Source organism: Stenotrophomonas sp. YJH_SMC_20 (assembly GCF_059367845.1).
Genome location: NZ_JCAFRG010000006.1, coordinates 55,330 through 113,000 on the forward strand (window position 1 = coordinate 55,330; position 57,671 = coordinate 113,000).

43 protein-coding genes (1 of these 43 running past the window's edge) are annotated in these 57,671 nt (G+C 65.8%); 9 read left to right on the forward strand and 34 right to left on the reverse strand.

The window, feature by feature from the left end; all coding sequences use genetic code 11:
- Together AC5P6A_RS12125 and AC5P6A_RS12130 are read left to right on the forward strand one after the other, a co-directional pair.
- On the forward strand, positions 1-1,306 hold the 3' portion of the coding sequence (locus tag AC5P6A_RS12125) for a transglycosylase SLT domain-containing protein (RefSeq protein ID WP_227844067.1). Its footprint begins 680 nt before the window's first position; only the last 1,306 of its 1,986 coding nucleotides appear in the window; its start codon lies beyond the left edge, outside the window; its stop codon occupies positions 1,304-1,306.
- Positions 1,307-1,425: 119 nt separating this feature from the next.
- Positions 1,426-2,646, forward strand: coding sequence for a multifunctional CCA addition/repair protein (locus tag AC5P6A_RS12130; RefSeq protein WP_227844066.1), 1,221 nt, complete (start codon positions 1,426-1,428; stop codon positions 2,644-2,646).
- Between the two features lie 846 nt (positions 2,647-3,492).
- Here AC5P6A_RS12130 and AC5P6A_RS12135 read toward each other — a convergent pair.
- The 12 genes from AC5P6A_RS12135 to AC5P6A_RS12190 form a co-directional block, all read right to left on the reverse strand.
- Positions 3,493-3,954, reverse strand: a complete 462-nt coding sequence (locus tag AC5P6A_RS12135; protein WP_155030124.1) for a DUF4265 domain-containing protein — start codon at positions 3,952-3,954, stop codon at positions 3,493-3,495.
- Complete coding sequence (locus tag AC5P6A_RS12140; protein ID WP_155030125.1) at positions 3,951-4,853, reverse strand: RHS repeat-associated core domain-containing protein; 903 nt, start codon at positions 4,851-4,853, stop codon at positions 3,951-3,953. The genes AC5P6A_RS12135 and AC5P6A_RS12140 overlap by 4 nt, the downstream gene beginning before the upstream one ends.
- Before the next feature lie 6 nt (positions 4,854-4,859).
- The gene (locus AC5P6A_RS12145; RefSeq protein ID WP_495222318.1) at positions 4,860-10,112 is read right to left on the reverse strand and encodes an RHS repeat protein; all 5,253 of its coding nucleotides are present in this window, start codon (positions 10,110-10,112) and stop codon (positions 4,860-4,862) included.
- A 280-nt stretch (positions 10,113-10,392) separates the two neighbouring features.
- Positions 10,393-10,827, reverse strand: coding sequence for an SseB family protein (locus tag AC5P6A_RS12150; RefSeq protein WP_005411035.1), 435 nt, complete (start codon positions 10,825-10,827; stop codon positions 10,393-10,395).
- Between the two features lie 49 nt (positions 10,828-10,876).
- A complete protein-coding gene (locus AC5P6A_RS12155) occupies positions 10,877-11,212 on the reverse strand; it encodes a hypothetical protein (RefSeq protein WP_021204662.1) in 336 nt (111 codons plus the stop codon).
- Between the two features lie 3 nt (positions 11,213-11,215).
- Complete coding sequence (locus AC5P6A_RS12160; protein WP_171952627.1) at positions 11,216-12,220, reverse strand: S41 family peptidase; 1,005 nt, start codon at positions 12,218-12,220, stop codon at positions 11,216-11,218.
- A 293-nt stretch (positions 12,221-12,513) separates the two neighbouring features.
- Positions 12,514-15,540 carry an autotransporter family protein gene (locus AC5P6A_RS12165; protein WP_227844064.1) on the reverse strand — a complete coding sequence of 1,009 codons (3,027 nt, stop codon included), beginning with the start codon at positions 15,538-15,540 and terminating at the stop codon, positions 12,514-12,516.
- A gap of 226 nt (positions 15,541-15,766) precedes the next feature.
- Positions 15,767-16,834, reverse strand: coding sequence for an acyltransferase family protein (locus AC5P6A_RS12170; RefSeq protein ID WP_346715103.1), 1,068 nt, complete (start codon positions 16,832-16,834; stop codon positions 15,767-15,769).
- Entirely contained in the window at positions 16,834-17,982 is a 1,149-nt protein-coding gene (gene nagA, locus AC5P6A_RS12175) for an N-acetylglucosamine-6-phosphate deacetylase (RefSeq protein WP_227844063.1), read from the reverse strand. The genes AC5P6A_RS12170 and nagA overlap by 1 nt, the downstream gene beginning before the upstream one ends.
- Positions 17,982-19,010, reverse strand: coding sequence for an SIS domain-containing protein (locus AC5P6A_RS12180; protein WP_227844062.1), 1,029 nt, complete (start codon positions 19,008-19,010; stop codon positions 17,982-17,984). Before AC5P6A_RS12180 ends, nagA begins: the two co-directional genes overlap by 1 nt.
- Before the next feature lie 7 nt (positions 19,011-19,017).
- Complete coding sequence (locus tag AC5P6A_RS12185; protein WP_005411045.1) at positions 19,018-20,085, reverse strand: LacI family DNA-binding transcriptional regulator; 1,068 nt, start codon at positions 20,083-20,085, stop codon at positions 19,018-19,020.
- A 39-nt stretch (positions 20,086-20,124) separates the two neighbouring features.
- Positions 20,125-21,417 (reverse strand): sugar MFS transporter, encoded by a 1,293-nt coding sequence (locus AC5P6A_RS12190; protein WP_134735333.1) that lies wholly within the window; start codon positions 21,415-21,417, stop codon positions 20,125-20,127.
- A 375-nt stretch (positions 21,418-21,792) separates the two neighbouring features.
- Here AC5P6A_RS12190 and AC5P6A_RS12195 point away from each other — a divergent pair, with 375 nt between their 5' ends.
- The 3 genes from AC5P6A_RS12195 to AC5P6A_RS12205 all read left to right on the forward strand — a co-directional run bounded on the left by AC5P6A_RS12195 (position 21,793) and on the right by AC5P6A_RS12205 (position 28,115).
- Positions 21,793-22,809 carry a glucokinase family protein gene (locus tag AC5P6A_RS12195; protein WP_111098690.1) on the forward strand — a complete coding sequence of 339 codons (1,017 nt, stop codon included), beginning with the start codon at positions 21,793-21,795 and terminating at the stop codon, positions 22,807-22,809.
- A gap of 143 nt (positions 22,810-22,952) precedes the next feature.
- Positions 22,953-25,652, forward strand: a complete 2,700-nt coding sequence (locus tag AC5P6A_RS12200; protein ID WP_021204672.1) for a TonB-dependent receptor — start codon at positions 22,953-22,955, stop codon at positions 25,650-25,652.
- A 111-nt stretch (positions 25,653-25,763) separates the two neighbouring features.
- Positions 25,764-28,115 carry a family 20 glycosylhydrolase gene (locus AC5P6A_RS12205; RefSeq protein ID WP_227844061.1) on the forward strand — a complete coding sequence of 784 codons (2,352 nt, stop codon included), beginning with the start codon at positions 25,764-25,766 and terminating at the stop codon, positions 28,113-28,115.
- A gap of 125 nt (positions 28,116-28,240) precedes the next feature.
- Here the strand turns inward: AC5P6A_RS12205 and AC5P6A_RS12210 are convergent, their stop codons facing one another.
- Both AC5P6A_RS12210 and AC5P6A_RS12215 read right to left on the reverse strand, forming a co-directional pair.
- Entirely contained in the window at positions 28,241-28,633 is a 393-nt protein-coding gene (locus tag AC5P6A_RS12210) for a VanZ family protein (RefSeq protein WP_134731628.1), read from the reverse strand.
- Positions 28,630-29,814, reverse strand: coding sequence for a class I SAM-dependent methyltransferase (locus tag AC5P6A_RS12215; RefSeq protein WP_058981625.1), 1,185 nt, complete (start codon positions 29,812-29,814; stop codon positions 28,630-28,632). The genes AC5P6A_RS12210 and AC5P6A_RS12215 overlap by 4 nt, the downstream gene beginning before the upstream one ends.
- A 58-nt stretch (positions 29,815-29,872) precedes the next feature.
- Here AC5P6A_RS12215 and AC5P6A_RS12220 point away from each other — a divergent pair, with 58 nt between their 5' ends.
- Positions 29,873-30,610 (forward strand): pteridine reductase, encoded by a 738-nt coding sequence (locus AC5P6A_RS12220; RefSeq protein ID WP_171952621.1) that lies wholly within the window; start codon positions 29,873-29,875, stop codon positions 30,608-30,610.
- A gap of 76 nt (positions 30,611-30,686) precedes the next feature.
- Here AC5P6A_RS12220 and folK read toward each other — a convergent pair whose 3' ends face one another.
- The gene (gene folK, locus AC5P6A_RS12225; RefSeq protein WP_012481279.1) at positions 30,687-31,172 is read right to left on the reverse strand and encodes a 2-amino-4-hydroxy-6-hydroxymethyldihydropteridine diphosphokinase; all 486 of its coding nucleotides are present in this window, start codon (positions 31,170-31,172) and stop codon (positions 30,687-30,689) included.
- 89 nt (positions 31,173-31,261) lie between these two features.
- Here folK and AC5P6A_RS12230 point away from each other — a divergent pair, with 89 nt between their 5' ends.
- Positions 31,262-32,005, forward strand: coding sequence for a proteasome-type protease (locus AC5P6A_RS12230; protein WP_019660665.1), 744 nt, complete (start codon positions 31,262-31,264; stop codon positions 32,003-32,005).
- A gap of 75 nt (positions 32,006-32,080) precedes the next feature.
- Here AC5P6A_RS12230 and AC5P6A_RS12235 read toward each other — a convergent pair whose 3' ends face one another.
- From AC5P6A_RS12235 to AC5P6A_RS12250, 4 genes are all read right to left on the reverse strand, one after another.
- Positions 32,081-33,592, reverse strand: coding sequence for an ATP-binding protein (locus AC5P6A_RS12235; RefSeq protein ID WP_019660666.1), 1,512 nt, complete (start codon positions 33,590-33,592; stop codon positions 32,081-32,083).
- 4 nt (positions 33,593-33,596) lie between these two features.
- Positions 33,597-34,037, reverse strand: a complete 441-nt coding sequence (locus AC5P6A_RS12240) for a response regulator (protein WP_005411057.1) — start codon at positions 34,035-34,037, stop codon at positions 33,597-33,599.
- Positions 34,034-35,851, reverse strand: a complete 1,818-nt coding sequence (locus AC5P6A_RS12245; protein ID WP_019660667.1) for a sensor histidine kinase — start codon at positions 35,849-35,851, stop codon at positions 34,034-34,036. The genes AC5P6A_RS12240 and AC5P6A_RS12245 overlap by 4 nt, the downstream gene beginning before the upstream one ends.
- A 236-nt stretch (positions 35,852-36,087) precedes the next feature.
- Positions 36,088-36,471, reverse strand: a complete 384-nt coding sequence (locus AC5P6A_RS12250) for a BON domain-containing protein (protein WP_019660668.1) — start codon at positions 36,469-36,471, stop codon at positions 36,088-36,090.
- Positions 36,472-36,640: 169 nt separating this feature from the next.
- On the opposite strand from AC5P6A_RS12250, the gene AC5P6A_RS12255 reads away from it, so the two are divergent.
- Complete coding sequence (locus AC5P6A_RS12255; RefSeq protein ID WP_134731624.1) at positions 36,641-37,684, forward strand: oxidoreductase; 1,044 nt, start codon at positions 36,641-36,643, stop codon at positions 37,682-37,684.
- A 350-nt stretch (positions 37,685-38,034) separates the two neighbouring features.
- On the opposite strand, the gene gnd is transcribed toward AC5P6A_RS12255, so the two are convergent.
- From gnd to AC5P6A_RS12290, 7 genes are all read right to left on the reverse strand, one after another.
- On the reverse strand, positions 38,035-38,940 hold the full coding sequence (gene gnd / locus AC5P6A_RS12260; RefSeq protein ID WP_134729960.1) for a phosphogluconate dehydrogenase (NAD(+)-dependent, decarboxylating): 906 nt from the start codon (positions 38,938-38,940) through the stop codon (positions 38,035-38,037).
- A 10-nt stretch (positions 38,941-38,950) separates the two neighbouring features.
- Positions 38,951-40,189, reverse strand: a complete 1,239-nt coding sequence (locus AC5P6A_RS12265; RefSeq protein WP_134730126.1) for a hypothetical protein — start codon at positions 40,187-40,189, stop codon at positions 38,951-38,953.
- A 17-nt stretch (positions 40,190-40,206) separates the two neighbouring features.
- Entirely contained in the window at positions 40,207-40,800 is a 594-nt protein-coding gene (locus tag AC5P6A_RS12270) for a DUF2242 domain-containing protein (protein ID WP_019660672.1), read from the reverse strand.
- 161 nt (positions 40,801-40,961) lie between these two features.
- Positions 40,962-43,139 (reverse strand): carboxy terminal-processing peptidase, encoded by a 2,178-nt coding sequence (locus AC5P6A_RS12275; protein ID WP_019660673.1) that lies wholly within the window; start codon positions 43,137-43,139, stop codon positions 40,962-40,964.
- Positions 43,140-43,417: 278 nt separating this feature from the next.
- Positions 43,418-44,428, reverse strand: a complete 1,011-nt coding sequence (gene lipA / locus AC5P6A_RS12280) for a lipoyl synthase (RefSeq protein WP_019660674.1) — start codon at positions 44,426-44,428, stop codon at positions 43,418-43,420.
- Between the two features lie 17 nt (positions 44,429-44,445).
- On the reverse strand, positions 44,446-45,156 hold the full coding sequence (lipB, locus tag AC5P6A_RS12285; RefSeq protein WP_019660675.1) for a lipoyl(octanoyl) transferase LipB: 711 nt from the start codon (positions 45,154-45,156) through the stop codon (positions 44,446-44,448).
- Positions 45,144-45,422, reverse strand: a complete 279-nt coding sequence (locus AC5P6A_RS12290; RefSeq protein WP_005411067.1) for a YbeD family protein — start codon at positions 45,420-45,422, stop codon at positions 45,144-45,146. Before AC5P6A_RS12290 ends, lipB begins: the two co-directional genes overlap by 13 nt.
- A gap of 263 nt (positions 45,423-45,685) precedes the next feature.
- On the opposite strand from AC5P6A_RS12290, the gene AC5P6A_RS12295 reads away from it, so the two are divergent.
- Complete coding sequence (locus AC5P6A_RS12295) at positions 45,686-46,759, forward strand: lipid A deacylase LpxR family protein (RefSeq protein WP_021203734.1); 1,074 nt, start codon at positions 45,686-45,688, stop codon at positions 46,757-46,759.
- A gap of 238 nt (positions 46,760-46,997) precedes the next feature.
- Here AC5P6A_RS12295 and AC5P6A_RS12300 read toward each other — a convergent pair whose 3' ends face one another.
- The 8 genes from AC5P6A_RS12300 to mreC form a co-directional block, all read right to left on the reverse strand.
- Positions 46,998-48,218: a D-alanyl-D-alanine carboxypeptidase family protein gene (locus AC5P6A_RS12300; protein ID WP_155030135.1), complete on the reverse strand. Its 1,221-nt coding sequence runs from the start codon at positions 48,216-48,218 to the stop codon at positions 46,998-47,000.
- 100 nt (positions 48,219-48,318) lie between these two features.
- Entirely contained in the window at positions 48,319-49,590 is a 1,272-nt protein-coding gene (locus AC5P6A_RS12305; protein ID WP_329848883.1) for a septal ring lytic transglycosylase RlpA family protein, read from the reverse strand.
- Positions 49,587-50,732: a lytic murein transglycosylase B gene (gene mltB, locus AC5P6A_RS12310; protein ID WP_171952618.1), complete on the reverse strand. Its 1,146-nt coding sequence runs from the start codon at positions 50,730-50,732 to the stop codon at positions 49,587-49,589. The genes AC5P6A_RS12305 and mltB overlap by 4 nt, the downstream gene beginning before the upstream one ends.
- Before the next feature lie 985 nt (positions 50,733-51,717).
- Entirely contained in the window at positions 51,718-52,812 is a 1,095-nt protein-coding gene (gene rodA, locus AC5P6A_RS12315) for a rod shape-determining protein RodA (protein WP_026347091.1), read from the reverse strand.
- A gap of 148 nt (positions 52,813-52,960) precedes the next feature.
- On the reverse strand, positions 52,961-54,073 hold the full coding sequence (gene rodA / locus AC5P6A_RS12320) for a rod shape-determining protein RodA (RefSeq protein WP_019660682.1): 1,113 nt from the start codon (positions 54,071-54,073) through the stop codon (positions 52,961-52,963).
- A complete protein-coding gene (mrdA, locus tag AC5P6A_RS12325; protein ID WP_155030138.1) occupies positions 54,070-56,142 on the reverse strand; it encodes a penicillin-binding protein 2 in 2,073 nt (690 codons plus the stop codon). The genes rodA (AC5P6A_RS12320) and mrdA overlap by 4 nt, the downstream gene beginning before the upstream one ends.
- A 3-nt stretch (positions 56,143-56,145) precedes the next feature.
- Complete coding sequence (mreD, locus tag AC5P6A_RS12330; RefSeq protein ID WP_019660684.1) at positions 56,146-56,631, reverse strand: rod shape-determining protein MreD; 486 nt, start codon at positions 56,629-56,631, stop codon at positions 56,146-56,148.
- The gene (mreC, locus tag AC5P6A_RS12335; protein ID WP_312542127.1) at positions 56,628-57,641 is read right to left on the reverse strand and encodes a rod shape-determining protein MreC; all 1,014 of its coding nucleotides are present in this window, start codon (positions 57,639-57,641) and stop codon (positions 56,628-56,630) included. Before mreC ends, mreD begins: the two co-directional genes overlap by 4 nt.
- Positions 57,642-57,671 lie beyond the last annotated feature (30 nt).

Sequence of the window (57,671 nt, forward strand, 5' to 3'; positions counted from 1 at the left end):
TGCCAGCGCGTTGAACTGGCCGCGCAACGAACGCAGCCGGCGCATCGCCACCGATGGCCTGGCCAAGCTGGCCAAGGCCGACCCGGCCGCCACCGAACAGCAGCTGCCGCAGTACGCCCAGGCGCTGGGCCTGAGTGCCGCGCAGCAGGGCCAGGTGCTATACCAGATCGCACTGTGGACGGTGGCGTCCTACCTGCCCGATTCGGCGCGCCGCCTCAACGCGGTGCCGGAATCGGCGTATGACGAACGCCTGCACGAATGGCGCGTGCGCGAAGCGATGTCGCGCGGCGACTGGCCGGCGGCGCTGACCGCCATCCGCAAGATGGGCAGCAAGCAGCGCAGCGACCCGCGCTGGCGCTACTTCGAAGGCCGGATGCTGGAGAAGACCGGCCAGGCCCAGCAGGCGCAGCCGCTGTTCCGCGAAGCCGCACGCGCACCGACCTTCCACGGTTTCCTGGCCGCCGACAAGCTGCAGCAGGGCTACACGCTGTGCCCGTGGAAGCCGAATGACAGCGCGCAGGCACAGGCAGCGGTCGCGCGCGACCCGGCCATCCAGCGCGCGATGGCGCTGTACCAGATCGACCGCGCCAGCTGGGCCGTGGCCGAATGGAACAGCGCGCTGTCGCGCTTCGATGACACCCAGCGCCGCCTGGCGGTACGTGTCGCGCAGGACAACGGCTGGTTCGACCGCGCCGTGTTCGCGCTCGGCAAGCAGCCGCAGGAACAGCGCCTGTACGACCTGCGTTTCCCGCTGCACCACGACGCCACCATCCGCCGCGAGTCGGCACGCAATGCCATCGACCCGGCCTGGGTGGCTGCGGAGATCCGCGCTGAGAGCACGTTCACCCCGCGTGCGCGCTCGCCTGCGAATGCCATGGGCCTGATGCAGGTGCTGCCGGCCACCGGTGCCAGCGTGGCCAAGTCCATCGGCCTGACCGGCTACGGCGGCGCCGACAGCCTGTACGACCCGGACACCAACATCGCGATCGGCACCGCCTATCTGCGCCAGCTGATGAACAAGTACGATGGCCTGCCGTACGTGACCATCGCCGCCTACAACGCGGGGCCGACGCCGACAGCACGCTGGCAGGGCCAACGCCCGGGCTTCGATCCGGATCTGTGGATCGAGACCATCAGCTACAAGGAAACCCGCGAGTACGTGGCCCGCGTGCTGGCCTTCAGCGTGATCTACGACTGGCGCCTCAATGGTGATGCGCTGCCGCTGAGCGACCGCCTGATGGGCCGCCTGGTGGACAAGCGCAAGCGCTTCAGCTGCGCGGCCGACGCCGAGAAGGGCGGCGATTGATCACCCGCCTTCTGTAGAGCCGAGCCCACGCTCGGCTGCTGTTCTGTCCGGTAGCGCTACCGCCTGAGCAGCCGAGCATGGGCTCGGCTCTACAAGTCGGGCATGCGATGATCCCGACCATGAAGATCTATCTTGTCGGCGGCGCCGTGCGCGACCGCCTGCTGCAGCGCCCTGCCGGCGACCGCGACTGGGTGGTGGTCGGCGCCACGCCCGCGCAGATGGAAGCGCAGGGCTACACCGCCGTAGGCCGCGATTTCCCAGTGTTCCTGCACCCGGAGACCGGCGAGGAATACGCGCTGGCGCGCACCGAGCGCAAATCCGGCCGTGGCTATCGCGGCTTCGTGGTCGATGCCGATCCGGCGGTGACGCTGGAAGAGGACCTGCAGCGCCGCGACTTCACCATCAACGCGATTGCCTGTGACGAAGATACCGGCACGCTGGTGGATCCCTATGGCGGTGTGCGTGACCTGGAACAGCGCGTGCTGCGCCATGTCGGGCCGGCCTTCGTCGAGGATCCGCTGCGCGTGCTGCGCGCGGCCCGCTTCATGGCCCGTTTTGCACCACTGGGCTTCAGCGTCGCCGAAGAGACCATGGCACTGATGCGCGAGGTCGCCGCCAGCGGTGAACTGGACGCGCTGGTGCCGGAACGCGTCTGGCAGGAACTGCGCAAGGCACTGGTCAGTGAACGGCCCTCCGCCTTCCTGCGCACGCTGCACGATGCGCAGGCACTGGGCCCAATCCTGCCCGAACTGGAAGCACTGTACGGCGTACCGCAGCGTGCCGAATTCCACCCGGAAGTCGACACCGGCATCCACCAGGAAATGGTCAGCGACATGGCCGCGAAGCTCGCCCCCGGTGATGACCTGGTCGGCTTCGCGGCCCTCACCCACGATCTCGGCAAGGGCCTGACCCCGCCGGAGGAATGGCCGCGCCACATCATGCACGAGCAGCGCGGCACCAAGCCGTTGAAGGCCTTGTGCGCACGATTGAAGATTCCCGCCGAGCACCAGCAGCTGGCCGAAGCAGTCTGCCGCGAGCACTTGAACGTGCACCGCATCGACGAACTGCGCGATGCCACTGTGCTGGAACTGCTGGGCCGCTGTGATGCGCTGCGCCGGCCGGAACGGGTGGCCCGCATCGCACTGTGCTGCGAGGCCGACAAGCGCGGCCGGCTCGGCTTCGAGGACGCCGACTACCCGCAGGGCGAAACACTCAAGCGCCTGCACCAGGCGGCGCTGTCAGTGCAGGCGCGGGATCTGGATACCACGCATCTGAAGGGCCCGGCCATCGGCGAAGCGCTGGCCAAGGCGCGGGTGAAAGCCATCGCCGCCGCCCGCTGAAGCACCTGGTGATGCCGGCTGCTGGCCGGCACCGATCGCCCGTCTATCGACGACGCTTACGCGAGAAGTGGTCGACAGCATGAGCACCCAACAAGATGGGTTGCATCAAGAGGAACAGCCATCCACCCAGCCGGAGTGTCTCCACCGGATTGAACCGGGTGATGAACGCAGCTGCCAGTGCCAAACCCGCAACAAGGCCGATCTCATAGACCCACAGCGATCGGTTAGAACGCCTGCCCACGATGCTCCTCTCCATTGAACAGTACGTACTTGCCTGCCGCCTTAGCTTCCTCGATCAGTGCGCCTTCCCACGGTTGATCGCCGCAGCCCGTTGCTTCAATTGGGTCACAGTGCCGGGAATCACTTCCCTGCCCCATCCATGACTACAACCATCTAATTCGTATCCACGCCTTCGAACGCGATCGGAGGTGGCAATCCGAACAGAATTCGATTGGGCGAATACGAGTTGCAGGCCTCGCTGCGCCGGAGAAGCGCCCGCTTTGCCGATGGACTTCTTGGAGGATTGCTTCTGCCCGTTCGCATCGTGACGCATACCAGCCCCGCGTACGCCTTAAACCGCACGGTGAATGGGCGGCCATGCCTGAGAGTAGTCGAATGCCTGATGGGAGCCCTTGGGCTACCGTCAATGGGCTAAACAATGGGGACGTTTCGCCGCGCCTGAGGACCGGAACAGAACATTTCACCGGAGACATGAGAGCCTTGATGCGCTTAAGGATCCGAATAGGAAATTCTGCGAGTTGATGACACTACGCTCATCGACTTCCTTCCCACTGAACTTTCGCCGCCGCAACCCCAATGCAAAGGAAAAACATGGTAAGACCACGATTAGTGAAGTTCCGAAGAAATGAAATCAGGAGAACAGTAGAATCCCTCCTCAAACTCCCAATCACCCTCGCTCTCACCTTGCTCCAAGAGCCTATACACTTCGGCCACTGCAGCGTGAGGCGGCACATCCACGGCATAGAGTAGTCTTTCACCAACGTTAGAGCCTTCGTAGGTACAGCCAAGAACTTCCAGTTCTGACCAACGCATCAGGAAGCGCTCATCTCCTGCGAATGCTGGCAACCTGACTCGATATGTGGAATGCCCCCCCCGAGCGAGAACTCCCACGAACATTAAGCCATCTTCGTCACGCTCCGTCGCGATAGTATCTCCACAACTAACCCCGTATGCATAAAATGGAATATTGTCCAGCACAAGCGAACCATCCGGCAAAAGTCGGACATGCATAATCTCCACCCCGCCGTCATCCAAGGCAAATCTTACCTTCGTCGCGCTGTCATTCATCTTCCACTCCACTCATCGGGGTTCCTTGCCGCCTTGTCTCGATTGCACGTCCTACAGGCGTCTCTCTCGTTCTCAGGACTATTATTTCCACCTCTCGACTTTGGATCAATGTGGTCCCTCTCTCGGGAATTTGGCAATCCTTGCGTATTGGTTGTAGGAACTCCGCAGTAGACGCATGGGACACCCTCCTTGCTCGCCTTAGCTTCGGGAGACTCCTTCGGGAACCGCTTCCCCGCACCAGGCCCTCCAGTTGAGCCACGCTTTCCATCACTTCCAGGCTCTCGATCCGAGACTATCGAACCATCACTCTTCAATGCAGGCTCATGTGGTGCCGGTTTTGACTCCTGCACCAGCTCCCTGATTCCCGCTTCCAGCCTATTGCCAAGTTCCACACGTTGTTCAGGAGTGGTACTTGTGTAGTAGATGGTCGCACCAGCAATCGGAATGAAGACGAAAGGAACGAGCAGTTGCAGCGCGGCCCTCCCATCAGGATCCGTGAACTTGTAGGGATTTCCGTCCGCATATCGGTATCGATTGAATTGGCTAGCTGGCTGTTGATGTGCCGTCACCGGATCCACCGACAGGAATATACCCAACTGCGGATCCATATACCGCTGCTGCATGTAGCTCAGCCCAGTGGCCGAATCGCTCACATGCCCGGTATATCCAGGACCATCATCAACCTGACCACCAACTACTGTCCCGTAGGGTTCATAGATGTGGCGCTTGGTCACTGCGCCATTGGCATCCGATTCGGCCACCACCGATCCAAGCGCATCGGTGTGGATATAGGTGATCGTCTGCGCCCTGGCAGCAGAGCCCCACGCAACCAGAGTCAAGATCAGCAACGTTCTGAAAATGATCGATAGCATCACTGTCGCCTCCCAGACGGCCTTCATGGCAATTCATCGCTCAAAGCCATCCTGCACTACCAACTCGTTGGACGGCCGGGAACAGCCGCTCGCATTACAGGCTACAACCCGGAAGGCAGTGATTTTGGGCATGCCACGCACAACAACTGAGCAGAAAGGAAGCGTGGCCACACAACCCGCCGTTCCGCTGAATTCATAACGCGTGGCGCCCGCAACTTCCGTCCACCCGCCTTGGTAGGTCGTATGTCCCTCGGAATAGTAGTACCAGGCTTCAAACAGGACCGGTGCTTCTGGAATTGGTGGAGGAATGTTCACCGCCGTGACTGCAGCTGGCGAGAAGACACTGCAGCCCGCTTCGTTACATGCGGCAACTCGATATCCATAAGTAGCGTTACTCCTGCCACTGACAGCTCGCTGCTGCGACCCGTCGTTTTGAAGGTTGCCAAAGCCTCCGCCGTTGATCTGCTCCTGCAGCAGATAGCTCGTTGCGCGGTCCACAGACGACCAGTTCACGGTGTAGCTACCCGTGTTGCTCGACGCTGGCGAACTGATCGACGGCGCTGCTGCCGGAGCAATCACCACCTGGACTGCGGATACGCCCGAATATGGTCCGCACCCTACCGAAGCACAGCCTCGAACGCGGTATTCGTACACCCCATGAGCGCGGCCGGAAGCGGCGTAGCTGACGGCCGCCGCACTGGAAATGGTAGCCCAGCCTCCACCATTGAAGCGCTCATCCAGTTGATACGAAGTGGCGTTGCTCACCGCGTTCCAATTGATCGAATATGCAGACCCCAGCACTTTGGCTGGAGCGTTCAATGCCGGGGCCGAAGTCGGCAGATGAACGGACTTCACTGTCACAGCTTGGGAATAGACACCACAGCCACTCGTGTTGCAGCCACGTGCACGATACCCGTAAGTTCCGCCTGGCTTCGCACTGAAAGATCGGCTGCGCTCTGCAGAATTCTGCACTTCCCCCCACGCACCGGCATCCTTCTGCTCTTCCAACCTGTATGAGGTAGCGCCTGCAACCGCTGTCCAGCCCACAATGTAGTTGCCGCCCGTTGCGCTGGCTGGAGCCGTGATCGTGGGCGCAGCCGTCGGTGCCAACTCAACCACCACTGTCACTTCGGCGCTCCAACCGCCGCACAGTACGGCACGGCAAGCGCGAATCCTGAGCCCATGACTCCCGGCAGGCTTGCCAGTGGTCGACCATGCCAGCGCCGATCCAGAATAGGCAGAGAGCCAGCCCCCCTGTCCGGTTCTCTGCTGCAGCTCATAAGTCGATACACCCACTACGCTCGACCAGCCAACCGTGAAACTCCCAGTACTGCTGAATGAGGGCGCAGTAATCACCGGCACCCCCGGCGCCATGGCGGTCACAGACTTGGCAAGCAGACTGCCATTCAAGTGAATGTACTCCGTGCCTTCACCCGTCCGCTGGTTTTCTTGTCTGCGCAGCACGCCTGCGCTGTCGTAGAGCGACAGGATATCCCCGCCTGGCGCCTGGCTCAGCACGCGACGCCCATGTGCGTCATAAGCATACTTTTCGGCACCTTCAACCTCGCGCAGGCGATTTCCGAAATCGAACCTGAAGGCCTGTCCATTGCGCGTGGCGAGATTGCCCTGCACGTCATATCCCAGCCCCATGGTGGTTGCACCATCGGAAGACTGCACATTGGTAAGACGATTGTTGCTGTCATACCAGTAGATGTGGTCTTTCACTCCGGCTAATCGAGCTGATCGCAGGTTGTCCAGTGCGTCGTAGCTATAGGTCATTACTCCGTCGCCACCGAATCTTGCTGAGCTCGCCCGGGTGAGCCTGTCCAGATCGTCATACTGCATCGTCCGATTGCGACCCGCGTCGAGAACGTCCTCGATCCTCGTCACGTTTCCGCCGCCGTCGTAGCTGTAGACATCGTCCAGCACACCTGCGGAATCTGTTACGCGCCCAGGCAACTGGCGCGCGTTCTGGGTCATGCCATGGACGATGCCATTTCCATAAGTGAATGCGCGCATACCCCCGTTGGGATGATAGGAAACACCCAATGCAAATCCCCCAACACGCGTGATCTGCCCCAGACCGTTGGGCGCCAGATCAACCGACAGGCCACTGGGATACTGGATGCTGGCCATCACGCCGCGCGCATCATAGCCATAGCCAAGCGCCCAGTTGAACGCACCGGCAATCGTGGCACTCTCGCCCACCAGCAATCGCCGCCGGTTGTACACGTATGTGTTGACGACCGGACTGGTATTGATGGCGTTCCTCGTCGTAACCTGCTGCGGTAGCCCATCTGGGGTGTAGACCCATTGCTGGTCGCCGTTGCCATCCGGGAACGTCAAGGTCCTCAACCGGTTGCGGGCGTCGTAGCCACGGTCTACGCGACGTCCAGAGGAATAGGCACTGGATGCATCGCAGGAGTCGACTGCGGGAAGATTCATTCCCGTGGCTGACCAGAGGATGTTGTCGGACGCGTCGTAGCCAAGCGTAGTGGCACCAGTCTCAGGCTCGATGCTCTTGCAAAGACGTTGATGCATGTCGTAGACATATCGACGTGTCAGCGAGACCGATCCATCGCTGCTACGCTGCGTAACGCTCACCGGATTACCGAATACATTTCGCGGTATATCCAGCACGACGCCTGTAGGCTTCACGATAGCGATCGGGGCCGTGTAGGCCGGCTTATCGAAAGCCTGGAAACTGGTCTGGGTCTGCTTTCCGCGCGCGTCGGTCACCCGGATTCGCGCGCCTGGCAGATACTCGGTCACTGTTACCAGCGTACCCAGCTCACTGTCTTGGATAGCAGCAGTCCTGCGACCGAGCGTGTCGTACTCACTCCAGTTTCCCGTGGTCAGATTCGCTCCCCTGCCCGGGTAAGACGCAAACAACAGCCGACCTTCATGGTCATAGCTGAAGCGCTGCAACCGCTGCGTTTCCGCGATGTTGGCAGCATCGTACTCGCGCGTAAAAACGGGTCGCCAGAGGGCATCATAGATCGTCTCCAAGCGCCCATTTCCAGTTGCGATGTCCTGTCGCCAATGCCCCGCAGGAATGCCGTACTCCTCCGCACCCACCTGTTGAAAGACGCGGGTCATCGGAGTCCAGTTCACCGCATCCCCTGCGGGATAGACGACGCTGGCAACTCGCCCCATTGCATCATAGCCGTAGCTGGTGGCAAATCCACTTTCATCAGTTGCGCTTGCTATCCAACCATTCTCGTCAACCACAACTCTTGACGTCGTCGCGTCTGCAAACTGCACCAGCCCAGGAATCCCGCGCCTCCACTCGGAGAGTTTAGTGGTGTTGCCGTTTCCATCACGGACCGATGCGACGGTACCGTCTGCATGATAAGTCCTTGTCTGGGTCCGTTTTCCAAATGCGAACGTCTCGACTGGCATGGCATTGGCATCGAAGGCCGCTTCGGCAACTATGGTTGCACTGGCAAGATCGGTCACTCGTGACAGCTGTCCCAACACCCAGTGAACTGTATTGTCGTGATAATCGAGCCGCTCACGAACGGATCCGCTAGGTCCAGTGCGAACTCGCTCCACTGGGCGTGCAAAGCGGTCGTAGGCTGCCGCTTGCCAAGTGTAGGTAGTATCGTCCTGTTGCAACTGTGTCCGCGTAACAGGACGCACGCGAACTGTTGCTGGATCGTTCAAGCTTCCGAGAATCGCACCATACTCCCCAATGAAGGGTTGACCGGCAGCCGAAGCATCGGCCAAGTAGTCACTGGATCGTGTCTGTACCACACGCCCTTGGGCATCGAGAACCTCCTCGCGCAGTTCCCGCCCATCGTTGAGCATGTAGAGATTGCCAAAGGTCAACTTCTGAGTAGTAGCATCCGGGCGACGAACCTGTACGACCTTCGTCTGGATGCACGTCGCACAAGGGTAGACGGCGGGCTCATTCTGGCTTCCCCACAGGTCAGAAGGAGAATTGCCATAGTCATAGGTCCACTGCATGGTCGACAGGCCGGGACCGGTGATGGCCTTGCCGACGATGCTGAGTACATCGAAGAAATGAGGAACACCCATTACGTACTCTGGATCCTCACGGGGATCGCCCTTCTGCATGCATTCGGTGAGATGCACGCCGTGTCGCCAATGCCGTTGATTGACGAACGAAAAGGTACCCGTAGCGCCCGCCGGATGTGTTGCAGTCACAACATAGTCAGCTGACAGCGGAAGGGAGGAGTCCCTACACCACGGCAAGCCTGGCAGCGTATCGATGGGTAGCGGGGCCGACGGCAGAAGTGTTCCTGAGTAGGCATAGCGCCATGAGCTAACGTCTGGACGAGTGACCTTTGTCAACAGGTTTTCCGCCAGGGTCGTCTGGTACTGGAAGCCCCAGGAGCGCCCATTGGCAGTGGCACTGGTCATTCGTCCCTGACTGTAGACAAACCCGATTTCGCGCCCGTCGTTGCTCCAGATCCGCGTGGGCAGGCCCTCGCCGTTGTATGAGAACTGGACCCAGTTTCCGAACCGATCCTCCAACCTGGTTGCCAAAAGGTAATAGCGCGTTCGCTCCAGGATGACTGACACCGGATCGTTGCCACGCGTAGTGGGTACGAGCTTCTGCAACGGTGCCTCACGGCGCGTGGTCAATTGATTGAAGTAGTAGCGCTCACCCGAGGTCGTTGTAAGCCGGAACCCGTCGCGACTACCATTGTCCATAGTGATGCAGTCAATAGCATCGCGCTCTTTGGTTGTAAGTCGGGTGCTCGTTCCTGCAGTAGGCAAGGGGGTGCCTGCGATAATGCCAAGCATGGCAGTGTCGCCTCGACCTGGCAGGTGTACGTTGAGCCCGCTCCAGAACTCCCTGACATTGAAGATGCCGCTGCCCGGCACACTCCCCACAGTGCATACCCTTGCAGGAAGACCGGTGGAATTCGCGTAGGTTACCGCCACATGAGGCACTTCAACATCCCAATTTCCCAGGCCCAACAGGCGAGCATCGTGGTCGCGGATGCTACCTTGCGGCTGCAACTGCATATTCAATCGGCGTGCAAACTGCACGGGCAGATTACTGTTGCCTGGCAGGTCGATTTCGACCACGCGGAACTGCGTGCTTCCGTCGTATAGACTTACGCCCTCGCCGAACAGCCCCGTATCCAAAGTGGACAGCGATTCAGCGTTCTGGATTCGCTTCCGGTATTCCAAATAGGGATGGATACCGTCCGCAACCGACTGAGCCGCGACTGGTCCCGAGATAATAAGACCGATCAAGAAAACTGGCAGCACAGTCGAACGCAACGCAACACGACGCAATGCATCGATCACTAGGCATTCCTTCAGATTTGGATTCCATTTCCCAAAGGCCGGCCTTGCACCGTCCTTTTCCCGAAGGCGACTGCACAATCCTTACGCCGCCCGAAGCGACGCTATCACATTTGTCAGCTGTGTGAGAGTCAGAAAAGACTGACCGTCAATAGGAGAAGACACACTGTCTCTCCCACCAAGGCGCGGGTAAAAGCCTTCGCGGCGGCCCGCTGATCCGCGACAGCCGCGTGCACCGCTATTGGTAGTGCCGGCCGCTGGCCGGCAACCCCAATTCCCTGGATCAGTGCGCCATCCCACGGGTGATCGCCGCCGCACGCTGCTTCAGCTGGGCCACTGCATCGGGAATCATCTCCATGCCCACGTCCAGGCCCGGGTTCAGCACCAGGCCGACGCCGTCGCCGATACCGGCCAGCAGCGCGTGCACCGCGATCGGCATGGCATGCGCAAACTGCGGCAGCTGCTCGTGCCACAGGCCCGCGCGCTCGGGGGCGGTGAACACCGCGAACATCGGCTCGCCGCTCTCGCTGGTCAGCACCAGCGGCGAGATGCTCTCGTCCCAGGCGCCATCTTCACCGATGGCCTTGTCCAGCAGCACGAACGCCGTCGAGGTCAGCAGGCCGTCGAGGAACTGCGACGCGGTCAGCGTGCCGTCCTGTGCCTGCAACAGGCGCACCTCGAGGTCGTTGAGGGGTTCGAACGGGGTGTCGTGGTCCATGGTCGGTTCCGGTACGTGATTGCAGGGCAGACTTTAGCAGGCCCGCTCCTCAACCGAGGAATCCATGCCGCCACAGCCAGCCCAACGCCGCCAGACCGGCCACCACCACCAGCATCAGCGGCAGGCCGAAGCGATGCCGCCACGGGATCGGCACCCCACCCAGCTGCTGGTCCATGGTGTCGGTGTCCAGCACCCAGCCGTGCCCGCACCGGGTGCAGGCCAGCTCATAACGGCGATGGTAGGTGAGGCCGAACAGCAGGTCGATGCGCGCCATCTTGTAGCGCAACTGGGGCGCGAACTCGGTTTCCGTCTGGCAGCGCAGGCAGTGGTGGGCCTCGGTGGGGCCGACCACCACCACCCGCTCCTGCTGGCCGATCAGGATCATGGATCAGCGGCCCTGGCAGGCGGGTTGGGCCAGCAGCCAGGCTTGGGCGGCGGCAAGGGTGGCCGGCCCGCTGGCCGTAGCCTGATCCGGCTGCATTCTGCCACCGTCGCCCTGCCCGTTACGATCGGTCATCACGTTGTGGGTCAACAACAAGGTGGTACCGTCCACCAGCGTCGTCGGTCGATTGCCAGTAGAAAAGCCTGCGCTGGGCTGACCGAAACTGCGACTCCCCGGTTGCCCTCGAAACGCGAGTGCCACTGCTTCGCCGGAGCTTGCAGTGCCTGCCCCCATCACCACCGCCACCGGCGCCGTGCCCGCACGCAACCGATACGCGCCCTGTCGTGAACGCAGCATCGAGGCATTGCCTTGCACGACTTCACCTTCCGCCTGCCGCCACCACAGCAATCCATCGGCACTACGGAAGGCGCCGATCAACGCCCCCTGCGTATCCGGCGTTCCATGCAGCAATGGCAACAAACCAAACAACATAGGCCACATGTTGCCACCACCATTGCTGCTTACATCCACTACCCAGCCGCACCGCGTGCCGTCATCCAGGCCAGCGATACGCCCCTGCAACGCCAGCGCGTAGACCTTGCGTGCTTCATAACGTTCTGATTCGTTGCGTTGCAGGTCTTCCACGAAGGGGCTCACCCGCAGCACGCCGATGCGGGGATTGGCATGACTGGAGGCAGCGAAGTCGGTCGCCTGACTGGCATTCAAGCGCTGAGCACGTTCGGAGCGCTGACGCTGCTCGCTTGGTGAAAACCAGCGGCCATGGCCTCCGCTGCTGCGTGCGGCGGCTTCATCCAGAACACGGCGCTGTTGCGCGCGGTCATCCCCTGCCGCGTTCAGGCGCGCGCGCACGTCGTTCCAATCTACGCGGCGACGGTACAGGGACTGGGTTTCCAACAACTGCAGCATCTGCTCACGCGCTTCCGGCGACGGCAGCTCCACTGTCTCCTCTGCAACTGCGGCCGAAGATGAAAGCAGCAGCGTGGTGAGCATGGCGGCACGGACATTCCTTAGGTCCAGCATCGACGACTCCTTGTCATGTATCGAAGCCGTAGGATAGCCGCGGTGGGATCGATCTCGCCACGCGCTAGTGTTCTGTGGAGCCGAGCCTATGCTCGGCTCCGCGCTAGTGTTCTGTGGAGCCGAGCCTATGCTCGGCTCGGGGAAATCGCGACTGAAGCAGCCGAGCATGGCTCGGCTCTACAAAGTCATGACGGCGGCAGGGTTCGTGTCGACCAAGGTCGACACCCACCAGAGCAGGTCATGCCGCCGGGCATGGCCCGGCGCTACCAGTCCGCGCGCAGGCCGATGTTGCCTTCGATGATGCGGCGCTTCTCATTGCGGTCACCGCCCAGCTCGCGCGTGTAGTCGGCCACCGCGTACGCGCTGATGGTGCGGTTGAAGCGCCCTACCACGCCGACACCGGCTTCGAGCGCGCGTGAGCGCTGCGAATTGGTGATCGTGTCGTCGTCGAAGCGGATGCGGTCCTCGCCGGAACGACCATGCCAGTAATTCAGCTTGAAATACGGCTGCCAGCCGTTGTCGGCCAGCTGGTAGTCGCCGGCCAGACGCAGGCCGATGCGGCCGGTCCAGGCGTTGTCGTTGTCGAAGCGCACGCTCGATACCTCATCGCGGCGGTCGTCCAGCGACGTGCGTTGCCAGATCACCTGTAGCTGCGGTTCCAGCCACCATGCGGACTGACCGAAGTGCAGCAGCGGTTTGCCGGCCTCCACCGACACGCTGGTGCCATCGCCGCTGATTCCGAAGCCGAGCCCGCGCGAGGAACGCACGCGGCCGTCGTAACGGCTCTGCATCGCCACGGCGTCGATGTAGCCACCGCTGCTGTCGGTGAAGGTCCAGTACAAGCCCACGTGCTTGTCGTCCAGGCGGTTCTGGCCCACCTGCACGTTCTCCCAGCCCAATGCCAGGCCGGTGGTCTTGCCCTGCGCGCGGGTGCGGCCGACGAACACGCCGATCTGGTTGCGGTGGTTGTCGGAGGCAGCGGCCCACACGTCGAGACCAGCCTGCAGGCCCATCACATCGCCATCGAAGCCGGGCTGCGCATCCCCCTTCCAGTGGATCTCGCTGCTCTGCCCCACCAACCGGCCCCAAGCGGTACGGAATGCGCCCTGGTTGTACAGCAGGCGCTGCTCGCCCTGGCGCTCGTGGAAGGTACCCAGGCTGGCCAGCGAAGTCTCACGCAGGAGCGGCGGCACCACGGCATAGGTCGCAGTCTCCACGCGGTACAGCGGTACCACTGCGCCCTCGGCGGGCCGTGCGCCCGGCGTCGGCGGCGCACCGGTACCGGGCAGCGCACCACCGGCCACCGGCACGTCCGGCACGGCCGGGTCGCTGGGCGGCGCCACCGGCGCCGGTTCCGGTGGCGGCGGTGGCGGCGCGGTCTCGCCGGCGGTCAGGTCAGGATCGGTGGCGCCTTCCGGTGGCGGCGGCGGTGCCGGGGTGATCGGCGGCGGTGGTGCCACCGGCGGCGTCAATGGTGGTGGTACGGCAGTACCGCCGCCATTGGGTGCCGGCGTCGGCCCGCTGACCAGCGTGGAGCGCAGGTACCAGTTCTCGCTGGTGCCAGCGCTGACACCGCCCTTGAACAGGAAGTACTCGTAGGCACCGGCGGCGACCGGTGCGAACAGCGAGAACGCGCCCGGCGCGGTGCGGCCACCATTCAAGGCCTGCACCACCAGGATGCCATCGGCCAGCGTGGCGGCGCCGCTACCGCCGGCATTGAGCACGCCGATGCCGGTGGTCCCGGTGGCAGTACCGCCGTCGATCACCAGACGGTCGCTGGTGGAGTTGTCTGCGCCCAGCACGGTACGCAGGTAAAGGCCACCGCCATCGCCTCGATAATTGCCACGCACGGTGAACACGTCGCCCGCGCCGGTACCGGTCAGGTCGATGCGCCCGGCATTGACCATCTCCACCAGTGCGCCACTGTTGAACGGACGGATGGCATGGCCGCCACTGCCCGCATACACGGTACTGGTGTCATCCACGGTGAGCGTGCCGGTGCCGGTTGCGCTGTCGCCCAGCACCAGGTCGCCATCGAAGCTCAGCTCGGTGCTGTTGGTCAGGCTGATCGTCTCCCAGTTCTGGAAGCGGCCCACGCCCGTGGTCTTGACGTTGCTGAGGTTGAGCTGGTCGATGCCACTGCCGCCGTCGAACAGCGGCACCGCACCTAGGTTGCCCTGGTTGAGGTTGCTGAGGTTGGCCACGTCGTTGTCCGGGCCCATGTCGATCGCGCCGTAGACGATGCCGCCGCCATTCCAGTTGAAGGTGTCATCGCCGGTACTGAGCAGTACCTGCCCGCGCACGGTGCCGTCGGTAATGGTCACGCTGTCGTTGCCGCCGCTGACGCTTATGTTGCCGCCGATGTAGGCGGTACCCGAGATGATGATGGTATCGGTGTCGAAACCGGTCACCACATTGCCATCCACGGTGCCGCCGGACTGGTCCCACAGGTTCTTGTCCAGCTTCATGTTGACGCGGCCGATGCGGCCACCGGTCATCCAGGCCTGGTCGCCATCCTCGAACGCGCCGATGATGCGGCCACCGCTCATGCGGAAGGTATCGATGTTGTCGCCCTGCTGCAGCGCGCCGACCGTGCCGCCACTCATGACGAAATCATCGCGGCCGCTGCCCTGCGCTACCAGGCCGGTGACGGTGCCGCCGGTGACGGTCATCTGGTCATCGCCACTGCCCTGGTCGACGCTGTCGATCGTGCCATCGCTCAACAGCAGCACATCATTGCCATCGCCCTGCTGGACGCCACCGGCGATGCTGCCTGCCTGCATCTCCAGGCGGTCGTTGCCCGCACCGAACTGCACACCCGTGCGGCCGCTGATCGTTCCGCGGTTGACCAGCACGCTGTCGCCCGCACCGACGAACTGCAGGGCGGTGTTGTTGCCGGTGCTGATGCTGCCCGCATTTTCGACACGGCTGCCGCCACCGAGCTGGACCGCCACACCGCCCACCGAACTGATCGTGCCCAGGTTGGACAACAGGTGCCCGCCTGCGCCGACCAGCGAGATTGCGCTTACGCCGCCGCTCTGTTGCAGCTGTGCGCCGCTGGCGACAGTGACGGTGATGCCGGCCGCGCCATTGGCGGTGATGGGAACAGTCTGCGGGTTCGGCGCATTGGCGTCGCAGGTGACCGTCTGGCCGGCGACGGGGGCAGCGCTGTCACAGCCGGCCCAGGCGACGCTGGCACTCAGCAGCATGACGGACGGGACAGCCAGGGCCTGCAGCACGGAAACGGTGAGGCGGCGCGGACGAAAAGCGTGTGGAACGGCACGGGACATACAGCACTCCTGGAAAAGGGATCAGGAACTGCGGATATGCGGCACTGCGCAGGCAGTCTGCCGTGTGGTGAACGGTTTCGACAGGTGAATTTGCGTGGCGGCCATCACAGTTCAGTTGCGAACTTGATCGGCCATCACCCAACCTCCACGTGGCTGAAATGATTCATCTTTGCAGCGGTCACAGGCCGCGCGGAGAGCATCCACGCATGGCGTGGATGAGGTGCCATCAGATCTTCAGATAGATCTTCCGCCGGTCCAGCCACCATGCCACGCCCCACCACTGCGCGACAAACACCAGCGCCTGCAGCATGGACGCCAGCTCCAGCGCCTGCGGCATTGCGGTGGCCAGCTGCTGCCAGACCCACCCCCAAACTCCGGTAGCCATCAGCACCACCGACATCACCGATGCGCCCAGATACGCCGTGATCGCATTGACGCCGAAGCGCCGGCCCAGCGCCGGCCAGCCCTTCTGGTCGATCAACAGGTGGCCCAGCCATAGCGCCAGCGCCGCCAGGCCACCGGTCCACAGCACGTAGCTGGGCGTCCACAGCTGTTTGTTCAACGGCAGCACCACCGCCAGCAGCAGGCCCAATACCGCAGTCGCCACACCCAGCCCGGCCAGCGCCGCGGCACGTCCGCTGCGCAGCAGGCCTCCGGCCAACAGCCCGAGCACGGTACTGGCCAGCGCGCCCAGCGTGCTCAGCAATCCTTCCGGGTCATGGCCCAGCCCGGCATCGGCGTGCCATTGATAGATCCACGGCGCGAACAACGCGGTATCCAGGCGGCTGGCCGGGTTGGTCCATGGCGCCAGGTCACCGATGCCCAGCAGCAACACGGTGTACCCCACCAGCAGCGCGATCAGAGCGCCCACCTGCACGCGCGGCCGCGCGTAGACCGCCAGCACGCCCACCAACGCCGCACACACCGCGATGCGTTGCAGCACGCCCCAGATGCGGAAGTGGTGTGTATCCAGCGCCCACCAGATCAGCAGATGCAGCAGCGCACCGGCCACCAGGATGCGCAGCGCGCGCTCCAGCACACCGCGCGCCAGTGCAGGACGCGCAGCGGCATCCAGCGCGCGCGGTGCCACGCTGAAGGCCATCGACACGCCCACCAGGAACAGGAAGAACGGAAACACCAGATCGGTGGGCGTGCAGCCATGCCATTCCGAATGACGCAGCGGCGCGAACACTGCACTCCAGTCGCCTGGATTGTTGACCAGCAGCATCGCCGCCACGGTGATGCCGCGCAGGGCATCGATCGAGCCCAGCCGGCGTGGCGGCGTACTGTTCATCAGGCGGCCTCGTACTGTCCGGCAATCCAGGTGCCACGTACCTGCAGGGCGTCATCCAGCAGCACCAGGTCGGCCTGGTAGCCCTCGGCGATGTGGCCCAGGCGATCATCGACGTTGAGGAACTGCGCCGGGTAGGTCGAGGCCATGCGTGCCGCTTCGGCCAGCGGCTGGCCAAGCAGCTGCACGGTGTTGCGCACCGCCGTGGCCATATCCAGCGCCGAGCCCGCCAGCGAACCGGCGGCATTGCGCACCACGCCATCAATGGCGGTAATGGTTTCGCCATACAGCACGTAACTGGGATCGTCGGCACCGACCGGCGGCATCGCATCGGTCACCAGCAGCAGGCGACCGCGCGGCTTGGCAGCCAGCGCCACGCGCAGGCTGGCCGGATGCACATGCACGCCATCGACGATGATGCCGATCCAGCTGTCGCGGTCTTCCAGCGCAGCGCCCACCGCGCCAGGCTCGCGGCCCTGCAGCGGCGACATCGCGTTGTACAGGTGGGTGAAGCCACGCACCCCAGCATCCAGGCCGGCGCGGATCTCCTCGTAGGTGCCTGCAGTGTGGCCAGCGGCAACGATCACGCCACGCTCGACCAGCGCGCGGATCGTCTCCAGCGGCACTCGTTCCGGCGCCAGTGTCAGCAGGGTCACGCCGTTGTCCAGCGAGGCGGCCAGCGCGATCTCTTCTTCGTCCGGCACGCGGAACTTGCTGGCATCGTGGGTGCCCTTGCGCGCCGGCGCGATGTACGGGCCTTCCAGGTGGATGCCGATCACGCCCGGCACGCCCTGAGCGATTGCTTCGCGCATCGCACCGATGGCTTCGCGCATCACCGCCACGTCATCGCTGATCAGCGTCGGCAGCATCGCGGTGGTACCGAAACGACGATGCGCCTGCGCAATGGTGCGCAGCGCCGCCACGTCCGGCGTGTTGTTGAACAGCGCGCCGCCACCGCCATTGACCTGCACGTCGATGAAGCCGGGCAGCAGCCAGCCACCGCCCAGGTCCACCTGCTCGGCAGCGTGGCCGAGCTGCGGCGCGGCATCGGGCAGCAGCGCGCTGATGCGGCCCTCTTCGATCACCACTGCCAGATCGTCGCGGAACTCATCGCCCGCCAGGATGCGGGCATTGCGCAGCACGGTTGCCATCACACCGTCTCCGTCACCTTGTTCAGGTGCGGCGGCAGGTCCGGGTTGAAGCCACGACGCAATGCCAGCGCATTGATTGCGCGGTAGAAGCTCTGCACGGTCAACAACGGTGCGCACAACGGATGCGGCGCTGCAGCCACCGGCAGGTTGCCGCCGGCCCCGGCCAGCCACACCTGCGCGCCCCGGGCAGAAAATTCCTCGACCACCGCGCGGGTGCCGGCGCCGGTTTCATCGGGCTGCGCGAAGGCCAGCACGGGGAATCCACGGTCAACCAGCGCCATCGGGCCGTGCTTGACCTCGGCCGAGCTGTAGGCTTCGGCATGCAGGCTGCAGGTTTCCTTGAACTTCAGCGCCGCTTCCTGGGCCGCGCCCAGGCCCAGGCCACGGCCGAGCACGAACAGGTTGGTGGCCTCGACCAGGCCTTCGGTCACCGCGCTCCAGTCGCACTGCCACGCCTCACGCAGCGCGTCGGGCAGCAGGTCCAGCGCCGCACGCAGGCTGCTGTCCTGCTTCCAGTACGCGGCCAGCTGCAGCAGCGCGGCCAGCGACGCCAGGTAGCTCTTGGTCGCCGCCACGCTCTTTTCGGCACCCGCGTGCAGCGGAATGACCGTGTCGGCCAGCTGCGCCAGAGGTGAATCCTCGACGTTGACCAGCGCGATCACGCGCGCACCGGCCGCCTTGGCGGCCTCGGCGTTGCGCAGCAGGTCCGGGCTCTTGCCCGACTGCGAGATGACGATGAACAGTGCGCCGCGCAGCTGCAATGGTGCGGCGTAGACCGACCCCACCGATGGCGAGGCCGACGCGACCACCAGGCCCAGCTGGGTTTCCAGCAGATACTTGCCATAGGTGGCGGCGTGGTCGGAGCTGCCGCGTGCACAGGTGACCACGAACGGCGGCGGTGCAGCACGCAGGCTGGCGGCCAGGGTTTCCATGGTGGCGTGGTTGCGCGAGAACTGGCGCGCGACCACGTCGGCCGCTTCAGCGGCCTCGGCGAACATCAGGGTGGACGTGGGGTCTGACAGCGACATGGCAGGCTCAGGCAGGATCGGAAGGAAGGGGGCGTGCGCCGGCCGGGCGCATCGGCGCGGTCGAACCGCGCACCACCAGCTGCGGCACGAAGCCCTGGTTGTGCAGTGGTGCCGGCGCATCGTCGTAGGCGTCGCTGCGCAGCTGCGCGATCAGCAGGCGCGCGGCATGGCGGGCGATGTCCTCGGTGGCCTGCTTGGCGGTGGTCAGCGGCGGCCAAGACTGGCGCGAGAACGGGCTGTCCTCGAAGCCGGCAATGGACAGGTCGTAGGGCACGTTCATGCCGGCCGACTTGGCGGCGGCCAGCACGCCGGCAGCGATTTCGTCGTTGGAACCGAAGATGGCGGTGGGCGGCTCGCGCAGCGCCAGCAGGCGGCGCGCGCCGCGGAAACCGTCATCGAAGGTGTAGTCGCCCTGCACCACCAGGTGCTTGTCCACGGTCATGCCGTAGTCCTTCAGCGCGGCTTCGTAACCGGCGTAGCGCTCGCCCGAAGACCGGTGCGAGCTGCCGCCCCAGAGGAAGCCGATGCGCTGGTGGCCCAGCTGGATCAGGTGCTCGGTGATCTCGTAGGCGGCCTCGCGGTCGTCGACGAACACACAGGCGCCATCGGCCGGGTCTTCGGTGGCGGCGATGATGCGCACCAGCTTGATGCCGCGCGCGGTCAGCGCCTGGATCAGGTCGCGGCGCTCGGACATCGGTGCGGTCAGCACCAGCCCGGCCAGGCGCGAACGCTGCACCCAGTCGGCCAGTTCATCGGCGAGCAGCGGCGAGCTGGAATCGCAGGGATGGATCTGCAGCCCGAACCCGGTCTCGCGGCAGGCGGCGAGCACGCCATTCTGCACGCCGATGATGTGGTACGGGTTCGGGTTGTCGTAGACCAGCCCGATTACGAAGGTAGTGCCGCTGCGCAGGTTGCGCGCGGACGGATCGGGTTCATAGTCGAGCTCGGCAATGGCACGCAGCACCCGCGCGCGGGTGGCCTGCATCACCGAGGGCTCGTTGTTGATCACGCGCGAGACCGTCTTCAGCGAGACCTTGGCTTTCTCCGCAACGTCCTTGATGGTCGCTCTGCGCATGGGTTTTCCCTGGGGTTGACTGCCGTCCATCATCGCCGATCAGACCTTGTCCTGCGGCAGGCCGGCGCGGTGGCCGATCACCGAGTAGAACAGGATGTACAGGTAGCACGGCACCATCAGCAGCACGAACACCAGCTGGAAGTCGATGTGCTGCTTGAGCACGGCGAACAGCTGCGGAATGATCGCACCGCCGGCGATGCCCATCACCAGCAGGGCCGAGCCGGTCTCGGTGAAGCGGCCCAGGCCGCGGATCGCCAGCGGGAAGATCGCCGGCCACATCATGGCGTTGGCAAAGCCCAGCAGCGCCACGAAGGCCACCGAGACGTAGCCGTGCGTAGCCCAGGCGCCCAGGCAGAACACCACGCCCATCACTGCCGAAATGGTCAGGTAGCGCGACTGCGAGACCAGGCCAGGGATCGCCAGCAGGCCGACCACGTAGCCGGCCAACATCGCACCCAGCGTCAGCGAGGTGAACATCTTGGTCTGGTCCAGCGGCAAGCCGAAACCGTGGCCGTAGGTGCCGATCGCATCACCGGCCATGACTTCCACGCCTACGTACACGAACAGGCACAGCACGCCCAGCCACAGATGCGGGAACTGGAAGATGCTGCGGCGCTCGGCCGTTCCCGGTGCCCCTGACGGCGTTGCATTGGCTTCGGAGGACTTGATCTCCGGCAGAGGCGAGAACAGCACGGCCACCGCCAGCACCACCAGCAGCGCGGCCATCGCAAGGTACGGCGCATGGATCTTGGCGGCGAATTCGTTGAGCAGCGCGACCTTGGTGACCGCGTCGGCCGCCTGTACCTGCTTGTCCAGGTCACCGATGCCATGCAGTACCAGGGTGCCGATCAGCACCGGCGCCAGCATGCCGGCGATCTTGTTGCAGATGCCCATCAGCGCGATGCGACGCGCTGCGGTCTCGATCGGGCCGAGGATGGAGATGTAGGGATTGATCGCCGTCTGCAGCAGGGCCAGGCCGCTGCCGATCACGAACAGGCCGCCGAGCGCGCCCGGATACCAGCGCTGGGTGGCGAATTCACCGAAAAGCGCGGCACCACCGGCCATCACCAGCAGGCTCAGGCTCAGGCCCTTCTTCATGCCGGTGCGGCGCAGGATCCAGGACGCCGGCAGGGCCAGGAAGAAATAGGACAGGTAGAACACCATCAGCACCAGGAAGGCGCCGACCTCGCTGAGTTCAAAGGCCAACTTGACAAAGGTGATCAGCGGGCCGTTGAGCCAGGTGAAGAAGCCGATCAGGAAGAACAACACGCCAACGATGGCGATGGAGGTGACCACGTTCGGGCGCGCGCTTGCAGCGGGGACGGCGGACATCAGGAGGGCTCCTGCGGCGACGGCCGCAGAACGCGGCGTCGGAGAGTGGCTGGGAACAACGTTGTCACATTCTTTCGATGGACAGCCGCGGTTTGTCAACTTCCACGCGCAGCCCTGTGAACCTAGTGCTGCACTGCGCAAGTCCGCCGCGGTACGCCCCGCTGAATGCGCGGCAGTCCTAGAGCCACGTGCGGCAATGGTTCCCACGTGAAACCCACACTCACACCATGTAAACGTTTACTGCACGCCGCGTTCGTTGCAACGCAGCAACGAAAGTGTCACGAACTCGTTGACATCGTTGTCAGCGCGGTTACAGACTCCGCCACAATCGCCGCCCCGGTTCCGGGCCGGCCCCACCTGACAGCAGGAGCCCGCGTGACCGCCAGCCACCCCGCCCCGGCCCATGTCCTGTCCCGCGTTGCGCCCTCGTTCCTGGCCGCCGACGTCGGTGGCACCCATGTGCGCGTGGCCCGGGTCCAGGCCAGCGGCGATGCCGCCCACCCGGTGCAGGTGCTGGAGTACCGCAAGTACCGCAACGCCGACCATGCCGGTCTCAGCGCGATCCTGTCCGACTTCCTGGGCGAAGGCCCGCGGCCCACGCACTGCGTGGTCGCCAGCGCCGGCTACGCCCGCGAGGACGGCACCGTGATCACCGCCAACCTGCCGTGGCCGCTGTCGGCGCGCCAGGTGGAAGCCGACGTCGGCCTGCAGCGGGTCTACATCGTCAACGACTTCGAAGCAGTGGCCTACGCCGCCGCGCAGGTGGACGCCAGTGGCGTGCTGCACCTGTGCGGGCCGGAAAGCGCCGCACGCGGTCCGACCCTGGTGGTCGGCCCCGGTACCGGTCTGGGCGCCGCGCTGTGGATCCCCACCGCGCACGGCCCGGTGGTTCTGCCCACCGAGGCCGGCCAGCCGACCCTGGCGGCCAGCACCGAACTGGAAATGGCCATCGTCCGCCACATGCAGCGCGACCGCGCGCACGTGTCGATCGAGCATGCGATCTCCGGCCCCGGCCTGATGAACCTGTACCGTGCGGTGTGTGCACTGCAGGGGCAGGCACCGACCCTGGCAAGCCCCGACGCAGTCACCGCCGCCGCCATGGCCGATACCGATGCGCATGCGCGCCAGGCGCTGGACGTGTTCTGTGGCCTGCTCGGCAGCACCATCGGCGACATGGCGCTGTTCTACGGCGCCCACGGTGGCGTCTACCTGGCCGGCGGCATCCTGCCGCAGATCCGCGAATACCTGCACGCCAGCACCTTCGTCGAACGCTACCTGCAGAAGGGGCCGATGGGCGAAGCGCTGGCACGCATCCCGGTGAAGGTCGTCGAACACGGCCAGCTGGGCGTGGTCGGCGCTGCCAGCTGGTACCTGCAGCAATCGGCCGCCTGACACCGCAACAGGCTTCAACGCAATCGCAGCACGCAGTACGTGGCACGCCAACGCACGGGACTTCGCCGCCGCCCCGCGCATGTCATCGCAACCGTAACCGAACACCGCCGCCGGCACCCAATCGAGTGATGAGGAGAGACATCATGAACACCCGCAAGACCCTGCTTTCGGCAGCCATCGTCAGCTGCATCGCCTTCAGTGCGCACGCGCAGCAGGCGGCCCCGACCGCCACCGATCTGGACACCGTGACCGTTACCGGCATCCGTGGCTCGATGGAAAAGTCGCTGGACACCAAGCGCGAAGCCAATGCGCGCGTGGAAGTGGTCACTGCCGAAGACGTGGGCAAGCTGCCCGCGCACAATGTTGCCGATACCCTGCAGCGCCTGCCGGGCGTGAACATCAGCTCGTCCAGCGCCGACGAAGGTGGCTTCGATGAAGCCGACCGTGTCAGCCTGCGCGGCACCAGCCCGAGCCTGACCCAGACCCTGATCAACGGCCACAGCGTCGGCTCGGCCGACTGGTTCGTGCTCAGCCAAGGTAGCAATGTCGGCCGCAGCGTCAGCTACACCCTGCTGCCGTCGGAACTGGTGCGCTCGGTGGAGGTGAACAAGTCCTCGCAGGCCAAGCTGCAGGACGGCGGCACCACCGGCACCGTCAACATCCTCACCCGCAAGCCGCTGGAATTTTCCAAGCAGATCACCGCTGAAGCCTCGATCGGCGCGGTGCGCTCGGACCAGGCCAAGTCGACCGACCCGCAGCTGTCGGGCCTGTTCAACTACAAAAACGACGACGGCACCTTCGGCGTGATGGTGCAGGGGTTCAGCCAGAAGCGTGAACTGCGTCGTGAAGCGCAGGAAATCCCGTCGGGCTTCTTCAAGATCGACCCGAACGGCACCGTAGCCAAGTCCAACCCGGACCTGGCCGGTGTCTATGCGCCCGCCCTGCTCGGCTCGACCCTGTTCGAGCAGACCCGCGAGCGCAAGGGTGGCCTGATCTCACTGCAGTTCAAGCCGGCCGACAATCTGACGCTGGGCCTGGAAGGCTTCAGTTCCAAGATGGAAGCCAACAACTACAACCGCAACTTCATGTTGTGGGGTAGCAAGATCATGGGCGACGACAAGGACGACGCCGGCGTGATCACTCGCCCGGGCCAGGCCCCGCTGCCAGGCTATGTGGTCAAGGATGGCGTGCTGACCAACGCCAACTTCGCAGGCGTCGCCGGTACGCCGTACGCGGTGTACGACATGATCTACCGCGAGGCCACCGCCAAGAGCAACTACATCACCCTCGATGCCGACTGGCAGATCAACGACAGCCTCAACGCCAAGTTCCAGGCCGGCAGCACCAAGGGCACCGGCACCACGCCGCGCCAGTTCATCGCGGAAGTGACCGTGGCTGACGGCGGCGGCGCCAATTGGACCACCCACGGCAACGGTTCGCCGGTGGACTGGAACGTCGGCGGCGACATCAGCCCGAACGGCGTGACCAGCTTCGGCACCTGGGGCAACCAGGAAGTCACTGCCGAAGACAAGGAAAAGTGGTTCACGGCGGACTTCAATCAGTACTTCAACGATGGCGGCGTGCTGAACTCGCTCGACTTCGGCGTGCGCTATGCCGACCACAAGCGCGAGGCGCTGTCGCCGGAAGGGGCAACGCCGGGCGCGATCTGGGACGCACTGAAGGGCGCCCCCACCGGCAGCTTCCCGGGTGGCTTCGCCGGCGGCATCGGCGGCAATTTCCCGCGCAACATCTGGTACTACACCCCCGGTGCGCTGAAGGACGCAGTGCTCAACAACTCCACCTGGCTGGCCGGCAATGACGGCCCGACCGGTCGCCACAACTATGGCGCCGAGTGGAAGGTGGCCGAAAAGAACTTCGCCGGCTATGTCCAGGCCAACTTCAGCGGCGACCGTTGGAGCGGCAACGTCGGCCTGCGCTACGTCAACATCAAGCAGGACATCGACACCTACCAGGCGGTCAGCGATATCGCCAACGCCGACGTCAGCAGCCTGTTCGGCAAATGGAAGGCGCTGTCGTTCGAAAACAAGCACGACCGCATCCTGCCCAGCGCGAACCTGAAGTTCGATCTGGCCGATGACCTGGTGTTCCGCTTCGCCGCGTCGCAGACCCAGACCCTGCCGGACTTCTCGGCACTGGGCGCATCGTCCTGGGGTTCGGACCTGACCAAGGTCGGCGGTGGCGGCAACCCGAAGCTGAAGCCGGTGCTGTCGACCAACTTCGACGCCAACCTGGAGTGGTACTTCATGCCGCGCGGCCTGGTGTCGCTGGGCGCGTACTCGATGAACCTGAAGGACTACGTGGCCTTCGGCACCCAGACCCAGATGCTGTACAGCGAGCTGAGCAACCAGCTGGAGGCCTACCAGGTCGCCGTGCCGGTCAACGCCGACGGCAAGGTCTACGGCATGGAGTTCGCCTACGAACAGCCGCTGGGTGAGAACTTCGGCCTGAACGCCAACTACACCTACGCCGACGGCAGCACCTCCCACACCTGGGAAGACGGCAGCAACAACCTGCTGGGTACCTCGAAGAACACCTACAACGTGGGTGCCTACTTCGAGAATGATACCTTCGGTGCGCGCGTCAGCTACACCTACCGGTCCTCGTTCCTGATCGGTCTGAAGGGCGCGAGCCCGTACTACCAGGATGATTTCGGCACACTGTCGCTGTCGCTCAGCTACAAGGCTACCGACTGGATGAGCGTGAGCTTCGATGCGCTGAACCTCAACAACCCGACGCTGAAGTACTACCAGAGCGCCTCGATCCCGAGCGCGTTCTATGAGAACGGTCGCCAGTACTACCTCAACTTCCGCTTCAAGTACTGATCCAGCGGCGGCATCATCGCCGAGTCGTGCACGCACGCCGGGCCTGGGTCATTCCGGGCCCGGCGTTTTTCATGTATAGCGTTCATCGCACCGTTCCAAGGAGTCGTTCCGATGGTCAAGCCTTCCCGCGCCCGGATGCGCAGCGCGCTGCTGGGCAGCCTGATTGCCCTGCTGCCGGCACTGCCGGCGCTGGCCGCCGATCCCACGCCGGCCACCGAAGCACCCGGCCCGCAGCTACGCACCGGCAGCCTGATGCTGATTCCCGCGCCAGCCACCGTGCAGCGCGGCCAGGGCAGCGGCATCACCGTACGCGCCGATACCGCGCTGCACGCCGAAGGCGAAGCCGCGCAGCGCGTCGCCACCCAGTTCACCGACCTGCTGGCGCGCAGTGGCGGTCCGCGCCTTACGCCGGCCAAGGGCAAGACGGCAGCCGCCCCGGGCGGCATACGCTTCCAGATCGTGCCCACCTTCCGTGACAGCGGCGAGAGCTACACGCTGGAAAGCACCGCGCAGGGCGTGGTGATCCAGGCCGGCAACGAAACCGGCCTGTTCTACGGCGCGACCACGCTTGCCCAGCTGGCCACGGGCGGAAGCAACGGCGTGCTTCCCGCGGTGCAGATCCAGGACGCGCCGCGCTTCAGCTGGCGCGGTTTCATGCTCGACTCGGCACGGCATTTCCAGAGCCTGGACGAGATCAAGCGCGTGCTCGATGCGATGGCCGCGCACAAGCTCAATACCTTCCACTGGCACCTGACCGATGACCAGGGCTGGCGCATGGAGATCAAGCGGTACCCCAAGCTGACCGAGGTGGGAAGCTGCCGCCTGCCGGCGGGTGATGGCGGCGTCGATCCGGCCAATGGCCAGGAGCATCCGTACTGCGGCTTCTACACGCAGGAGCAGATCCGCGAAGTGATCGCCTATGCCGCCAAGCTGCATATCCAGGTGATTCCGGAAATCGACGTGCCCGGCCATGCCACCGCCGCGATTGCCGCGTACCCGGAACTGGGTTCGATCGACACCCCGCTGAAGCCGATCAGTGAATGGGGCGTGTTCCCGAACCTGTTCAACGTGGAAGACAGCACCGTCACCTTCCTCGAGAACGTGCTGGAAGAAGTGATCGAACTGTTCCCTGCGAAGTACGTGCACGTGGGCGGCGACGAGGCAGTCAAGGACCAGTGGGAAGCCTCGAAGCAGGTGCAGCAGCGCATGCGTGCACTGGGCATCAAGGATGAAATGGCCATGCAGAGCCACATCATCAAGCGCCTGGAGACCTTCCTGGAGAAGCACGACCGGCGCCTGATCGGGTGGGACGAAATCCTCGAAGGCGGCCTGCCACCGCAGGCCACGGTGATGTCGTGGCAGGGCACCGAAGGTGGCCTGGCCGCGGCCAGTGCTGGCCATGACGTGGTCATGTCGCCGGTGGGCTACCTCTATCTGGATTACCTGCAGACGGCCTCGCCGAACGAACCGCCGGGCCGCCCGGCCCAGGTCAACCTCGGCAAGCTGTACAACTACGAGCCGGTGCCGGCCGAGCTGGCGGCCGACAAGCGCCAGCACATTCTCGGTCTGCAGGCCAACATGTTCACCGAGCACACGCGCACCTACGCACGCCTGCAGCACAACCTGTTCCCGCGCCTGGCGGCAGTGGCCGAGACCGGCTGGAGCACGCCGGAACATCGCGACTTCCGCGATTTCCTCGCGCGCCTGCCCGCGCAGCTGCAGCGCTACCGCGCCTGGGGCCTGGCCTACGCGCAGACCCCGTTCGAAGTGGGCGTGGACTACACCAACAACCGCGCCGCCAACACGGTGACCGTGTCGCTGGCCAATCCGCTGGGCTATGAAGTGCGCTACAGCACCGATGGCCAGCCGGTGACGGCGCAGTCGCCGCTGTACCAGCAGCCGCTGACCGCGCAGCTGCCGGCTACCGTGCAGGCCGCCGCGTTCTACCAGGGCCAGACGCTGGCGGCGAAGCCGACGATCGCGGCGTTCAGCGCACAATCGCTGCTCAGCCGCCGCAGCGATGAGCTGCTCAGCTGCGTGGGCAAGAAGGGGCTGGTGCTGCGCCTGGAGGACGATGGCCCGCGCGAAGGAAACCGCGCGGTGTTCAACGTGGATATCTTCCAGCCCTGCTGGCGCTGGCCGCAGGCGCAGCTGGACGGCGTCGGCAGCGTGGAAGTCCGTGCCGGGCGCATCCCCTATTACTTCCAGCTGGCCCACGACGAGCCGAAGCGTCGCTTCGAAAAAGCAAGGCGCGCGCATGGCGAGATGCAGGTGCGTCGCGGAGATTGCAGCGGCAAGGTGCTGGCCGAAGTACCGCTGCCGGCCACGCCCGATGCCGATGGCTTCGTGACGCTGCGTGCGGCGCTGCCGAAGGGGACGCAGGGCACCGGTGACCTGTGCATCAACTTCACCGGCGACACGCGCCCGGCGATGTGGGTGCTGGATGAGGTCACGCTCAGGTAGGTGCCAACCTTGGTTGGCGCTTTGTGGCCGGATCCACGCATGGCGTGGATCTACTGTAGAGCCGAGCCCATGCTCGGCTTTCCGGTTGAAAGGCAGCCGAGCATGGGCTCGGCTCTACAGGAACCTCACCCTCGCCAGCGCAGCAGCAGGTCGCGCAGCGGGGTCAGGGCCGTGACCATGCCGACCAGCACGCCCACCGTGTTGGCGATGGCGTCCATCGGGTCGGCCATGCGGTTGCTGGTCAGTGCGCCTTGGGCGACCTCGATGCCGATGCCCATCAACACCAGGGCCACGCCCACCCACAGCAGCGGCCTGCCGCGGCGGAACAGCTGCACGGCGCTGCCGGCCAGGATGAAGTAGGCGACGAAGTGCTCGCCCTTGTCGCTGTTTTCCGGCAACGGAATCGGCGGTGGCGGGATCAGGCAGACCACAATCACCAGCAGCACGGCCAAACCCCACAGCACGGCCCACAACCGCGGCCGCCGCAGCGGCTTGATCACCGGCAACACCTCGCTCACAGGCGCCAGCTCAGGTCACCCAGTTCGAAGGCCGGTTCGAAATCGACGCCACGCTGCAGGCCGATGGCCTGGAAGCGCTCGCCCATCTCGGTCGGCAGGGTCAGCTTCTTTACCTGGTCGCGCAGCTGGATGCGGCCGACCTCGTCGGTGCGTTCCTCGGCCAGCAGCAGCACCTGGTCCAGGCCATTACCGAGCAGGAAGCTGGCCTGGCTGCAGTAGCCGGCCAGCTCGAAACCGCCGTGCATGCCGGCCTCGGCCATCGCGGTGAAATCCACCGACGCGGTGATGTCCTGCAGGCCCGGCCAGCGGTGCACGTCGTTGTGCACGTGATGGCGGTAGAACGCGCGCACGGTGCCCTCATCGCGGTCGTGCTGGTAGAACTCGCTGCGACTGTAGCCGTAGTCGACGAACAGCATCGCACCACGCTGCATGCCACCAGCCACCGCCTGCAGCCAGTACGGCAGCTGCGGCAACACTTCGGAACGGTAGCCCTCGGCGAAAGGCTTTTCCAGGTAGCGCTCGATATGGCGCACCGCACCGTTGAGCAGGATGTCGGCCGGCTGCGCACCACGGATGAAATTGCCTTCGGCGTCCAGCTCGACGGTTTCCTCGTAGACCTCGCCATCGCGGATCAGGAAGCGCGGGGTCGGCAGCGCGTCGATCACCTCATTGGCGAACACCACGCCTTCCCAGTCCTCGTCGAACGGGCGGTCGACCCAGTCCACGCGCGCGGCCAGCTCGGCCGGCAGGTTCTGCTGCAGACGCTGCTGCTGGCGCTCGCGCAGATCGGCACTGGGTTCGAGGATGGCGTAGCGCGACGGCAGCGCATCCAGCTCGGCCAGGCGCAGCAGCACTGCCTCGGCGAAGGCGCCGGTGCCGCCGCCCAGCTCCAGCATCCGCGCCTGCGCGCCGAGCTGGGCGAACACCGGTGCAAGCGCATTGGCCACGCTGCCGGCAAACAGGCTGCCGAGCTCGGGCGCGGTGGTGAAGTCACCGCTGCCACCGAACTTGCTGGCGCCGGCGCTGTAATAGCCCCAGCCCGGGGTGTACAGGCACAGCTCCATGAAGCGCGAGAAGGGCATGGCCCCGCCCTGCGCGAGGATTTCAGCACGCAGGGCGGCCGCCAGCTGGTCGCTGTGGGCCAGGGCATCGGCTTCGGGCAGGGGGAAGGTGGGCTGCATGGCGTCTTCGAATGCGGTGACAATGTGCACAGGATAGCTGAGCCTTGGAGGACCCTCGATGAGCGATACCCACCCCGTGGTCCTGATCACCGGCAGCGCGCGCCGGATCGGCGCGGCCATCGCCCGCCAGTTCCACGCCTGTGGCTGGTCGGTGGTGCTACATGCCAACACCTCCAGCGCCGAACTGCAGCAGGCCGCGTTCGATTTCGACAATGTGCGGCCGGGCAGCGTGCTGGCCCTGCAGGCCGACCTGCGTGACGCCGACGCCCTGCCCGAACTGGTGGAACAGGCCGTTACCCACTTCGGCCGCCTGGACGCGCTGGTCAACAACGCCTCCAACTTCTTCCCCACCCCGCTCGGCCAGGTCACCGCCGAGGCGATGGACGCGCTGTATGCGGTCAATGCACGCGCGCCGCTGCTGCTGTCACAGGCGGCGGCGCCCTACCTGCGCCGCCAGCAGGGCTGCATCGTCAACCTGACCGACCTGCACGGCACCGATCCGATGCGCGACCACATCGCCTACACCATGGCCAAGGCCGCGCTGGAGATGGCCACCCGCGCTCTGGCACTGGAGCTGGCGCCGAAGGTGCGGGTCAACGCGGTGGCGCCGGGTGCGATCCTCTGGCCGGAACAGGGCAAGGACGATTTCGCCCGCGAGGCGCTGCTGGCGCGCACGCCGCTGGCGCGGATCGGCACGGTCGAGGAGATCGCCGAAGCGGTCTACTGGCTGGTGGCCGAAGCCAGCTTCGTCACCGGCCACACCCTGCGCGTGGATGGTGGGCGCACCGTCAGCTGAGAGGTTGCCGGCCAGCGGCCGGCACCACCGGTAGCGCCGGGCCATGCCCGGCGAGCGCAGCGGCAACAACAACCCATCATTCCAGGTCCACCACCTCGAACGCCTCGCCAAACTGCGCGTGCGCCCGCCACAGCGTGGCCAGGTCCTGCCCGCTGACCGGGTCGATGAAGCCCGGCGCGATGTCCGCCAGCGGCTTCAGCACGAAGGCATGCTTCAGTTCCGGGCGCGGAATGCGCAGGTGGCCGGGGCCTTCCACCACCAGGTCGCCGTAGAACACCACGTCGATGTCCAGGGTCCGGTCGGAGAAGCGCGGCCCGCTGCGGTCGCGGCCGTGCGCGTCTTCCAGCGCGTGCAGCCAGTCGTCCAGTTCCTGCAGCGGCAGATCGGTCTCGATCGCCACCGCATTGTTGAGGAAGGCCGGGCCATCGAAGCCGACCGCGGCAGTACGGTAGGCCGGCGAGACCTGCAGCGCGCCGAAGCGCTCGCGCAGGGCCGTCACCGCGGCGTGGAGGTAGCGGCGGGGCTGGACGTTGCTGCCCAGGCTCAGGAGCACGGTGGTCATGCGGTTCAGGTGGCAGCGATGGGGGCGTGGACATGCCGTCGTCACGGCGGCCTGCCTACAATCCGGGACGCACATGATAGGGCACCGACATGACCTATTGCGTTGGAATCGAGGTGGACGAGGGCCTGGTCTTCGCTGCCGACACCCGGACCAATGCCTCGCTGGACGATGTGCGCGTGCATCGCAAGCTGCACGTGTTCGAATATCCCGGCCAGGCAGCCTACGTGCTGATGGCGGCTGGCAACCTGGCCACCACCCAGCTGCTGGTGTCGCGCCTGGGCCGCGACGCCGCAGAGCGGCGCGTGCCCAACCTGCGCGACATGACCCACCTGTTCGAAGCCGCCGCGTATGTGGGTCAGCTGCTGGTGGACAGCCAGGTGCACAGCAGCCACAGCGAACACGGCCATGACGGGGTCAACACCCAGGCCACGCTGATCTTCGGCGGCCAGATCGCCGGCGAGCGGCCCGGGCTGTACATGATCTACCCGCTCGGCAACGCCATTGCCGCCTCGCCGGAGACGCCCTACCTGCAGATCGGTGAATCCAAGTACGGCAAGCCGATCCTGGATCGCATCCTCAGCCCGACCACGCGGCTGGAGGACGCCGCGCGCACGGCCATCGTCTCGCTGGACTCCACCATCCGGTCCAACCTGTCGGTGGGCCTGCCGATCGACCTGGCGCTGCTGCGCGACGGTGAACTGCGTATCGGTCGGCAACTGCGGCTGGGCGCGGATTCAGCGCTGTATGCCGATATCCACCAGAACTGGTCACGGCGCCTGGAACAGGCGGTGGACGCCCTGCCGCGGTTCCCCTGGGAAACCGACGAACGGTAGTGCCGGCCGCTGGCCGGCGACCGCGTTGATACCAGCACACAGGGATGCCGGCCAGCGCCCGGCGCTACCGGGGCATCAGCCCAGCGCTTCTGCCACGGCGCGGAAGACCTGCTGCATCTGCAGCGGCTTGTGCAGTACATGCACCTCCACTCCGGCCGGGAAGGCGTCGGCCGAGACCGGCACCGCAGGGTCTTCCAGCACCAGCGCCGGGCCGCGGTAACCGAGCGCGGCCATCTCGCCCAGCAGCTGGCTGGCCGGCAGCAGCTTGGAGCCGGCATCGGCAATCACCAGCGCTGGCATTGCCTCCTGCTGCATCCAGCGCAGCGCCGCCGGGCCATCGGAGGCCAACTGCAGCTGGTAGCCCTGGCTGGACAGCGCGTTGCCGAGCAGCGACAGGCGCGTGGCTTCCCCATCGACCACCAGGATCGACTGGCCGCTGCCCAAGGCCACCAGCTGTTCGATCGGCTCGCTGCCGTCGATGATCTCGTGCATCGGCAGGCGCAGTTCGAAGCAGGTGCCCTGTCCCGGCTGGCTGCTGACATGGATGCTGCCACCAGCGCCCTCAACAATGCGCTTGCAGGAGATCAGGCCCAGGCCAGTGCCATCTGCCTTGGTGGTGAAGAATGGATTGAACAGGTGCGACAGCGTGTCCGCATCCATGCCAATGCCTTCATCGGCAACGCAGATACGCATCCAGTCCACGCCATCGCGCTGGCCGGCATGGCTGGCGGTCAGGCTCAGTCGGCCGCCGTTGGGCATCGCCTGGATCGCATTGAGTGCCAGGTTCAGCATGACCTGCTGCAGTTCGGTGTAGTTGGCATCCACTACCAGGCCTTCGTCCTGCACCTGCAGTTCCAGGCGCACGGCATCGGGCACGTTGCTGCGCAACAGCAGGGCCACCGCATCGAACAGGCCCTTGATCTCGATACGCTCGCTCGGCTTGCGCGAACCGCGCACGAACGACAGCATCGATTCGGCCATCTCGTGGCCGCGGCGGCCACACTCGGCGATGACGTCGGCCAGGTGGTGCAACTGCGGATCGTCGGTACGCGCCTTCAACAGGTCCGGCATGATCAGCAGCGGCTGCAGGATGTTGCGCAGGTCATGGCTGAGGCCGGCGGCGAGCAGCGACAGGCTTTCCAGGCGCTGCGCGCGCATCAGTTCGGTCTCCACCCGTGCGCGCTCTACGGCGCTGCGGGCATCGCGGATCGCACGCGCCACCGCCGACGGCAGGCGCGCCGGCTGGTGCTTGATGATGTAATCGTTGGCGCCTTTCTGCAGCGCCGCCACCGCGTTCTCCTCACCCATGGTGCCGGAGACGAAGATGAAAGGGACTTCCGGCGCCGTCTCGCGCACGATGCGCAGCGCATCATCACCGGAAAACCCCGGCATGCTCAGGTCGGACAGCACGATGTCCGGCTGGAACGCGGCCAGTGCCTGGCGCAGCTCCGCCTCGCTCTCGACGCGCTCGAAACGAGCGTCCAGGCCCGCATCGAGCATCTGTTCGGACATCAGCTCGGCATCTTCCGGTGAGTCCTCCACCAGCAGGATGCGCAGCGCCCCCAGGGCAGGACCGGTCAGGGGCATGGGCTCACTCGAGTTCCGGTGCCTGGTTGATCAACGCCCAGAACTTGCCCAGGGTCTGCACCGCACCGAAGAACTGGTCCACGTCCACCGGCTTGACCACGTAGGCATTGACCCCCATGTCCCAGCTGCGGGCCAAATCACTTTCCTCGCGCGAGGACGACAGGATCACCACCGGCAGGCGCTTGAGTTCTTCGTGCTCGCGGATCTGCCGCAGCACTTCCAGGCCGTCCATGCGCGGCATCTTGATGTCCAGCAGCAGCACCGCCGGCAGGCCTTCCTCGCGGTTGGCGAAGGCGCCGCGGCGCAGCAGGTAGTCCATCACTTCCACGCCATCCTCGACGTGCACGATGGGATTGGCCAGACGCGCCTCTTCCAGGGCGTCGATCGCCATTTCGGCATCGGCCGGGCTGTCTTCGGCGAGAAGAATGGTGCGCAGAGTCGTCATGCAGAGGGACCTTGTTTGTCCGCGTCGGTCGCGGGGGGCAGGTAGAAGTGGAAGGTGGCGCCGACGTCCGGTTCGGCCTCGGCCCAGATACGGCCGCCATGGCGGGTGAGCACGCGACGGACGCTGGCCAGGCCGATACCGGTTCCGGGGTAGTCGCTGGCCTTGTGCAGGCGCTGGAACACACCGAACAGCTTTCCGGCATAGGCCATGTCAAAGCCTGCACCATTGTCGCTGACCGTGAACTGATGGCCGCCGTCGGGCTGGGGCTGGTAATCCACGCGGATCTTCGCCGGTTCGCGGTTGCCCGAGTACTTCACCGCGTTGCCAAGCAGGTTCAGCCAGACCTGGCGGATCATGTTCTCGTCACCCACCACGATCGGCAGCGGCGCGATGTTCCACTCCACCTGGTGCACGTGGCCGCTGGCCTCAGCCTCGGCCTGCAGATTGGAATCGAGCATGGCGCGGGTATCGGCCACCAGCGACTGCATGTCCACCGCCTGGTGCCGCATTGCCGCACGGCCCAGCCGCGAATAGACCAGCAGGTCGTCGATCAGCGCGGCCATGCGCCGCGCCGAACTGGAGATCACTTCCAGGTAATGGCGGCTCTTGTCATCGGCCGCATCGCCGAGATGGCGCGACAGCTTGTCGGAGAATCCAGCCACGTGGCGCAGCGGCGCCCGCAGATCGTGCGAGACCGAGTAACTGAAGGCTTCCAGTTCCCTGTTGACCTCGGACACCTGTGCAACCTTGCCTTCCAGCTGGCGGTTCAGTTCCTCCACACGCAGCTGCACCGCACGCTGCACGGTGACGTCGCTGACCGTGAGCAACACCACTTCGTCATCGGTGTCCGGCAGCGGCATGCGCCGCGCGTTGAGCAGCATGTAGCGCACCAAGCCATCGGCGGTGCGCTGTTCATGCTCGAAGTCCCAGAGTTCCCGGCCGCGCAGCAGCACATCGGACAGTCGCTGGCGCATCACCGGGTCTTGCCACGCACCGTTGCCGACGTTATCCAGCACCAGGCCCTCGGCGCGCTCATCCTGCAGACCATACAGCTCGGCGAAAGCAGGATTGTGCAGTTGCACGCGCAGATCGCGGTCGAGCAGCACGATCGGCTCGCGCACCGTCTGCAGCACCGACGCTGCACGCGCGGCCGAACGCAATGACTGCCGCTCGGCGTGCAGGCGGCGGCCGATCTGCCGCTGCAGCAGCCACAGCACCAGGCCGAGCAACGCCAGCTGGACCACCAGCGAACTCCACGACACCAACTCGGTCTGCTTGCGCTGGCGGGCGGCCTGCTCGGCGCGCTGTGCCAGCAGCTTCTGCTCGCTGGCCTGCAGTTCCTCCACCAGCCCGCGGATCGGATAACGCGTGCTCAGGTCCTGCACCAGCTCGCGCTGGTCACTGTTGGGCTCTGACTTTGCCAGTTCGCGGGCAAGCGCCATGCGCCCTTCCAGCATCGACTCGATGCGGCCGATGCGGATCAGCTGCTCAGGATTGTCGCGGGTCATCCGGCCCAGTTCAGCCAGGCGACCGGGAAGTTCATTGGCTTTGGCCATGCGCTCGCGCAGGCCAGGCGCGTCCACGCCCTTGGACAGGGTCAGCGCGGCCGATTCGACATCGCGTACATCGGCCTGCAGCTGCTGCAAGGCCACGCCGACAGCCTGGGTATGATTGACCCAGGCCATCGCATCTTCGCTGTCCTGCTGCAGGTGGCGCAGTGTCAACCACGGCACCACGATGATCGCTGCGGCGGCCAGCGCCAGGGCGGGCATCCGCCAGCGGTCCCAGATGTCATCACTGAAAACCAGCGCCATAGTTCCTCATCAACACGGCCGCAAAGCATGGGCCGTACCCGGCCCCAGTGCGGCGGAACCGGCAATATAGCGCAGGCGGGTCAAAACTCTGGAGTTTCCAGCGCCGCTGGCTGAACGGCTGGTACTTCGGCGCTGTACGGCCGAGCCCACGGTCGGCTGGAACCCAACGGCAGCCGAGCACGGCTCGGCGTCACGCGGGAGTGGGCGCCCCATACCGGGGCGCCCACTCCGCCAGGTCAGCGCTTGGCAGCAGTGCTGACCTTCAGTGCAGCGGCATCGACGCGGGTCACGCCCTTGATGCCCTTGGCAGTGGCAACCGCCTTGTCCTTCTCGGCCTGGGAGGCCACCGCGCCGCTCAGGCTGACAACGCCGTTCACGGTTTCCACCTTGATCTCCGTGCCCGGAACGTTGCTGCTGGCCAGCAGGTCGGCCTTCACCTTGGTGGTGATCCAGGTATCGGTCACAGGCTCATTGGAGTCATGGCGATCAGCATGCGTGGCCGGATGGCTGCTGGTCGGCGGGCTCTTGGCAGCGGGATCCTTGGCAAATGCAGCCGAGGAGGACAGCGCCAGGCCCAGCGTCAAGGCAGAAGCAATCAGTGTGCGGGAGGTATTGCTCATCGTGTCGTACTCCTTCGGGATGTGGTGCCAGTCTGGACAAGCCGCCGTAGAGCAGGCGTGGCGCTGCGGTCATGCCGCCGTGAATCGGACCGTTTCCTGGGCCAACGGTTCAGTTTGGCCTGCCACCACCCGTCGTATACCCTGCCCTTCCCACAGCCGGAGCTCTGCCATGCGCCCCGACCTGCAACTGGCCCTGATCGGCTACGGCCTCGCCGGCCGCGTCTTCCATGCGCCGCTGATCCAGCACACACCCGGGCTGGCGCTGCACAGCATCGTCAGTTCGCAGCGCGACACATTGCTGCGCGCGTTCAGCGACGTGCACGTGCGTGCGATGCCGCAGGACGTGTTCGACGATCCGGCCGTGGACGCGGTGGTGATTGCCACACCGAACGCGCAGCACGCGCCGCTTGCAATCGCGGCGCTGGCCGCGGGCAAGCACGTGCTGGTCGACAAGCCGTTTGCGCTGGATGTCGCTGAAGCCGAAGCGGTACTGGCTGCGGCACGCAGCGCCGGCCGCATCGCCACCGTGTTCCAGAACCGGCGCTTCGATGCGGATTTCCTCACCCTGCAGGCGCTGCTGGCCGAAGGCGCACTGGGCGACGTGGCCGAGTGCCATGCGCATTTCGACCGTTACCGGCCGCAGGTGCGCGATCGCTGGCGCGAGCAGGACGGGCCCGGTAGTGGCCTGTGGTACGACCTGGGTCCGCATCTGCTGGACCAGATGCTGGTGCTGTTCGGCTGGCCCGAGGCGATCGATGCGGATCTTGCCGTGCTGCGCCAAGGCGGCAGCGGCATCGATTACTTCCACGCCGTGCTGCACTACCCGCGGCATCGCGCGATCCTCCATTCCGGTTCATTGGTCGCGGCACAGACCCCGCACTTCAGCGTGCATGGCAGCAAGGCAAGCTGGATCAAGCACGGCCTGGACGTGCAGGAGGCGCAGCTGCGCCGCGGTGTGGCACCCGGTGCGCCAGGCTGGGGTATCGATCCGCGGCATGGTGAGCTGGTACGCTGCGATGCCGAAGACAACGTGCAGCGCACGACGGTGGACAACCTGCCTGGCGACTACCGGCGGCTGTATGCGCAGTTCGCCGCGGCGATGCACGGCGACGGCGAAGCTACGGTCAGCCCGGTGCAGGCACTGCAGTTGATGCGGTTGCTGCAGGCCGGCATGGACAGTGCGCGCGAAGGGCGGCGAATCGCGTTGGGGTGATCGGCAGGGCTGCGCCCTGCACCCGCAGAAGCGGTAGTGCCGGCCGCTGGCCGGCAACCTCAACAGCAAAAGCCGGCTATCCGTGGGATGGCGGGGTGGGTCGGGTTGCGGGAGACGCCGTAAATCCGTCCCTGGAGGCTTGGCCGCGCCATCCATGCCGCAGACACCCCCGCAACCGCCCCCACCTGGCCTTCGGCACTTTCCCGCGATCTGCCAGTAGATCCACGCCATGCGTGGATGACGTGCAAACAATCGGAAAATGCTTTTGCAGAGTCGAGCCATGCTCGACTGCCCTTGGCGCCATGGGGGTCAGCGCCCTTTCCTGCGGAAAGGGGTCCGACCCCGATTGCTTACGACTTCTTGATGGCGTGCCCACCGAACTCGTTGCGCATCGCCGACAGCAGGCGGTCGGTGAACGAGTTGGATTCGCGCGAACGCAGGCGTTCCAGCAGCGACAAGGTGATCACCGGGGCCGGCACGTCCAGCGCGATGGCTTCGGCGACGGTCCAGCGGCCTTCACCGGAATCCTCCACATACGGCGCGATGCCATCCAGCGACGGATTGCGCTTGAGTGCTTCGGTACTCAGGTCCAGCAGCCACGAACGCACCACGCTGCCGTGCCGCCAGACTTCGGCCACCTGGGCAAGGTCCAGCTCCATCTCCTGCTTGCGCTCCATCAGCGCGAAGCCTTCGGCGTAAGCCTGCATCATTCCGTACTCGATACCGTTGTGCACCATTTTGGTGAAGTGGCCAGCGCCGGATGGACCGACACGTGCCCAGCCGCGATCTTCAGCCGGTGCCAGCGTACGCAGCAGCGGCGCGATCTGCTCCACCACCGGCGCTTCGCCACCGACCATCAGGCTGTAGCCTTCCTGCAGGCCCCACACGCCTCCGCTGGTGCCGCAGTCGACGTAGCCCAGGCCGTCCTCGGCCAGCGCCTTGGCGCGGCGGATCGAGTCCTGGTAGTTGGAGTTGCCGCCGTCGATGACGATGTCACCCTCGGCCAGGTGCGGGATCAGCTGGCCCAGCGTCTGGTCGACGGTTTCGCCGGCCGGTACCATCAGCCACACCACGCGCGGCACCGGCAGCGCGGCCACCGCGGCGGCCAGCGAATCAACCACCTCCAGGCCGGCCTCGGCGGCGCGCTGGCGGGCGCCTTCGCCCGGGTCGTAGCCGACCACGCGGTGGCCGCCGCGATGCAGGCGCTGGGCCATGTTGGCGCCCATGCGGCCGAGGCCGATCATTGCAATATCCATTGTTTCACCTTCAGTTGGGGTCTAGGGTCAGGCTGCCTGGCCTGCCGGTAGCCGCGCAGTGGCGCAGCTGCGCCTCGCGCCAACGCCGGTAGAGCGTGGTATGCAGATTGTGCACCGCCAGGTCGATCGAAAAGGGGGTTCGCGGGTTGCGGTCAAGCAGGCGGGCGATGTGGTAGCCGATGGGACGTATACCGCGCGGATGCACATAGATCACGAACTGCTGGTAGAACGGATCGTCCAGCAGGCGGTCCATGCGTGCCAGCGTGGCGTGGTAGCGCGGCGCAAGCGCCGCGCGCACCTCAGGGTCGCGCTCGAACAGCAGGCGTTCGAAGTAGCGCTGGCCGGTGCGCGGGATGTCCTGCGCGAGTTTCCATAGTTCGACGTTGCGCTGGTCGTACCAGGCCAGGCCGCCATGCGTGGCCAGCGCCCGCGCAGCGTCCTCGCCCACCTCGACCACCACGAAGTTCTCGGCCTGGTTGCTCAGGTCATCCAGCGTGCCCTTGTCGTATGCATGCTCGATGAAACCAGGCACACCGACGAACGCCTGGCGCCCCATCGCCGAGGTACGCACTGCCTTGCCATCGGCGAAGAAATCGCCGGCATGCGCGCCAAGCAGGATGCTGTCGGTCCCATGCAGGGCGAGAAAGGTGCCGATCGACAGCTCATCCGCAGAGAACTCGGTATCGAAGGCAGCATCGCCATACAGCTCGCGCTGGGTGGCCAGCTGCGCGACCTGGCGGCCGACACCGCATTCGGCACGCACGGCACCGTTGTAGAACGCCTGCAGCGCCTTGCTGTTGCCCGCGCTGGGAACGAAACCGCGGCCAAGACTGTGCGTACGCTGCCAGCCTTGAGCGCGCGGGCCCTGCAGGCCGAAACCGATCCAGCCCATCTGCAGGCCGGAGAAGCGGAAGCGGGTGTTGGCCTGCAAGGCCGAGGCGGCGCGTTGCGTGGCCGCCCCCAGCTGGAACGCATAGGCGCAGATCGTGGCCGGATCGTCCAGCAACTGCTGCAGCAGCGCCTGGCGTGCAGCAGCGGACATGTGCGCCGGCCAGCGCACGTGCAGATCGCCTGCTGCCTGCGCCTCGGCCAGCGACGCACGGGTGCACACCGCGCCACCATGCACCTGCGGCTCCTTCAGCGCGGCCTCGTCGAAGCGCCAGCCCAGCCGCAGCAGCAGCCCCTGGGCGCAGTCGCCGGCTGTGGCCGCCACGCCCATCACAGGCGCGAGCAACAGGGCCGCGCCCATCAGCCAGCCGTGCACGTTCACCCTTGGTCCGTGCGGACCGGCGCGGGCTCAGGAACTGCTGCGGGTGGTGGCGGCGGTGGCGTGCCCGCAGCCTGTGGCAGGTACTGCTGCAGGCGCTGGAAGAAACGGCGATAGAAATCGGCGTCGGTAACCGTGCTGCTCGCCACTTTCACCAGCGAATCGTCATTGCTGCCGAACGGCAGTGATACCGAGCCCAGTGCACCGACGCCGACACTGGCGGACGTCGGGCTCTTCTTCAACGCATAACGGTCCTGCACGGCGCTTACGAACACCAACGCCTGATCGCCCCGGGGCGCACAGGAGATGCGCAGCACCAGCTGCTCATGGTCGTCTTCGCGCGGCTGGAAGTTCTTGTTGCCTTCCACCTGTGCGTCATCGGCACGGGCGATGGCGTACCCCTGGCTGAGCAGGGTGCGCCGCGCCGCTTCACAGGCATCGCCGGGGCGACCATCGACGGTACGCGAGAACGTGTCGCCGGAATCGAAGGATTCGCGCAGCAGCGTGCTGTCGGCGGCACGGCCACCACAGGCCGACAGGATCAGGGCGCTGCCAAGCGCCACAACAGCACTGGAAACGAGGGAGGACCGCATGGGTGCTCCTGCGAGGACGGTACCGGCAAGGGTAGCCCCGTTGCTGTGTGCGGCAGGTCGAAAGCACCCGCGTCAGGCGGCCCCGTTTGCAGCCGGTTCATGCACGAAAAAAGCAGAAGGCCGGCAATGCCGGCCCTCGGGTATCACATACCGTGTCCGGCTCAGTCCGCCCAGCGACCGGCGCCGGTCGACTGCGGCAGCACCTGTGCCGACAGCGGGCGGTCGTTGGCCAGCAGGTTCACCGCATCGGCCAGGATGGACGCCGACTCGCGCAGCAGCGGGTCCGGGCGCTTCTCGGCCGCCTTCTCGCGCGCGGCGTCCTTGACGATGTCGCGCTCGTTGCCCGTCAGGCCGTCATCGCTGCTGTCATCGGCCAGCGGGTCCAGGGCCAGGCCCAGCTCCTTGCGCTGCAGCTGGCGTTCCTTGCGCTGGGCATCCTGGCGCTCACGCTCGGCGCGGCGCGTGGCCTCGTTGAGCGAGATGTACTTCTTGGCCGCCTCGGTGCGGAACTGTTCCACGTCCTCGTTCCACCACTGGAACTCCTTGTCGGTGGCGATGCGTGCGTCGTGGCGGGTTTCCAGCTTCGGCAGCAGCGGCGCGAAGTTGCCGTACTGGGTGTGCGGCACGGCGGCGATGCGGGTCCACGGCAGGGCGTTGTCGTAGGTGCTCTCGCCGAACTCGGTGGCGTCGACACTGGCCGGGAAGGCCAGGTCGGGCACCACGCCCTTGTGCTGGGTGCTGCTGCCGCTGATGCGGAAGAACTGGGCGATGGTCAGCTTGACCTGGCCAAAGCGCTGGGTCTCGCCGCTCGGCCAACGGTCGAGGTCGACGATGTTCTGAACGGTGCCCTTGCCGAAGCTGGTTTCACCGATCACCAGGCCACGACCGTAGTCCTGGATGGCACCAGCAAAAATTTCCGAGGCCGAGGCCGAACCGCGGTTGATCAGCACCGCCAGCGGGCCATCCCACGCCACGCCCTGGTTGCGGTCGCTGTTGACGGTGACGCGGCCACCAGACTCGCGGACCTGCACCACCGGGCCCTGCTCGATGAACAGGCCGGTCAGTTCGATGGCTTCATCCAGCGAACCGCCGCCGTTGTTGCGCAGGTCCAGCACCACGCCGTCCAGCTTGTCGTTCTTGAAGCCGGCCAGCAGCTTGGCCACGTCGCGGGTGGCCGAGGCGTAGTCGGCCGCATTGCGGCGACGGCCTTCGAAGTCCTGGTAGAAGGTCGGCAGCTTGATCACGCCGATCCTGCGTGCCGGCTCGCCATTGGCGGCCGGGATGGTCATGGTCTCTCCCTTCGCGGCCTGTTCGGCCAGGCGCACCTTCTGGCGGGTCAGCACCAGGGTGTGGTGCTTGCCGTCGGCACCCTCGGCGGCCGGAATGAATTCCAGCTTCACCTGGGTATCCTTGGCACCGCGGATCTTGGCCACGACGTCGTCGATGCGCCAGCCGATCACGTCCTCGACCAGGCCGGACTTGCCCTGGCCGACGCCGACGATGCGGTCACCCGGCTTCAGCGTGCCATCCACTGCAGCCGGGCCACCGGCGATGATCTCGCGGATCACCACCATGTCGTCCTGCCGCTGCAGCTGCGCACCGATGCCTTCCAGCGAAAGCGACATCGCCTGGTTGAAGTTCTCGGCGGTGCGCGGGGTGAAGTAGTCGGTGTGCGGATCGACAGCGCTGGTGTAGGCGTTCATGAAGAACTGGAAGACATCCTCGCCCTTCAGCTCGTTGACCGACTTTTCAAGCGTGGCATAGCGCTTGTCCAGCGTCTTGCGGATGTCATCGGGCTTCTTGCCGGCCAGCTTAAGACGCAGCCAGTCATTCTTCACCGACTTGCGCCACAGCTCATCCAGCTCGGCGCTGCTGGCGGCCCACGGCACCTTCTTGCGGTCGTACTCGAAGCGCTCGTCGGTGGTGAAGTCCGGTTCCTGCTTGAGCAGCTTGCGCGCGTAGGCCACGCGCTCGCCGACGCGCTGCTTGTAGACCGCAAAGACCTGGAATGCCGGCTCCAGCTCGCCGCCGCGAATGGCGGAGGAAATGTTGGCTTCGAACGGCGCAAAGCGCGCCACGTCGGCCTGCGTGAAGTACTGCTTGCCGCCGTCAAGCGTCTCCAGGTAGCGCTTGAACACGTCCTTGGACGTGGCCTCGTCCAGCGCGCGCGGGCGGTAGGCATAACGGCTGTCGGACAGCAGGCCGTACACCAGCTTGGAGGTGGTCACCTGATCGGCGGTTACCGCAGCGGGCAATGCCGGCGAGTCGGCCTTGGCCGCCAGCGCCAGCGGCGCCACCAGCGCCAGGGCCATCAGGAATGCGGGGGCTTTGAATTTCATTGACGTGCTCGAAGGCGCCTTGCCAAGGGGGAGACTGCGGGGTGTTAAGACACCACGACAGTGCCGAAAGTTGCCGGGTTTGTCACCCGGCCGCGCTCGGTGGAAAACCAGCCTAGCCGGGCCGGTGTAGCAAATTGTGAATGCATGTAGAGCCGAGCCCATGCTCGGCTGGCCGGCAGCAAGCAGCCGAGCATGGGCTCGGCTCTACGGCAGGCAGAGGTGTGCGGACCAAGGGTCCGCACCCACAGGAGAAGTAGCTCCCACCCACCGGCAGGGTGTCAGGAAATGCCGGCGCCCTTGGCCTGGACGTCGGCGTGGTACGACGAGCGCACCATCGGGCCGGAGGCCACGTGGCTGAATCCCAGCTCGTAGCCGTAGTCCTCCAGCGCCTTGTAGTCCTCGGGAGTCCAGTACTTCAGTACCGGGTGGTGATGCGCGGTCGGCTGCAGGTACTGGCCGATGGTGATCATGTCCACATCGTGCGCGCGCAGGTCGCGCATGGTGGCCTTGATCTGTTCGAAGTCTTCGCCCAGACCCAGCATGATGCCGCTCTTGGTCGGCACGCCCGGGTGCTGCGCCTTGAAGTTCTTCAGCAGGTTCAGCGACCACTGGTAGTCCGCACCCGGGCGCACATTGCGGTACAGGTCCGGTACGGTTTCGATGTTGTGGTTGAACACATCCGGCGGGTTCTGCGCCAGGATCTCCAGCGCGCGCTCCATGCGGCCCTTGCCACGGAAGTCCGGCGTCAGCACTTCGATGCGGGTACCCGGCGACTTTTCGCGGATGGCGGTGATGCAGTCGACGAAGTGCTGGGCACCGCCGTCACGCAGGTCATCGCGGTCGACGCTGGTCACCACCACGTACTTCAGGCCCATGTCGGCCACGGTCTGGCCGAGGCTGGCCGGTTCGTTGGCATCCGGCGGCTTCGGGCGGCCATGGGCCACGTCGCAGAACGAGCAGCGGCGGGTGCAGACCTCGCCGAGGATCATGAAGGTGGCGGTGCCATGGCCGAAGCATTCGTGGATGTTCGGGCAGCTGGCTTCCTCGCATACGGTCACCAGGCGGTTTTCGCGCAGCTTGGCCTTCAGGTTCTGCACGGCATTTCCCGAGGGAATGCGCACGCGGATCCATGACGGCTTGCGCAGCACCGGCGCGTCGGCGAACTGCACCGGCGAGCGGTTGATCTTGTCACCGCCCAGCTGCTTGACCCCGGCCTGCAACGGCGCGGCGGATGGGGAGTCGCCCTGCACGATCTGCAGGGGAATGGAACGGGCGGTGGTTTCAGTCATGGCAGTTCCGGGAGCGGTCAGGCGGCCGCAGAAAGATCGGGCAGTTCGTGCGTGGGCTGGAGCAGCAGGCCGAACTGGCGGGCCAGGTGCTCCAGCAGTACCGGCTTGACGGCCTCCATGCCGGAGGGCCCGCCCAAGTCTACTACCGAGGTCACCTGCAACCCCTGATAGCCACAGGGATTGATGCGGTGGAAGGGTTCCAGGTCCATGGCCACGTTGAAGGCCAGCCCATGGAAGGTGCAGCCGCGCCGCACACGGATGCCGAGCGCAGCGATCTTGGCACCACCGACGTAGACGCCCGGGGCGCCCTCGCGGCGTTCGGCACCGATGTTCCACTCGGCCAGCGTATCGATGAGGGCCTGCTCGATGCGGCACACGTAGTCGCGGACCCCGATCCCCAGCCGCGGCAGGCGCAGCAGCGGATAGACCACGATCTGGCCGGGACCGTGGTAGGTCACCTGGCCACCTCGGTCCACGTGCAGCACCGGGATCTCACCCGGTGCCAGCACGTGCTCGTCCTTGCCGGCCTGGCCCAGGGTGAACACCGGGTCGTGCTCGACCACCCACAGCTCGTCGGCATCGTTGTCGCTGCGCTGGTCGGTGAAGCGCTGCATGGCGCGCCATACCGGCTCGTAGGCCTGGCGGCCGAGGTCACGGACCACCGCCGGACGCGGCGCGCGGTGTTCCGGGGCGGCTTCGGCCGGGCAGCTGTCGGCTACAGCGTCCACTTCACTTCCGGGTGGTCGCGCAGCGCCTGGTGCGCCAGGTCGTACTGCTCGCGGCTTTCGGCCTTGAACACGATGCGGACGGACACGTACTTGCCGTTGGAGGAGTGCTTCCAGCTGATGCGTTCGTTGACCACATCGATGCCGGCAGCCAGCAGCAGGCGGGGGAGCTCATGTTCCAGGCCGCGGTTGGCCGGGCCCATGGCGCTGAGCTCGAACTGGCCGGGGAACTGGAAGCCGTGGTCGGGGTTGTCGGACTTGATTTCCATGGAGCCATTATCGGGCCGCAGGGCAACAAACCCAAGAGTATTCATCAACGTCAAACGGCGCACTGGTGAGTCGCTGCGTTGCAGCTGAACAGACGTTCAGCATTGGTCATTGCCCCGAAGCCCGCTACAGGAGGGTTCAGGATTGTCCTCACGAGACAATGTCGTTTTCGGAACAGACAAGTGATTCGAACGCGCTCGTTCCGTCACGTCCCCGAGAGTACCGTGTCGCGGCATATAACGACAGACAGAACAAAGCCCTCCCAATGAGTCCCCCCTCCCACCGCCGCCTTGCGGCCCTCGGCCTGTACGGCCTGCTGGCTGCTGCCCTCCCGCTTGCCGCCCAGGCGGCCGAACAATGTGGCCCGGACGCGATGCGCGACCATCCGCCGCAGGTCAATTTCCGCGTCGACAACGACCTGTTCGGCGGCCGCCACCAGGATCAGGGCTATACCAACGGTGCGCTGTTGACCCTGGTCTCCCCCAATCTGGTCGATTACACCGACGACCCCTGCCTGCCGCGCATGGCGCGCTGGGTGAACCGGTACCTGGAAGGGCTGCATCCGGGCAGGTTCGAACAGCAGAACATGATCTTCAGCATCGGCCAGGGGATTTTCACCCCAACCGATTTCAGCCGCAGGGACCTGATCGAGGACGACCGCCCTTACGCCGGCGTGCTGATCGCAAACTTCGGTTTCAATGCGCGCAGCGGCGACCGCCTGCAGACCACCCAGCTGACACTGGGCGTGGTCGGCCCGTGGGCGCAGGGCAAGCAGGTGCAGAATGCCGTGCATGAAGTGTTGGGCGACGAGAAATTCAAGGGTTGGGACAACCAGCTGCACAACGAACCACTGTTCATGCTGACCCATGAGCGCATGCGCCGCTGGCCGGGCGATGCCAGCGTCAATGCCGACGGTTGGGGTTGGGACGCGATCAGCCACTACGGCGGGTCGATCGGCAACCTGGAAACCAAGGCCAATTTGGGCGGTGAAGTGCGCTTCGGCTGGAAGCTGCCGGATGACTTCGGCAGCACGCCGTTGCGCCCGGCAGGTGAGAACACGGCGCCGACCCGCGGCGGCCGCCCAAGCGGGTGGTCCTGGCACCTGTTCGCGACCTCCGACGCTGCCTGGGTGATCCGCGACATCACGCTGGATGGCAACACCTTCCGCAACAGCCACAGCGTGGACAAGCGCCATGTGGTGGCCTACGGCGGGTACGGCGTGGCGGTGATGTACGGCCGCTGGAAGTTCGCTGCCGCGCGCTACCACAGCACGCGCGAATTCAACGGCCAGCGCCAATCGCCGGTGTTCGGCAGCTTCACCATCAGCCGCTCGCTGTAGGCGAGGGGCTGAGGGTGAAGCGGGTAGGTGCCGACCGTTGGTCGGCACACCGGTTACTGCATCGCTCGCTGCAAGTGAGGCGCTGCCGGTAGTGCCGGCCGCTGGCCGGCTCTCGCATTTCCGGATGGATTCATGGGGAGCCGGCCAGCGGCCGGCACTCCCCCCATCCGCATCCGACATCCCGGAACGAAAAGGCCGGCATACGCCGGCCTTTTCATTCACCACGCCGGGGCGTGGATCATTCCGATTCCCACCACATCCAGAAGCTGTCCCACAGGCGCTTGAAGAAGCCGGCCTGTTCGACGGCAGCCACGGCGACCAGCGGCGCTTCGGCGACGACCTTGCCGTCCAGCGTGACCTTCACGGTGCCGATCTGCTGGCCGGCAGTGAACGGTGCCTCCAGGGTCTTGGGCACGTCGATGCTCGGCTTCAGGTCGTTGTAGCGGCCGCGCGGCACGCTGACCAGCATCGGCTGCGCCACGCCCAGCTGCACCTTGTCGGCGGTGCCCTTCCAGACCTTGTGCTCGGCCACGGGCTTGCCCGGCTCGTACAGGCGGTGGGTCTCGAAGAAGCGGAAACCCCAGTTCAGCAGGGCCAGGCTGTCATCAGCGCGCTGCTTTTCCGACGCACCACCCAATACCACGGCGATCAGGCGCTGGTCGCCGCGCTGCGCCGAACTCATCAGGCAGTAACCGGCTTCGGAGGTGTGGCCGGTCTTGATGCCGTCGACGCTGCCATCTCGCCACAGCAGCAGGTTGCGGTTCGGCTGCTTGATGTTGCCGACCTGGAATTCCTTGATCTTGTTGTACGCGTAGGTTTCCGGGTAATCACGCACCATCGCGCGGCCCAGCAGTGCCAGGTCATAGGCGGTGCTGTGGTGGCCTTCGGCGGTCAGGCCGTGGGCGTTGACGAAGTGCGAGTTCTTCATGCCGATCTTGGCGGCGTAGCTGTTCATCAGCGACGCGAAGGCTTCTTCGCTGCCGGCCACATGCTCGGCCAGGGCGATCGCGGCGTCATTGCCGGACTGGATCGCCATGCCCTTTTCCATGTCTTCCAGGCGTGCGGTCTGGTTGACCGGGAAGCCGCTGTAGCTGCCATCGGTGCCGGCGCCGCCTTCGCGCCATGCGCGCTCGCTCATCATCACCTGGTCATCCGCACGGACCTTGCCGTTCTTGACCTCGGCGGCAACCACGTAGGACGTCATCACCTTGGTGATGCTGGCCGGGGCCAGCTGCTCGTGGATGTTTTCGCCAGCCAGCACCTGGCCGGTGGCGTAGTCCATCAGCACCCAGGCCTTGGATACGCTCGGCACCGGCGCCGGGGGGGTGGCAACGGTGGCCGGGGCGGCAGCGGCGGCGGCAGGCGCAGGCGTGGCCGGGGTCGGCAGCGGCGTCTGGGCGGAAGCCAGGCCCACCACCAGGGTGGCGGCCAGGGCGATGGCGGCGGAACGGAAATTCATTGGACAGCAGGCTCCAGGGGACGGCCGGGAATGGAGGGTGGAACGTAGCGGCCATTGTAAGGCCGGGCGAGCACGGGCCGGCAGCACCGGCCCGAGTGGATCAATCCTTGACGATCTGCGGCGAACCCAGGCCCAGACCGGCGATGCGGCCGGCAAGTTCCGCGGCACTGGCATGGTCGCTGGCGGGAACGCGCAGCCGGAACAGGGTGCGGCCACCGGCGGCGATGTCGCTGATGGTCGCGCCGACAATGCCGGCCGCGTTGAGCTGGCCCATCGCGCGGTTGGCATTGTCGCGGCTGGAGAAGCTGGCGACCTGCACCATCACCGCGCCGACCACCTGCTGCGACAGGCTGGGGGCTGCTGCGGTGGCGGGCACCGTACGCACTGCGGACGGCGCGACCGTGCGCGGCGCGGCGCTGGCGACTGCAACCGGCGCCATTGTGGGGCTGCGCACCGGCGGTGCGCTCGGCGGCAGGCTGCTGACCGCCACGTCCGGCACCGCGCTGGCCACGCCCTGTGTGGTGGCCGGCTGGCCACGCGCAGGCGTGGCGTCGGCCGGAAGGCGCTTGACCAGGCGATCGATGTCGCTGTCGGCGGTGGCACGCGCAGCCGTTACCGGGCGCGTACTGGCCGCCGCGACAGCCGTTTCGGCGGCACGGCGCTCGCGGCGCGACGGCTTCTGCGCCAGCAGGTTGCCCTCGCCCGGCTGCAACGCGCGCACCTCCACATTGCCGGTACCGCGCTGGGTGATGCCCAGCCGCACTGCGGCGGCATAACTAAGGTCGACCACACGGCCATCATGGAACGGGCCACGGTCGTTGACGCGCACGATCACCGACTCGCCGTTGTCCAGGTTGGTCACACGGGCGAAGCTGGGCAGCGGCAGCGTCTTGTGCGCGGCGGTGAACTGGTACATGTCGTAGACCTCGCGGTTGGAGGTCAGGCGGCCGTGGAACTTGGCGCCGTAGTACGACGCGGTACCGCGCTCGACATAGTTGCGGGTGTCGTCGAGCACCTTGTACGACTTGCCCAGCACCACGTACGGCGACTTGTTGCCGATGGCCGAACGCTCTTCGGCGGTCACTTCCGGCTCGGGAATGCAGGCGACGTTGGGAATGTAGTCCGGGGTGCTGTCGCGCACGCCGGGCTTGTACAGCCCCCCGGCGGTGTAGTTGCCGCGCGTGTTCGGGTCTTCCTTGGCCGCGGCATAGGGCGAGCCTTCCGGGCAATGCGCCGGGCGCGAGCCCCGACCCTGCACCACCGTGCCGCTGGGCTTGCCACCGTGGCCGGCCATGGCCGGCTTCTTCGGCGCACTGCTGCAGGCAGCCAGCGCGAGGACGATCAAGCTCGGGACCAGCCATCTGATGTTCATGCCGGGGGCAGCTCCTGTCCGGCGATGGCCTGCGACAACTGGAATACGGCCATCGCGTACATCTTCGAGAGGTTGTAGCGGGTGATCGCGTAGTAGTTCTGGAAGCCCAGCCAGTACTGCTTGCCGGTGCTGCCCTCAAGCGTGATCGGCGTTGCGGTGGCGCCCGGCTGCACCGCAGCGCTGGGCTGGTAGCCGCGCTGGGCCAGGTCGGCCAGCGACCAGGTCGGCATCCATTCGGTCGGGTTGAACTCCTCGCGACCCGGCGCCAGCGTGGCCGGTACGGCCACCTGGCCACCACGGACCCAGCCGCCCTTCTTCACGAAGTAATTGGCGATGGACGAGAACACATCGTCGTAGCTGGTGAACAGGTCGCGACGGCCATCGCCATTACCGTCCACGGCGTAATCGAGATAGCTGGACGGCATGAACTGGCCCATGCCCATCGCACCGGCATAGCTGCCCTTGAGCGTGGTGATGTCCAGCTTTTCCTCACGGCCCAGCTCGAACAGCTTGGCCAGCTCATCGCGGAAGAACAGCTCGCGGCGCACTTCGCGTTCCAGCTTGGCCGGGTCGCCACTGCGCGGGTAGTAGAACGCCAGCGTGTACAGCGCATCGAGCACGCGGTGGTTGCCGGCATTTTTCCCGTAACTGGTCTCCACGCCGATGATCGCCACGATCACCTCGGCCGGCACGCCGGTGCGCTGCTGCACGCGATCCAGTTCGGCACGATGCTGGGCCAGGAACGCGCGGCCGCCATCGATGCGTGCCTTGCTGATGAACATCGGCCGGTATTCGTTCCACGGTTTGACCCGTTCGGCCGGACGCGACATGGCGGCGATGATCGGCTGGCGCACCTGCGCCTGGTCGAGCACGCTGCTGATCTGCTCCGGCTTCAAGCCATAGCGCTTGGCGGTATCGGCAATGAAGCGGGCCCGTGCAACCTCGAACGGCACCGGGGTGAGATCGACCGGCGGTGCGGTGGCGGCAGTGGCTTCAGGCGCGGCCTCGGCCGGACCATGGGCCTTGGCGGACGGCTGGCGCGGCGTGCTGCTGGCCTGCGGCGAAGACGGTGGGGACTTCGGCTGGGTCGCGCAGGCGACCAGGCCGAGGGTGAGCATGCAGGCCAGAGTGCGTCGAATCATCGTCGCAGGTTAGCAGGTCATGGATGAATTAAAACCCCTAACACCATGAATCACAACGATTTGCCCCGTTCAGCGGGAAAAGTGAAGACGTCGTGATCGGGCTTCCCCATTCAGATAGAGGTGGCCGGTTGCGTCCCCATCCCCGCAGACGCAACCGGCGACCGGATCCGGTCGATACCTGCGCGGCTGCCGCTCCCCAGTGGCAGTGCCCCGCGCTCCCTGTATCCGTTGGATCAGTACTGCTCCCGCCCGACGCCCCCTCGCGCTGCATCGATTGACGGCGCGCCGTGCCGAACGGGCCGCCATTGTGCAGGCCGATTACGACAAGTCCATTGATCAAGATCAACGCGGCGTAAAAGTGTGAACCAGCTAACGTTTTTTGCGGACTTTGGTCAGCGGGTGTGCTGCCGTGCATCGTTGTGAGAACGCTTCCATAACCGGCGTTGCGCAGAGTCAGGAAGTTTCCAGCCAACGGCGCTGCCCCTCGTGGGTGGTGTCTGGGTGGTCGCGGAAAGGAGAAGCCGCGGGTGGGCCGGTCGGGTTGGGTGCGCGGGGGACGCCGTGAATCCGTCCCTGGAGGCTTGGCAGCCGCATCCATGCGGCTGACACCCCCGCGTACCCAACCCGACCGGCCTCTGACAGATTTCGGAGGTCTGCCACCCACGGAGAAGAAAAAGAAGATCAAAAGATCGCGACGCTGCGCTTGCTCGTGACCCGAGCATGGATCGGCTCTACACAAGGCAATGAAGCGACCCGCCAGGCCGCCTTTGCTTTTGATCTTCTTTTTCTTCTCCGGGGGAGACGCGCACGGAACCTGTCCGTGGCCGGGTAGATGGGCTGCGCAGGGGCGTGAGCCGCATGGATGCGGCGACCGAGCTTACATGGATGTACTTGCAGCGTCCCCTGCGCGGCCCATCTACCCGGCCCCACCCATGAACTGCTTTGCGCGGTCATCCACGAGGGGCTGCGCCGTTGGCTGGAAACCCTATCCCCCGTGCACGGGTCGGTGCCCGCGCACCGCCATCACCAGCCCGATACCCGCCAGCAGCGACACCGCCGAGGTACCGCCATAACTGATCAACGGCATCGGAATGCCCACCACCGGCAGCAGGCCGGAAATCATCCCGCCGTTCACCAGTACGTACACGAAGAACGCCAAGCCCAGGCTGCCGGCCAGCAACCTTGCGTGCGTGTCGCGGGCGTGCACCGCGATCCACAGGCAGCGGCCGACCACGAACAGGTACAGCGCAAACACGGTGGCCACGCCGATCCAGCCGAACTCTTCGGCCAGCACCGAGAACGCGAAGTCCGTGGTGTACTCAGGCAGGAAGTCCAGCGTGGCCTGGGTGCCCTGCCCCCAGCCACGACCCTGCCAGCCACCGGAACCGATCGCGATGCGTGACTGCAGGATGTTCCAGCCGGTGCCGAGCGGGTCTGCCGCCGGATCGAGGAAGGTCAGCACGCGATCCTTCTGGTACTGACGCAACAGACCGAACCATGCCAGGGGTGCGGCCACCGCAAGCCCTGTTGCCCCGGTCGCCACCCATCCCCAGTGCAGGCCCGCCAGCAACAAGGCGAACACGCCGCTGGCGGTGACCAGCGTTGCGGTACCGAGGTTGGGCTGCATCAGGATCAGTACTGCAGGCATGCCGATCAGCACCGCAGCCGTCAGTACCGTGCGTGGCGACGGCGGCAGCGGTTGGCGATGCAGGTACCAGGCCATCATCAGCGGCAGGCTGAGCTTGAGCAGTTCGGACGGTTGCAGGTAGAACACGCCGAGGTTGAGCCAGCGCTGCCCGTATTTGCCGGTGCCGACCACGTAGACCGCCATCAGCGGCAGCATCGACAACGCATACAACGCTGGTGTCCACGCCCGCAGGCGCAGCAGCGAAACACGCGACAGCAGCCACATCGCCACCAGGCCACCGGCAAAGCGCGCCGCCTGCCCGGCCACGGGGCCGGACACGCTGTGCAGCACCGCCAGGCCGACGCCCATCAGGATCAACAACGCAACCAGCAACGGCAGATCGATCGTGCGCACCGCCTCACGGCAGCCGCCAAGCAGTCGTTTCCATTCCACACGGCCACGGTAGCAATGCGTGCTTGCGTGAAGCTGTCAGCGCGGTGCCGCATTTGTAGAGTCGAGCCATGCCCGACTGCCTTTCATACAGCAGAAGCAGCCGAGCATGGCTCGGCTCTACAAGAATCAGGAGCAGGAAGCGCGGCGGCTAGCCGTAGCCGCCGTGCACCGGGTTGTGGCTGCGCACCGCCATCACCAGGCCGAAGCCGGCCAGCAGTGACACCGCCGAGGTACCGCCGTAACTGATCAGCGGCATCGGCACGCCCACCACCGGCAGCAGGCCGGAAATCATCCCGCCGTTGACCAGTACGTAGACGAAGAACGCCAGTCCGGTGGCCCCGGCAAGCAGGCGCGAATAGGAATCGCGCGATTGGCTGGCAATCCACAGGCAACGCCCGATCACCAGCAGGTACAGCGCCAGCACGGTGGCCACGCCGATCCAGCCGAATTCCTCGCTCAGCACCGAGAACGCGAAGTCGGTGGTCTGCTCGGGAATGAAGTTCAGGTGCGACTGCGAGCCCTCGCCCCAGCCCTTGCCATCGAAGCCCCCGGAACCGATCGCGATCTTCGACTGGATGATGTTCCAGCCGGCGCCAAGCGCGTCCATTTCCGGGTCCAGGAACATCATGATGCGGTCCTTCTGGTACGGCCGCAGCAGCCAGAACCAGGCCACCGGCGCGACCGCGGCCACGCCGCCTACGCCCAGCCCGACCCACCACCACGGCAGGCCTGCCAGCAGCAGCACGAACACGCCACTGGCGGCGATCAGCACACCGGTGCCGAAGTCCGGCTGCAGCATCACCAGGCCGGTCGGTACGCCGATGATGACCAAGGCCACGAGCACGGTATTGAAGCGCGGTGGCAGCGGCATCCTGTGCAGGTACCAGGCCACCATCATCGGCAGGCTCACCTTCAGCAGCTCGGCCGGCTGCAGGTAGAAGAACTTCAGGTCCAGCCACTGCCGGCCATACTTGCCGGTGCCGAGCACGAACACCGCCAGCAACGGAATCATCGAGATTGCATAGATCATCGGCGTGGCCGAGCGGATGCGCAGGATAGGCACGCGCGAGATGCCCCACAGCGCCGCCATGCCCACCGCGAAGCGCGCGCCCTGGGCCATCACCAGGCTGTCGCCTCCGGCACTCTTCAGGGTCGCCAGGCCGATCACCATCAGCGCGCCGAGGGCCAGGCACAGCACCCAGTCCAGCGTACTGAAGAAGCGGCGCAGCATGTCGCCGGCCCAACGCAGGAACACTCTCATCGTGCGGGCTCCGCAGGGGTCGGCCGTGGCGTGGCCGGCAACGCGGCGGCCTGCGCATCCGGCTGCGGCGCGGGTGCAGGCGCCGGTGCAGGCACGCCGATCAGCACCGGATGTTCTCCCACCTGTGCAGCGGCAAGGTCGCCGGCCTGGCGCGCGCTCGCGTCTTCGTTGTCGAACGCGGTGGCGCCGATGGCAGTGGTGCCGCGCTCGCTGTCCAGCGGCTGCATGCCTTCGGGCATCTTGCCCAGCAGGTAGGCATCGAACACCTTGCGGGCGATCGGCGCCGCGGCTGAACCACCGTAGCCACCGCCTTCCACCGCCACCGCAATCGCGATCACCGGGTTTTCGACCGGCGCGAAGCCAACGAACAGCGCGCGGTGGCGCAGGTGCATCGGCAGGCTCTTCGGGTTCACTGCAGCAGTGCCCTTGCGGCTGATGACCTGTGCGGTACCGGTCTTGCCGGCCATCACGTACGGCGCACCCACCGCCACGCGCCAGCCGCTGCCGCCGGGCCGCATGGTCGCCATCATGCCCTCGCGCACGGCCTGCACGTTGTTGGGGTTGGGGCTGATCGGCTTGCTTTCGCCGGCCGGCATTGCCGTCCAGTCGCTGTCGAATCCTTCGCGCTGCTGGATCACCAGGTGCGGGGTGCGCAGCTGGCCGTCGGCCAGCGCGCTGACGCCGCGCGCCAGCTGCAGCGGGGTGACCTTCCAGTCGCCCTGGCCGATGCTGATGTTGACCGTGTCGCCCGGGAACCAGGCTTCCTTGCGGGTCTTCCGCTTGTAGGCCGGCGACGGCAGGATGCCGCCGATTTCGCCGGTGAGGTCGATGCCGGTCGGCTGGCCGAAGCCGTAGTACTCCATGTAATGGTCGAAGCGCTCGATGCCCAGGTCCAGCGCCAGCTTGTAGTAATAGGTATTGACCGATTCGGCGATCGACTTGCGCAGGTCGGTCCAGCCGTGGCCGCCGCGATGCGCATCACCCCAGCCACGTGAAGTGCCGGGCAGGTAGAACATGCCGGTGGACAGCACCTTGTCTTCCGGGCGGCGCACGCCCGAATCCAGGCCGGCCAGGCCGATCAGGGGTTTCAGCGTGGAACCGGGGGCGACGCCACCGAGCACCAGGCGGTTGAACTGCGGCCGCGACGGGTTTTCGTTCAATGCCTTGAAGTCGGCATGGGAAATGCCGTTGACGAACAGGTTGGGGTCGTAGGACGGCAGGCTGACCATCGCCAGCACTTCGCCGGTACGCGGGTCCATCGCCACCGCCGAGCCTTCCTGGTCGCCGAAGGCAGCCACCATCGCGCGCTGCAGGTCGGCGTCGATCGACAGCCGCAGGTCCGCACCGGACTGCGCGGCCACCCGGCCGATGGTGCGGATCGCGCGGCCCTGCACGTTGGTCTCGACCTGTTCATAGCCGACCCGGCCACGCAGCTGCTGCTCGTAATAGCGCTCCAGGCCGGATTTGCCGATGTGGGTCAGCGCGGCATTACCTTCGCCGAGGATTTCCAGATCCTTGTCATCGACGCGACCGACGTAGCCGATGATGTGCGCGAACAGATCGCCATACGGGTAGCGCCGGGTCAGGTAGGGTTCCAGCTCGACCCCCGGGAAACGCCAGCGGTCGACGGCAAAGCGCGCCATCTCCTCGTCGCTCATGCGCAGCTTCAGCGTGACCGGCAGGAACTTGCGGCGCGCCTTGCGCGACTTGTTGAACGCTTCCAGCTCTTCCGGGCTGATGTTGATGATCTTCGCCAGCCCTTCCAGGGTGGCGTCCATGTCCTTGACCTTGTCCGGGGTCACGTCCAGGCGGAACGCCGGCACGTTTTCGGCCAGCAGGCGACCGTTGCGGTCGTAGATCATGCCGCGCCCTGGCACCACCGGCCGCGGCTTGATGCGGTTGGCTTCCGAGCGCGTGGCGTACACGTCGTGGTCCAGCACCTGCAGCTTGAAGTACCAGCCGCCCAGGCCCAGCAGGCAGACCAGCACGCCCAGGAAACCCAGCGCCGCACGGCGGCGGAACTGTTCGGCTTCGGCGTGCGGGTTCTTGACCTGGCGGCGCGGAATCATGGCTCAGCGCCCGCGCTTGCCGAAGCGCACCGCGTCCAGCAGCACGAACACCAGCGGCCACAGGCCCATGCCCAGCAGAGGCGCCCACCAGTACGACCAGGGCAGGGTCGGTTCGCCCACCAGGATGTGCACCAGTGCGCTGACGATGCGGTCGTTGAACAGCAGGCCGCCGATGGCCAGCATCTGCTGCGACATCGGGAAGAAGCGGATGCGCGCGCGGAAGCGCTGCAGGATGAAAGCCAGCATCACCAGCCGCAGTGCCTGCTCGCCGAGGACACCGCCGTACAGCAGGTCGGCGATGACGCCGCTGGCAAAGGCGATGCCCAGGCCGACGCGCTCAGGAGCTTCGATCACCCAGTACGCCAGCACCAGCGCCAGCCAGTACGGGCGCAGCGGCTGCAGCAGCGCCGGCAGCGGCAGCAGGCCCAGCAGCAGCGCCACCACCAGGCTGGCCGGCAGCACCCATGGCTTGTCGCGCAGGCGGCTCATCGCTGCGCCTCCGGCGTGGTCGGTTGCCGGCCAGCGGCCGGCACTACCGGGGCGCTGACCGGAGCTGGCGTCGTTGCCGCTGGCGCGGTTCCCACGGGCACGGTGGCGCCGGTGGCCGGGCCACCCGGGGCGGTTTCTTCCAGCTGCAGGCGCAGCTCCGGCGGAATGCGGATCGCCGCGCCCGGGCGCAGCAGCAGCACGTCGCGGCCGCGGTCGAGCTGCGCCGCCGGCTTCAGTTCGCCGACCAGGAACGCATGGGTGTCGTCCGGTCGCAGGCCGGTGATGGTGCCGACCGGGAAGCCGGCCGGGAAACGACCGCCAAGACCGGAGGTGACAATCTCATCGCCCACTTCCACCCCGGCGCTGAGCGGGATATCGCGCAGTTCCAGCGTGTCGCCGCGGCCATAGACGATCAGGCGAACGCCGTTGCGGGCCACGGTGACCGGCACGGCATGGTCAGGGTCGGTCAGCAGCAGCACGGTAGAGGTGCCGCCGGTGACGCTGATCACCTGGCCCATCAGGCCGCCGGCGTCGATCACCGCCTGGCCGACATGCACGCCCTCGCGGCTGCCGGCATCGAGTACCAAGCGCTGTTTGACCGGGTCCAGGTCGATGTCCAGGATCGGCGCCAGCTGCACGTCCAGGCCACTGCGCTCGGCCACGTTCAGCAGTTCGCGCAGCTGGGCATTGTCCAGTGCGGCGGTCTGCAGGCGGGTCAGGCGCGCGTTGGCCAGCAGCAGCTGGTTGCGCAGTTCGCGGTTCTCGGCGACCAGCTGGCTGTGGCTGGCGGCAGAATCCTTGACCTGGTTGCCGAGCTTGCCGGGCAGGCCGGCCAGTGCCCAGACCGGCTGCACCAGGCTGTTGGCCTGCTCGCGCAGGCGCGCCAGCCAGCCGGCCTGGTCATCGAGCACGATCAGCGTGATGGCCAACGCGAGATAGGCCAGCAACCGCAGGGGGCTGGCGGCATCACCGGATCGGGAGGCGACGGGAGGACCGGCGTAGGGCGGCACGGCAACGATTCAACTGGCAGAAGGCGGAAG

Excerpts from the sequence above, each read along its gene's own strand:
- AC5P6A_RS12130 (WP_227844066.1), top strand. The coding sequence starts at position 1,426 with ATGAAGATCTATCTTGTCGGCGGCGCCGTGCGCGACCGCCTGCTGCAG.
- AC5P6A_RS12135 (WP_155030124.1), bottom strand. The coding sequence starts at position 3,954 with ATGAATGACAGCGCGACGAAGGTAAGATTTGCCTTGGATGACGGCGGG.
- AC5P6A_RS12140 (WP_155030125.1), bottom strand. The coding sequence starts at position 4,853 with ATGAAGGCCGTCTGGGAGGCGACAGTGATGCTATCGATCATTTTCAGA.
- AC5P6A_RS12150 (WP_005411035.1), bottom strand. The coding sequence starts at position 10,827 with ATGGACCACGACACCCCGTTCGAACCCCTCAACGACCTCGAGGTGCGC.
- AC5P6A_RS12155 (WP_021204662.1), bottom strand. The coding sequence starts at position 11,212 with ATGATCCTGATCGGCCAGCAGGAGCGGGTGGTGGTGGTCGGCCCCACC.
- AC5P6A_RS12160 (WP_171952627.1), bottom strand. The coding sequence starts at position 12,220 with ATGCTCACCACGCTGCTGCTTTCATCTTCGGCCGCAGTTGCAGAGGAG.
- AC5P6A_RS12165 (WP_227844064.1), bottom strand. The coding sequence starts at position 15,540 with ATGTCCCGTGCCGTTCCACACGCTTTTCGTCCGCGCCGCCTCACCGTT.
- AC5P6A_RS12170 (WP_346715103.1), bottom strand. The coding sequence starts at position 16,834 with ATGAACAGTACGCCGCCACGCCGGCTGGGCTCGATCGATGCCCTGCGC.
- nagA (WP_227844063.1), bottom strand. The coding sequence starts at position 17,982 with ATGGCAACCGTGCTGCGCAATGCCCGCATCCTGGCGGGCGATGAGTTC.
- AC5P6A_RS12180 (WP_227844062.1), bottom strand. The coding sequence starts at position 19,010 with ATGTCGCTGTCAGACCCCACGTCCACCCTGATGTTCGCCGAGGCCGCT.
- AC5P6A_RS12185 (WP_005411045.1), bottom strand. The coding sequence starts at position 20,085 with ATGCGCAGAGCGACCATCAAGGACGTTGCGGAGAAAGCCAAGGTCTCG.
- AC5P6A_RS12190 (WP_134735333.1), bottom strand. The coding sequence starts at position 21,417 with ATGTCCGCCGTCCCCGCTGCAAGCGCGCGCCCGAACGTGGTCACCTCC.
- AC5P6A_RS12200 (WP_021204672.1), top strand. The coding sequence starts at position 22,953 with ATGAACACCCGCAAGACCCTGCTTTCGGCAGCCATCGTCAGCTGCATC.
- AC5P6A_RS12205 (WP_227844061.1), top strand. The coding sequence starts at position 25,764 with ATGGTCAAGCCTTCCCGCGCCCGGATGCGCAGCGCGCTGCTGGGCAGC.
- AC5P6A_RS12215 (WP_058981625.1), bottom strand. The coding sequence starts at position 29,814 with ATGCAGCCCACCTTCCCCCTGCCCGAAGCCGATGCCCTGGCCCACAGC.
- AC5P6A_RS12220 (WP_171952621.1), top strand. The coding sequence starts at position 29,873 with ATGAGCGATACCCACCCCGTGGTCCTGATCACCGGCAGCGCGCGCCGG.
- folK (WP_012481279.1), bottom strand. The coding sequence starts at position 31,172 with ATGACCACCGTGCTCCTGAGCCTGGGCAGCAACGTCCAGCCCCGCCGC.
- AC5P6A_RS12230 (WP_019660665.1), top strand. The coding sequence starts at position 31,262 with ATGACCTATTGCGTTGGAATCGAGGTGGACGAGGGCCTGGTCTTCGCT.
- AC5P6A_RS12235 (WP_019660666.1), bottom strand. The coding sequence starts at position 33,592 with ATGCCCCTGACCGGTCCTGCCCTGGGGGCGCTGCGCATCCTGCTGGTG.
- AC5P6A_RS12240 (WP_005411057.1), bottom strand. The coding sequence starts at position 34,037 with ATGACGACTCTGCGCACCATTCTTCTCGCCGAAGACAGCCCGGCCGAT.
- AC5P6A_RS12245 (WP_019660667.1), bottom strand. The coding sequence starts at position 35,851 with ATGGCGCTGGTTTTCAGTGATGACATCTGGGACCGCTGGCGGATGCCC.
- AC5P6A_RS12250 (WP_019660668.1), bottom strand. The coding sequence starts at position 36,471 with ATGAGCAATACCTCCCGCACACTGATTGCTTCTGCCTTGACGCTGGGC.
- AC5P6A_RS12255 (WP_134731624.1), top strand. The coding sequence starts at position 36,641 with ATGCGCCCCGACCTGCAACTGGCCCTGATCGGCTACGGCCTCGCCGGC.
- gnd (WP_134729960.1), bottom strand. The coding sequence starts at position 38,940 with ATGGATATTGCAATGATCGGCCTCGGCCGCATGGGCGCCAACATGGCC.
- AC5P6A_RS12265 (WP_134730126.1), bottom strand. The coding sequence starts at position 40,189 with ATGGGCGCGGCCCTGTTGCTCGCGCCTGTGATGGGCGTGGCGGCCACA.
- AC5P6A_RS12270 (WP_019660672.1), bottom strand. The coding sequence starts at position 40,800 with ATGCGGTCCTCCCTCGTTTCCAGTGCTGTTGTGGCGCTTGGCAGCGCC.
- AC5P6A_RS12275 (WP_019660673.1), bottom strand. The coding sequence starts at position 43,139 with ATGAAATTCAAAGCCCCCGCATTCCTGATGGCCCTGGCGCTGGTGGCG.
- lipA (WP_019660674.1), bottom strand. The coding sequence starts at position 44,428 with ATGACTGAAACCACCGCCCGTTCCATTCCCCTGCAGATCGTGCAGGGC.
- AC5P6A_RS12290 (WP_005411067.1), bottom strand. The coding sequence starts at position 45,422 with ATGGAAATCAAGTCCGACAACCCCGACCACGGCTTCCAGTTCCCCGGC.
- AC5P6A_RS12295 (WP_021203734.1), top strand. The coding sequence starts at position 45,686 with ATGAGTCCCCCCTCCCACCGCCGCCTTGCGGCCCTCGGCCTGTACGGC.
- AC5P6A_RS12300 (WP_155030135.1), bottom strand. The coding sequence starts at position 48,218 with ATGAATTTCCGTTCCGCCGCCATCGCCCTGGCCGCCACCCTGGTGGTG.
- AC5P6A_RS12305 (WP_329848883.1), bottom strand. The coding sequence starts at position 49,590 with ATGAACATCAGATGGCTGGTCCCGAGCTTGATCGTCCTCGCGCTGGCT.
- mltB (WP_171952618.1), bottom strand. The coding sequence starts at position 50,732 with ATGATTCGACGCACTCTGGCCTGCATGCTCACCCTCGGCCTGGTCGCC.
- rodA (WP_019660682.1), bottom strand. The coding sequence starts at position 54,073 with ATGAGAGTGTTCCTGCGTTGGGCCGGCGACATGCTGCGCCGCTTCTTC.
- mrdA (WP_155030138.1), bottom strand. The coding sequence starts at position 56,142 with ATGATTCCGCGCCGCCAGGTCAAGAACCCGCACGCCGAAGCCGAACAG.
- mreD (WP_019660684.1), bottom strand. The coding sequence starts at position 56,631 with ATGAGCCGCCTGCGCGACAAGCCATGGGTGCTGCCGGCCAGCCTGGTG.